This window comes from Bacillus sp. 3103sda1, assembly GCF_024159135.1.
In the GTDB taxonomy this organism is placed as follows: domain Bacteria; phylum Bacillota; class Bacilli; order Bacillales; family Bacillaceae_G; genus Bacillus_A; species Bacillus_A rhizoplanae.
This window is the reverse complement of record NZ_JAMYWS010000001.1, coordinates 2761172-2818842: the sequence shown is the minus strand read 5'-3', so window position 1 is coordinate 2818842 and position 57671 is coordinate 2761172. Positions and strand designations below refer to the sequence as shown.

Sequence of the window (57671 nt, the reverse complement as noted above, 5' to 3'; positions counted from 1 at the left end):
ATTCGCTCTCTGTTGTACCACAAACAAAAAAGGCTGCTTAAAAACAGCCTCACATATGTTGGTACCATGCTTTTTACTTTCTGTTTTCAACAAACGGCACCAAACGTATTCTCCCTAATCACTAGTTCCTAATACATCTGTGTTTGGAGGTTCATACCCCATCTGACGTATCATGGCTGAAATCTGTCCCTTGTGATGGAATTCGTGAGTGATTGCATGCGTTATCAATTTACCAGGTGTAATTGATAACGTTTCTCCTTCTTCTCTCCAAGGGATCTCCCTCTGAATCGGCTCATCCATGTGATGGGCAAGTACTTCAAATACCTCATTTACAAGAGAATCTATATGTTCAAAGCGTACTTTTATTTCGTTCAAACTGAGTTGTTGCAGGTCTTCCTTTGAAGTGAGCGGTTTCTTCGTTTTTAATAAAACAAATGAGCCAAGCCAAGCGTTATAACAGTCTGCTATGTGTACCATTGTATCTCGCACGCTTTGCCAACCGAACCCCATTTGGCGAGTAAAGTCATTTGGTTCTAGTTCTTTACAAAAGTCAAGAAGTACGGATCGAGTCTGTTTGACCCATTCATATTCGTTTTTATGCATTACATACGCTCCTTTATTTGGTGTTTAAAAAACTTATTCCATACTTAATGTCCTAATCCTTCTTCTAACTATCCTGCTTCGTTTGTTCAATAAGAAAAATCAATAATGTTCTTTAACAAAGCCAAAATTTTAATAAAGAAAATGAAAAGATGCAGTAACAGTTAATGGCGATGGATTTTCCACACTGGAAGTTATTTTGTAAAAAGGATTAGCGTTTTTGTTTAGTATCGATCGCTTTATCCCGTAAAAGCCCGATTGGTTCAACTAACCATCAGTGGGGGATGAAGAAAACCTCCACTGATGGAAGTTTCACTTTATATTAGAAGTCCGTAATTATATAGTGTAAGAAATAATAAGAGTGTTGCTATTGTTACGAAGAGTAAAAATAAAATTGTCAGACAAAACATGAGAAAGTTTTGCTGGAAATACAAGAGAATAAAATGAAAGAATCATAAAGAGGATATGTATAAGAATGCAATATATTGTAAATCATTGTTTTATATGTTTTTTTAAAAAAATAGTAATAAATAGTAATAAATAAAAGGATTTAAGCATCCATACAGTAAGGGGATGCCTTTTTTCTTGAGTTATTTTACAGAATGATTATAAATATTACTGTAATAAAATAATTTTTTTAATTTTTTTAATAATACCACTTTACAAAATCAAAAAAATTAGTAGAATATTAATTAATAGAAATTTTCTGATAACTATATAGAAACATAAAGTTATCAAAAAAGTTTCTCACAAGTAGTATCGTACATAAAATTAGGGAGGGTACAAAATGAAAAAGATTAAAAAAATCTCAGCTGTAGTAGCGCCAGTGTTAGCAATGAGCGTGGCTTTAACAGCATGTTCGGGATCAGGGGACAAAAAAGCAAGCACAGAGCCAAAAAATGAAGAGAAAAAAACAGAAGGTAAGTTAGCATCAAAACAAGTGTTAAACTTACTAGAAACGCAAGAAATTCCGTCTATGGACTCTTCTAAAGCAACAGATGCAGTGTCTTTCCTTGCTTTAAATAACGTAATGGAAGGATTATATCGTCTGGATAAAGACCAAAAACCAACTCCAGGTATGGCGGAATCGTATAAAAAGAGCGATGATGGCAAAACATATACGTTTAAGCTTCGCAAAGATGCGAAATGGTCAAATGGTGATCCTGTAACAGCGAAAGATTTCGTATTTGCATGGCAACGTTTATTAGATCCAAAAACAGCTGCTGAATACGCATTTATTATGTATGATGTGAAAAATGCACAGGCAATCAACGAAGGCAAAGCACCAGTTGATTCTTTAGGTGTAAAAGCTGTTGATGACAATACATTAGAAGTGCAATTAGACAACCCAGTGCCATATTTTCTTGAATTAACAACATTCGGTTCTTTCTATCCGTTAAATGAAAAGGTTGTAAAAGAAAAAGGCGATAAATACGGTTTAGAAGCAGAGAACTTAGTATACAACGGTCCGTTCACTATGACAGAATGGAAACATGAACAAGGTTGGAAGCTGAAGAAAAATGATCAATATTGGGACAAGAGCACAGTTAAGTTAGAAGAAATCAACTTTAACGTTGTAAAAGAATTATCTACTCGTGTTAACTTATATGAAAGCGGCGAAGCTGATCGCGTTGCTTTAAGTGCTGAATATGTTGATAAATATAAATCGAAGAAAGATGAATTTGGAAGCTATTTAGAGCCATCTACATTCTTCTTACGATTAAACGAAAAACGTCTGAAACAACAAGACACGCCGCTTAAAAATGAGAAACTTCGTCAAGCAATCGCAAAAGCATACGATAAGAAAGCGTTGGCGAACGTAATCTTAAATGATGGTTCTAAACCAGCTGATTATCTTGTACCAGCTGACTTCGTAAAAGGTCCAGATGATAAAGATTTCCGTACAATTAATGGAAATGTAAAATCTGTATCATATGATACGAAAGAAGCGAAAAAACTTTGGGATGAAGCGAAGAAAGAGTTAGGTAAAGACGAAATCACACTTGAATTATTAAACTACGATACTGATAATGCGAAGAAAATTGGTGAGTACTTAAAAGAGCAATTAGAGAAAAACTTACCAGGCTTAAAAATTAACTTGAAAAACCAACCATTTAAGCAAAAACTAAAACTAGAAACAGATCAAGACTTTGATATCTCTTACGCTGGTTGGGGTCCTGACTATGCAGATCCAATGACATACATCGATATGTTTGAAACAACAAACTCTCATAACCAAATGAGTTACTCAAATAAAGAGTATGATGACATTGTTAAAAAAGGTAAAACAGATTTATTAACACAAGAGAAAACTCGTTGGGAACAACTTGCGAAAGCTGAGAAGATGTTACTTGATGATGCTGCAATTGCACCGCTGTACCAACGTGGAACTTCTTATTTACAACGTCCAACTGTACACAACATTGTTAAGCATAATGTTGGTGGTGATTTCAGCTACAAGTGGACATATATCACTGAAAAAGAAGATAAATAATTATTTAAAAAGAGGAGGATGCGGTAACGTATCCTCTTTCTCTATGTGCACATTTTGAAGTGTAATGAATACATATGCAGTACTACAATAAATAAAAACATTCATTAATGAATGTTGTCATTTATGATAGTCAATCCGACTAATTAAGTTTTTCCGGGCAGAAATCTTCTATCTATATCCTTTGTTTTTCTGAATATGCCCGTTAAATGTGAGATAGAAGGAGATGTATATGAAACAATATTCTTATTTAGATTTCCTAGCAGCGTTTGGTATTGGCAGTGCACATCCAGGAGGTTTTACGTTAACAAAGCAATTATTAGCACAGCTTTCATTAGACCAGCATACAAAATTATTAGAGATTGGTTGTGGAACAGGCAGGACAGCTTCCTATATTGCGAAACAGTATGGCTCTGCTGTAAGTGCAGTTGAAATAAATGAAACGATGATTGAAAAAGCAAAAAAAAGATGGTATAAGGATGGAGTAAATATTGAGCTCATTGCAGGGAGTGTAGAGGCACTACCGTGTCGTGATGAAATGTTTCATATTGTATTAGGAGAATCCGTTCTTGCGTTTACAAATAAAAGGAAAGCGATAGATGAATGTTACCGTGTATTACAATGTGGCGGGACGCTGCTTGTTATTGAATTGGTAATTGAGCAACATTTACCAGTACATGAGGAAAAAAATATAGTAACTTTATATGGAATGGAACAACTGTTAACAGCACAAGAATGGGTTATACTCTTTAAACAAGCAAATTTTAAAACAGTACGTGTACTTGGAGGCGGAACCATTGCAACAACGATTTCTGCACATGTAGAAGAGCCAGAGTGGGATATATCAGATTTTATTTCACAAGATTTGTATAATGCATGGATTGCGCATGAACATATTTTACATCAATACAAGCATATATTAGGGCACCGGATTTTTATTTGTCAAAAATAAAGTGGAATTTTGATTAATGGTGAACTTCATTCTCCGTAAAAGCCCGATTGGGCGGGCTTTCCATCAGTGGTGGATGAAGAACCCTCCACTGATGGAAGTTTCACTTTATTAAAAAAGCCAACAATATGTTGGCTTTTCTTTAAATGAAAAATAAAGCAGCTAATGAAATACCAAAAATAAATCCAAGACCAAGTTCAACGGCTCCAAATCCACCAAACCCACCAAATCCACCAAACCCACATCTACATTCATCAAATCCACATCTACCACATCTACGAGATCTACCAGATCTACGAGATCTACCAGATCTACAGTCATCAAATCCAAATCCACAATGGTTACATTCACCTAAACCACCGCAGAAATCACAGCCGAAGCTACCACCAAAGCCAAACCCGTGGTCAAATCGTTTGCGATGAACGGGTTCAATCCATACTGATTCATCTGTTAGATCAACAATTCTTCCAATATGGATATTGCCTTTATAATCTTCAATACGTACGACTCGCCCATAATAACGCCGACATGTATGAAAATGTTTATGAGAACTCATATAATTTTGCCCCTTTCTCTTTCCAATATTACGATATGATAAAGGGACAAGAGCGGCTTGTACGTTTGTCTATTCCATCATAATTGTAGTGAAAAACGGGAATGATAAGGAAGGATTGTTTTCTAGTAATGAAAAATGTTACTCCCTGTTAGAGTGAGATAAAAAGGAGAGAAAAAAATGAGTCATTCAGATACATTTCAAACGTATGAAGTGTCATGGAATGCATTAACGGATGCACTTCGAAAAGAGATGACACGTCAAGTAGGAGCTGATATTATTGATACCATTGTCTGTGATTTACAAGATGGCTTTGAAGTGTATACATATATACAAGGAGATCTTGCGTTTGAATATAAGGAAGCACTTGAACGAAAATATGGCACAGATAGCAAATTTCCTAACATATTAACAGTATTACTATTGGCGGATATCTACAATGTAAAAGAAAGTAACATTCGTCTTCATGCTGATCACAAAGAAAATCCAGTTGTAGAAGTATACGTAAAACAATGAGAGTGCTTGTAGATTGCACTCTCATCTTTGTTATAATAAGAGATAGAAAATTAAGAAAAAAGGTAAAAGTATGAAGCGAGTGCGGTTACGTGAACTAGGAGTGAAAATTGGAAAATATGATGTGGGAAAATGGAATGCCATTACTGATGTTGAAGGTGTCTTAGTGGGGCATGTTACTTTGAAGGAAGAAATGCATATTCGTACTGGTGTCACGGCGATTTTACCGCATGATGGAAATATATTTCGTGAAAAAGTATTCGCTAGTTCTTATGTTATTAATGGCTTTGGAAAAACGATTGGAACGATTCAAATACAAGAACTAGGTGTACTTGAAAGTCCGATTATGCTGTCCAATACATTTGGAGTTGCTCCGGTATTAGAAGGGACATTACGATATTTGCTAGAGCGGAATGAGGAAATTGGTGATACAACTGGAACTGTAAATATTGTTGTTGGAGAGTGTAATGATGGATATTTACATGACATTCGAACGCTTTATGTAAGACCCAAGCATGCAATTGAGGCCATTACAAACGCAAAAAATGGTCCAGTGGAAGAAGGATGCGTGGGAGCTGGTACAGGGATGGCTTGTTTTGGATATAAAGGCGGAATTGGTACAAGCTCACGCATAATAACTTTTACAAAAGATACGTATACGGTGGGTGTTTTAGTTGTTACGAATTTTGGGAGAAAAGAAGATTTATATATTCAAAAAGAGAACGAAGAAACTTTGCCAGATGGCTCTATCATGATTGTTATCGCAACCGATGCGCCGTTAAGTGATAGACAATTACATCGCATAGCAAAGCGAGCAACTTTTGGACTTGCAAAGGCGGGTTCTTACGGAGCGCATGGGAGCGGGGATATTGTTATTGCCTTTTCAACAGCACATCGTATTTCTCATACGCCAACTACAGAATCATTGCAGTATCAATTTTTGCGTGAAGATGGGAAAGAAATTTCTCATTTATTTGCAATGACAATTGAAGCCGTAGAAGAGGCAATTTGGAATGCTTTATGTATGGCAGAAACGATAGAAGGTAGAGGAAAAAGAAAATTAGAGGCGATATCTTATGAAAATCTAAAAAACATACCAAGGTTAAAATAATTTAATTATGTAAACTGATATAAATTATAGAGCGGAGCTTTGGTTATTACTATTACATACAAACTCTAAAGTATAAATGTCAGTTTTTTTATTACTCTATAGAAACCGATATAATTAAAACCGGATATATATGGCATAGGAAGTTGAAATGTACTTTAATGAGAAGTGGCAAAAATATTGGGTGAGAAAGTAAATTATGATGAAAATTAGAAGAAAATAAAAAACTGAAAATGAGCAGTTTTTTATTAAATGATTGTTTACATAATAATATTATATTCTCGTTCGTTTTTCGAAATACAAGTCATATCTTGTATTTCTTCTCATAAGTTTAAACATAGGAATTTGTCTACAAAGGTGGCGAAGCTTCAACATGCATATTCGAATCATAGCCACATCTATTTTGTTTTTACTACTCATATGTATTTGTCCTTTTTCTAGTTTAGCGAAAGGAGAAGAAGCGAGGCAGCGTGTTGTTTCACTTGTGTATGATGATTCTGGTAGTATGCGTAATAATGATCGCTGGAAGTATGCAAATTATGCATTGCAAAGTTTGATTGCATTGTTAGATGAAAAAGATACGTTTTCTTATGTACCAATGAGTCATCCATCGCAAGAAATAACAGTTTCTCTAGCGAATAACAAACGGCAAGAGGAAATTGAAAAGATTCAAACATGGAATGAACATGTTAACACACCTTTTCAATCAGTGGAAACAGCTATGCAATCTATTAAGAGGCAAACTCAGGAAAATGCCAATCGTGAATTTTGGCTTATTATTCTAACAGATGGAGCGTTTAATGAGCTAGAAAAACAAGATGATAGTGGAAAAAAAAGGATTTCAGAAACGCTCAGTACTTTTAAAAAAGAAATGGAAGCAAAAAACATTTCTTTACATGCAGTATTAATTACAATGGAAGAAAATTTAGGGGCGCAAGAACAAGCACAAATGAACGTCTTTAAAGATATTTGGAAACACCAGATAAATGGAATCGTATTCCCAACAAGTGGAGAAGATGGTGTTATCCACAGCGTCAACCAAGCCGCTGCTTTAATAGCGAATCGTGATCCATTTTCATCAGTAGAAGAAGCGGTAAAAACAAATATAGTAGGAAACAAGATTGAAGTTAAAACACCATTTCCGTTAAAACGAATTACGCTTGTTGGTCAATCTTCTCAAAACATACCGTATCGTGTCCAAAATATACAAGGATCACTCAATTTACAATCAAGATTTTCGATTCAAGCACCGGCGGGAATGGGATTATATGGTGGAATTACTCATATTATGTCTAAAAACAATGCTGTAATGGAACCAGGAACATATATGGTAGAAATTGATCAAGCAGTGACAAAGGAAAATATGAAAGTACTAGTAGAACCAGCGTTAGATTATACCGTTTCCATATATGAAAAAGGAAAGGACCCGAAAAAAGAAACAGAACAAATCTATGAAAATCAAACAGCAATTATAGAAGCAAAACCAACAAATGTACCGGTAGATGCTTCATATTTTAATGCTCAAATAGAAATAAATGGTCAAATGTATTCGATGCAATGGGATGGGAAACGAAAAGTCTTCTACTATGAAACGAAGATAGGGAGAGACGCTGTGCATGGAAATGTGCACATGAATATAAAAGGGTTTTATCGCCAAACGAAAGAATTTCGCATTCAATCCGTTCCAAAACCAAAACTATCATTAAAAGTTGTTACCACGAATTATAAAGAAAAAGTAACAAATTTAGAGCATAGTGCACCATTTATTATACAACCACTATTAAATGAAGAATCAATGTCAGAAGCAGAAGTAAGGGAATTGTTGAAAACAGTAACTATTACATTTCATAAATCTATCAACTATGAGTTAAAGCAAAATAGAAATCAAATATATGTATATCCTCGTCCTTATTACTCCAACACATTTAATTTTACAGACACCGGCATCATAGAAGCTACCATCACATTACGAGATTCACAATCGCACAAAGTTAGTAAACAAATTTCGTTGTCTATTATTGACGTTCCTTTTTTAGAGCGTTATGCGACTATTTTTCAGTTCGTTTTACCATTTAGTATAATCTTATTCATTATTACAATTCTTATTGTTGGATGGATAGTTCGCCCACGTTTTCATAGGAAAGCGCTTATGTATTATGAATGGGACCAATCTATTGCGGAAGATTGGTTATATAAATCTGAACCAGAGCCACTGCGAACGAAATGGTGGAATCATTATTTTGGTATTCCATTTCGAGCGGAGCGGAAAACAGTGCAATCTGTTACGTTTATTGCAAAAAATGGCTCAAAATCTATATTTGTTACGAAAGATTCTCAAGTACCAGGCATGGTGATTGATGGTATGGTCCTAACTGATGAAGAAGCAGGACGCGAGTATAAAACGTTATATCCGAACGAAATGGTTGTTATTGATCGCGGTTATGGAAAAGAAGTATATAGATATGAATGTGAATAAATAGGAAGGTGGTTCACATGGATTTTCAAGTGCCAACAATTTTAATTGGACTCGGGGGAATTGGAAGTACAGTTACGCATGATATTTACCGAAAGCTCCCGAAAGAACGGCGTAAAAAAGTAGCGATGCACGTATTTGATACAGATATTAATACGTTAAGTCACTTTCAGCATATTCGTAAATTTGTGACACAAACGAGCTCTAGTAAAACACCGCGCGAATATATGGCGGAAGATCCAACGATTCCAGATTGGTTTCCGATTGACCCGACTGTACTAGATAAACCATTAACAGAAGGTGCTGGTCAACTTCGAGTTATTTCTCGCCTAGCACTTCGCGCAGCGATGAAGGAAGATAAATTAACAGCTTTTTGGCAAGAAATTGAGAAGATTTTTCCGGTAACAAGTGATACAACAGAATACGGTGTTCGCGTTATTATTGTTACGTCATTAGCAGGTGGCACAGGTTCCGGTATGTTTTTGCAAATCGCTCTATATTTACGAGAAATGCTTCGGAAAAAGTTGCAACATCACAACATTTTAATTCGCGGTGCTTTTTTACTTCCTGATGTTCTCGTCAAAACACGCACAATAAGCGGAAAAGAATTTGAAACGGTGCAGGCAAACGGATATGCATCATTAAAAGAATTACACGCAATTACTTTAGGATCTACAGGAGAATTATCACGCCGCGGGGGCGTTACAATTGAGTTAGAATATCGTCCGGATCAAGTAGATGAAGACGGACGCACAAATCACACCATTATGCAGCATCATTTACCATACAATTATTGCTTCTTATATGATTATGAAAATTTACATGGTCACCATTTGCATAGTTTGTCTGATTATATGGAACAAATGACAAATACAATTTATTTACAATTATTTAGTCCGATGTCAACGAGTCATTTTGCACAAGAAGATAATCAAATTCAACAACTTGCTGATTCAAATGGTAAAGCTCGTTATTGCGGAGCAGGAGCTGCAAAACTTATTTATCCATACGAAAATGTTCTTCGTTACTGCGCTTTAAAATGGGCAGTGCAAGGGCTAGATGAATCGTGGCTTCATTTAGATCGACTTTTTCAAGATAAGAAAAGCCGGTATGAGCAAGACGTTCGCCGCGGTATGCAGCGTGAAAAGCCCGAGCGAGGAAAAAGTTTCTTAGAAGATTTAGAACATTTGGCGACTCGTCCAGAACAGGCGCATGTGTTTTATAAGCAAATGTATTATGAAACGCGCGAAGGAGCAGAAGGCGGAAAAATTGGTATATCAAAATCAAAATTATTTTTAGAAGCGGTAGAAAATTATGTGCAGCGTACGGTACAAAAAGATGAAGAGTTAAATCGCTTGCAGCGAGAGTGTAAAATTTCAGCTGCAAAACTGAAAATTGCTGAACAAATGAAAGGTGAAGTGGCACGGGTGGACCATGCTGTACGCTTATATGCGTATGCGATACCAAGCCGTGTACATGAGCATGTAACAACATTGATATATGATATGGTTGAAACTGATCGATTTACACCAAGTGGTTCAGAGGGTCAGTCATATCAGTTGAATACATGGTTTTTAAAGAAAACAGATCCTGTTCATCCTGTCGCTGCACGTTACATGTTATATGAAATTCGTAAATTGTTAACCGAAAAAATGAATCGTCTGCATGAAAATAATGAACAGAAACGCAGTCTTATCCAAAATTATGATAAAAAATTTAATGTGAGCAATATTGAAGGAACGGTAACAGCTGTTAGACGTGTTGAACTGACGCAGCAACAAGGTTGGTTTGGAAAAATGTTTCATAATGAACAGCGTTTATTTCGAAAAGAATTTCAAGATATTGCGACCCAATATGTACACAAGTTAAATGAATATCGAAAAGAAATGTTATTAGAGCTTGTTTATCAATCTTTATATCAGGCTGTAGATAAAATGATTCAATATTGGGAGCGTTTCTTTGATAATTTACAAGAAACTCGTGAAAATTTATTATTAGACATTCAAAAACGTAGTAAAGAATTTGAGGGAAAAACAAATCCAACAAATGTATACGTATTAGCAGATGAGCGAATGCAGGAAGAAATGTGGAACGATATTCATCACCATGTAAACAATGGTGTGTTGCCAAAAGAGATATCTGCTGAAATTTATATGAGTTTATATCGTGAATATTGCAGGGGAGCGCAGGTAGAGGAAGGACAATCACAAAAAGTAGAAGATTTTTATCGGAAACATATTTTAACGTATTGTGAGCAGGAATTGCAAGATCGCTACCGAGATAAATTAGAATTAAATATTATTGAAGCACTGCGAAAAGAAGCGGCTATTCAAAAGCGTGATATGACAGAGTATGTAAGTGAGAAAATTGAAGATTTGCTGCATCTTGCAAGTCCATTTATACCGAAAGTTGCGCATCATCGTGAATTGCAATATTGGGGTATTCATCCGCTTATTCATCAAGAGTTAAATGAAGAGACGCTACAAGAGATGTTCCAGGAAAAAGAAACAGTTGATGAAGCTTTTTCACCGTATGAAATTGTATGTTACCGTGCGCATTACGGATTGTCGCTGCAAGATTTTCCGAAATTATCGTCTGGGCATATTGCAAACGGTTATGTGAACGAGAAGGGAGATTACTTTCAGTCTTATTATCGCCGCGTAAATAAATTAAACGTTCGTAAATCGAATTTAACACCGCATCTTGATAAGTATTGGCACTTACCTGCTTTTATGCCAGACTTAAATGTAACACAAACGAAGCTGGATTATGATAAGTGTAATCGTGCTTTATTGTATGCATATATATATCGTTGGATTAGTCTTGCTGCTGTGGATGGTCAGTTCGTTTACCAATATAACGGAGTGGGTCGAAGTTCTCTTATTCAATCGATGGGGAAAAATGTAACAAATGAAGGATATAAATTGCACCGTGCATTGCTTCATAATCCATTTATATATGAAAATATTATTTCTCGTTTTGAAGAAGAACAGGGAAAAGCATTGCAGCACGGAGGACATTTATATACACATTCATTTGTATTAGGTGCGCAAGATATAAGATGGCTTCGAAAAGAACATGTTCATAATATCTTAGATGTTATCTTGATGTACGATAAGGAAGCGAAATATGATCCGACGTTAGAAGAAACATCTGATGAACTGTTACGATTACTTGTTGATGAAATTGAACAATATTTTAAAGCTTATTACGGGACTGGAGCGGAAGTAGCAGCAAAAAAAGAAGCGACTTTATTTGTAAAGCAACTTTGGAATCGCTCATATGCAAAAGAATTTGTAGATCCAAACAGTGCACCGTATAAAAAATGGTTACATCTTCTTAACGTTCAAATAGAAGAGGAAGATACAAATGCGAATGTTTAAGAAAAGATAGGGAATCCTTAACTTTGGAATTTATTATTTGGAAAAGAGGGATTCTGATGCCGTTTCTTGGAAGTGTGTATCAAGTGTTTGGTCTATATTCAGAAATTTATCGTGCGATGATTTGTATGGAGGAGAAAGAGAGTCAATCAATTCATGAATGTATCAGTGGAGATGAGAGAGAAACTGGAGAAGAATAATAAAGAACATGCAGCAAACTGTTGCATGTTCTTTTCGTTTTCTTATAGTTTTACAACATTCTTAGGTTTTGACCTCTGTTAACTTGTTTGAATGCAATTTACTGTAACATTACTATCATTTTGTACTTCGTACATTCAAATCCTTTTTCACTATTAAACCATTTTACTGTCTTGATTGTTTTCATATAAAAAACTTTTATAATATTACTAAAGATGTGTTTCCTATTTATATGAACCGAGCAAATATAAGCATATATTTAAATCTGTTATCGTTTTTACGTTAAAATGGAAGATAAGAACAGTAAATGTTCATTATCGTTTTTGAAACCTCAAAACAACGAAAGCCCTACCTCTCTTTCGTCCTTACGGCTCCGATGACCGTGCCAGTATGAATCGGGATATCCAAAAACAATGCTTGGATAAATGAACCTCATCGTATACTTAGAAGTATGAGAATAAAAAGTGGTGAGAATAATTCATTTAGAGGAAAAAGAATTTTTTCTTAGAGGGTAATGTTCCTATAATCAAATCGTATTTGCAATTATATCATATTGAGGTACATAAAGCAAAAAAAAAACAAAATAGATGTAGGCTATTTTGTCGTTTTAGGTATCTTATATAATTTAAAATCAAGTTCAAAACGGTTTTAAAAGGATTTCTTTACCTAGCCGACTTTCGTATTTAACAAATCAATTGCCTGATTTTCAGTAATTCCTTTAATTAAACTTAATTCACTAATTAAAATTTTTTGTGCGTTGTCTAACATTTGTTTTTCACTTGTATTAAGTGCCCTTACTTTATTCCTACGTATTAAGTCGCGAACTACTTCAGCACCTTCTTGTATTTCACCCGTCTTCATTTTCTCCATGTTTTGGGTATATCTTTGCTTCCATGAGAGTGAATCATCTGATTCGCCGTACTGCAAAATAAGTAATACATTTTCTAATGTAAGCTTATCGGCAATTAATCGTATACGTAATTGTATCATTTTTTTCATCGGAATCATTACTTCCATATTACTAATTGGTATTCTTATTACATAATATTTTTGTTTTTCTCCTAGGATTTCTTTTTCTTCTAGGGCTTCAATCACACCTGCTCCGTGCATTGGATAAACAATTTTATCGCCAATTTGAAACAAATAATCCACCTCCATATGGTAACCTTTCTAAGTTTATCATATATAAGATGATAAGTAAAATTATTTATAATATCACAAAATAATTATCATAGTCAATATTTTTTGTTTGATTAGATAAAATCATTGTTACATATTTATAAAACTAAAAAATAAAATGAGTGTATAATAAATTGAACCTCCTATCAGTGGAGGCTTACTGCCCGTTAGTACGGGATAAATAATTGATTGGGAAAATGTATGAAAGAGGTTTAATAATATGCTGAAATGGGGTTATTTTGTAATTATTAATGTTCTCGCTTTTATGATGATGGGACTAGATAAAAGAAAAGCAAAGAAGAAGCAGTGGCGTACGCCGGAGAGTACGTTGTTTTTAGTCGCAGCAGCAGGGGGAGGAATTGGAGCTTGGATTGGGATGTATATGTTTCATCATAAGACACATAAAAATAAGTTTGTGTTTGGTATTCCATTCCTTGCGGCTGCGGGAGCATATATCTTTTGGATATTATAGTAAGGTGGTCCGTGTGAAAAAGTTATGTAGCGGAAAATTGTAAAAAGGTAGAAGGACACTTTATAATGAAGAAAAAAGAAAAGAGGGGAGTCAAATGGAAGCGCAAAAAAAGGGGATTATATATGCGGCAAGTGCATATATGATGTGGGGAGTTCTACCACTTTATTGGAAACTGATAGATGAAGTTCCTGCAGAAGAAATTTTAGCTCATCGTATCGTTTGGGCATTCGCTTTTATGTTACTTGTTTTATTGATTTGCAAACGTTTTGGTCAATTTGCGAGTGAGCTTGTGCAACTTTTTAAACGTCCTAAATTATTCATGTCATTAACTGTTGCTTCTATATTAATTAGCGGGAACTGGTTTGTGTACATATGGGCTGTTAATCATAATCATGTGATTGAAGCAAGTCTAGGTTATTATATTAATCCGCTTGTTAGTATTTTACTTGGCACGCTCGTTTTAAAAGAAAAACTCAATTTTTGGCAATATGTTGCCGTAGGGTTAGCGGCATTTGGGGTTGCAATTTTAACAGTTCACTATGGATCCATTCCGTGGATTGCGATTTCGTTAGCATGTACATTTGGTTTATATGGTTTATCAAAGAAATTATTAGATTATGATTCAATGATTGGGCTTACGATGGAAACGATGCTTGTAATGCCGATTGCTCTTGTATATTTAGGAATGTTAGGTGTTCAAGGAATTGGTTCATTTGGATCAGTTTCGATTACGTCGACGTTACTTTTAGCTGGTGCTGGTATTGTTACTGCATTACCGCTTTTATATTTTGCAAAAGGTACAAAGCTTATTCCGTTATCAATGGTCGGATTTTTGCAATATATTGCACCGACAATCAGTCTTGTATTAGGAATTTTTGTCTTTCATGAACATTTTACAGGGACTCATATGATAGCATTTTTCTTTATTTGGATTGCGTTATTTACATTTTCGATAGCGAAAACGAAATTTATGTTAAATAAGCAGCCGAAATTTATAAAAAATAAATCTGCAAAAGTTTCGTAAAACGGCATAGTATTATGTATGCCGTTTTCTTTATAATGTAAGTAAGGATATTCCATTATAAGCGGTGAGGTGCGAATTATGGAGACGATTTTACATAACAACCCATTAATGTCTGCAGTGATTGCTTGGTTCTTAGCACAACTTACAAAAGTTATAATCACTTTAGTAAAAAAGAGAGAATTTGATTTTGCACAGTTTTTTGCCTCTGGTGGAATGCCGAGTTCTCATTCTTCCACTGTCACAGCGTTAGCAATAGCAATTGGGATTGAAGAAGGAATTACGAGCTCTGTATTTGCAATTGCGACGATTTTTGCGATTATTGTCATGTATGACGCATCAGGAGTAAGACTTGCTGTAAGTAAACAAGCAAAAATTTTAAATGACTTTTTTCATGGAAGACAAACAGAGTATAAAAAATTGAATGAACTTGTCGGTCATACGCCATATCAAGTCATTGTCGGGGCAATTTTAGGAATTGTTGTTGCGATTTGGTATTGTTCGTAAGCAAAGTGAGGAATCAACTTCACTTTGCTTTTTTGTTTTACACATATTTACGTATGTTATTGAATATTGTATATGGATTCAATAAAGAGGGGGGACATCTATGCTGCTGTATGACAAAGTAAAGCAGGAAATGGAGAGACAAATTACAGCGTTACGTACGATGCAGCAAAGAGATGGAACATGGCGTTTTTGCTTTGAGGGATCCCCATTAACTGATTGTCATATGATTTTATTATTACGTACGTTACGAAGAGAAAAAGAAATAGAGCCATTTGTGACAAGACTAATTTCTTTACAAGCAAATGAAGGGACATGGAAATTGTATGAAGATGAGCTGAATGGAAATCTTTCAGCTACAATTCAAGTGTATACTGCATTGTTAGCTTCTAGGAAATTTAAGAAAGAAGACTATGTGCTGCGCCGTGCAGAACAATTTATTCTTGAACAAGGTGGCATTACAAACGCTCATTTTATGACGAAGTTTATGTTAGCCTTACATGGGCAATACGATTACCCTGCATTGTTTCATTTTCCCATGACTTTTTTCTTTCTACCGGATCATTCCCCGTTTAGTATGTATGAATTGAGTAATTCTGCACGTATTCATTTCGTTCCTACGCTCATTTGTATGAATAAGAAATTTGTAATAGAAGAAAATATTATTCCTAATCTTAGTTACATAGTGGGTGCGAATAAATCAGATTGGTTTCATAATAAACGCTCTTCTGTTTTGCAAACGATTTTATCAGAAGGGAAAAAACTCATTTCTTATCCATATTCTCTTCATCAAAAAGGATATAAAGCAGCGGAACGTTTTATGCTAGAACGTATAGAAGGAAATGGAACACTTTACACTTATGCGAGCGCTACTTTTTATATGATTTACGCTCTCCTTGCTCTCGGTCATTCTAGACATTCTCCTATTATTGAGAAAGGTGTATCAGGGATACAGTCGTACATATGGAATACAAAAAATGGTGCCCATTTGCAAAACTCACCTTCAACAGTGTGGGATACTGCTCTTTTGAGTTATGCTTTGCAAGAAGCAAATGTGTCAGAAGATGATGCGATGATTGAACGAGCAAATCGCTATTTATTAAAGAAACAGCATACTTCTTATGGGGATTGGCATGTTCATGCACCTTCTTTACCTCCTGGCGGATGGGGATTTACCGATTCGAATACCATTGCGCCAGATTGTGATGATACAACAGCGGCGCTACGTTCACTTACTTACATTGCGAAGAAAGATAAGAAAGTAAAACAAGCTTGGAATAAGGGGATACAGTGGATTCTTGGAATGCAGAATAAAGATGGAGGCTGGGGAGCGTTTGAGAAGGATGTTAATAAGCATATGTTTGCGCATGTTCCTCTCGATAGTGCAGAAGATATGATTCTTGATCCGTCTACAGCAGATTTAACAGGGAGGGTGCTTGAGTTTTTTGGAACTTATGCGCCAAATAAAATAAGTGCATATGATTTGCAACGGGCAATGCAATGGCTCCTCCGTAATCAAGAACAAAATGGTTCTTGGTATGGAAAATGGGGAGTTTGTTACATATATGGTACATGGGCTGCTGTAACAGGTCTGCGGGCAAACGGATTGCCAGCAAATCATCCAACGTTAGAAAAAGCGGCGCGGTGGTTAGAAACGATTCAACATCGTGATGGCGGCTGGGGAGAATCGTGTAAAAGTAGTAAAGAAAAGCGGTTTATTTCAATACCTTTTAGTACACCTTCTCAAACGGCATGGGCTTTAGATGCCCTAATCGCTGTACATGATACGGAAACAACATATATTCAAAAGGGAATCAATTATTTGCTAGAGCATTCTTTAGAACATATTGAATATCCAACTGGAGCAGGATTGCCTGGGGAATTTTATATTCGTTATCATAGTTATCATCGCTTATTTCCCTTACTTACCTTTGCGCATTATGTGAAAAAATACAAAAAATAAACCGAGAATATGTCCTCGGTTTATTTTTTGTTTGGTTGGTGTTTTTGACGTGCATCTGCAGCATCTGCACGAGCTTGAGCTTCTAAGTCATCTTGGTTAGCGAGTTCTTGAGAAAACTCAACATCAATTCCATCGGACACTTTGTTTTGCTGTAAATTCTTTTTTTTCATCTCACACAATCTCCTTGTGTTATGCTAAGTTTCAATTATAGTGTGACACAAATAGACTTTTTTATGCAAAAAAGGAGAATGAAATACATAAGACGAAATATATAGAAAATACATAGAAAAAGCGAGGGAGAAGGATGAATTTTTTAGAGGGGAAAACAGCTGTTGTTACAGGTGCAGCACAAGGGATTGGAAAAGAAATTGCACGTGTATTTGGCACTTTAGGAGCGAAAGTATTACTAAGTGATATTAATCAAGAAGCTTTAAACAGTACGACAACACAGTTATTGCAAGAAGGATATGATGTAAGGGCTTATGTTTGTGATGTAAGCAGCCATACGGATGCAAAATCGCTAATTGAGTATGCGATTCAAACATACGGTGCATTGCATATTTTAGTAAATAATGCTGGAATTACACGAGATGCAATGTTGCATAAAATGGAAAAAACAGCATGGGAGCAAGTATTGCAAGTAAATGTAACGGGTGTATTTAACTGTATGCAACCAGCACTTTTGTATATGCGTAAACAACAATATGGACGTATTATTAATATTTCTTCAATTAGCTGGCAAGGAAATATTGGTCAAGCAAACTATGCTGCTGCTAAAGCGGGTGTAATTGGGCTTACAAAAACAGCATCAAAAGAAGCAGCTGGATTTGGTGTTACATGTAATGCAATTTGTCCTGGATTTATGGACACCGATATGACGCAAGCCATACCGGATAAAGTAAAGGAAAAGATGATTGCAGCCATTCCAGCAGGGCGAATCGGAGCACCGCAAGATATTGCACATGCAGCTGCCTTTCTAGCATCAGATTTTGCTTCTTACATTACTGGGGAAGTGCTAAATGTAAGTGGGGGGTTACAAGTATAAAAAGGAGTAAGGCTGTCAGTTTGTTAGAACAAGGAAAAGGTCTTGCCAATTGGCAAGACCTTTTTTTAGTTTAAGTTAATCCAAACGCTTTTTACTTCTGTATAGTTATTTAACGCGTAAGAGCCCATTTCACGTCCAAGACCTGACTGTTTATAACCTCCAAACGGAGAGGCTGCATCAAAGACGTTATAACAGTTTACCCATACTGTTCCAGCTCGTAATTTACTTGCAACATAATGCGCATTCTTCAAGTTTTCTGTCCACAAACCGGCAGCTAATCCATATGCTGATTTGTTAGCGCGTTCAATAACCTCATCAATGTCATCAAATGGCATTGCAGCAACGACAGGACCAAAAATTTCTTCTTTCGCAATCGTCATTTCATCTTGTACAGCTGCGAAAATTGTTGGAGCAACATAATAACCGTGTTCGTAAGGTTTATTTCCGCCAACTAATATTTCTGCTCCTTCATTTTTTCCTTTTTCAATATAGCCCATCACTCGATTTTGTTGTTCTTCTGATACGAGGGGACCAATGTTTGTTTGTGGATCTAATCCAGATCCTTGCGTTAAGCTCTTTGAATATAAGGCAAGATCTGCGACAACATTATCATACATTTTCTTTGGTATGAACAAGCGAGATCCAGCACAACATACTTGTCCTTGGTTAAACATAACACCAGAAAGTGCTGCTGGAATTGCACGAGATAAATCGGCATCAGGTAGAATAATATTTGGTGATTTACCACCAAGCTCTAATGTTACGCGTTTTAATGATTGGGATGCTTCTTTCATAATATGTTTCCCAACTTCAGTTGAGCCTGTGAAAGCAATTTTATCAACGAGAGGATGACTGACAAGAGCTTGACCAGCCGTTTCACCGTATCCAGGTATAATGTTAATAACACCTTTTGGGAATCCAGCTTCTTCTATCAATTCAGCTAAATATAGTGCGGAAAGAGGAGTTTGTTCTGCTGGTTTTAGTACGACGGTACATCCAGTTGCTAGTGCTGCTCCCAGCTTCCACATCGCCATTAAAAGCGGGAAGTTCCATGGGATAATTTGACCAACAACACCAACGGGTTCATGGCGTGTATAATTAAAATAATCTCCTGAAACAGGAATTGTTTGACCGACTAATTTTGTTGCCCATCCAGCATAATAACGCATATGTTCAATTGCAAGAGGAATATCTGCAGTTGTTGTTTCTTGAATTGGTTTTCCGTTGTCTAATGTTTCAAGTTGTGCAAGCTCATCTTTATGTTTTTCCATTAAATCAGCAAGCTTGTACATGAAACGGCTACGTTCAGCACCGCTCATACGTGACCATGGTCCTTCATCAAACGCTTGACGTGCTGCTACGACAGCTTTATGAATATCTTCACGTCCGCCTTCATATACAACAGCTAACGTATCACCAGTTGCTGGATTTGGTGTTTTAAATGTTTTTCCGGAAGCGCTTTCAATAAAGGCCCCATTTACATATAGTTTCTTTGTTCCTTGTAAAAATTTCTCTACTTTTTCATGGAGATTCACAGCTAGTTGGCTCATTATATAACCCCCTTAAAAATATATAATGTAAACGCAGTAAAATACTGCATTTATTCCAAATAAAAGAGGAGTTGCCGGATAAAGCGAGGCTTCTATCAGTAGAGGTTTTTCTTTATTTCCCACTGATGGAAAGCTCTCACCAATCGGGCACATGCCAGTAGTTATCTCCCATCTATCTTTTTTGTTCTCTCAAAATCTTGAGATGGGAGTTTTACTGCCCGTTAGTGCGGGATAAACTAGGTGAAGGACATCCAATTTCAATCGTAACTTAAAAAGTCAGAAATTTCAATCTTATTTATGTTACAATTGTTAAAAATATGTAATTTTGTGATGTAAGTCTAATATTATGCACAAGAGATATTCATTTTGCTTTTTTTATAGGAAAAACGATACAAACAATGGTACAATAATACATCGTGAAAGGAGGAGGAAGAAATGAATCAACATCATGATGATCCGCGTTTTCGCATCGCACATCGTGAAGCGTGGATCGGAATTGGACTTGCTGTTATCAACTTTCTATTATGGTACGGTTTCGCATATGGATTAGGTAGTGGCAATCCAAAAGAATATACATATGTACTAGGGTTTCCAGCCTGGTTCTTTTATAGTTGTATAGTAGGATTTATTGTAATGGTTTTACTTATTGTATTTGTTGTCCGTTTCGTATTTCAAGATGTTTCGTTTGATGAGGAAGAGAAGAGTGAGGAATGAAAATGAACTGGTATGTAATTATTCCAATGATTTTATGTTTTATTGTTGTGTTTTTGATTGGTATATATGCGTCGAGACGTGTTCAAACGACCGCGCATAACAAATTTTTGCAAGAATATTTTCTGGGCGGACGCGAACTTGGTGGATTGTTATTAGCGATGACGATGATTGCGACGTATGGTAGCGCAAGTAGCTTTATCGGTGGGCCTGGAATTGCATACAACATGGGGCTTGGCTGGGTATTGTTGTCGGCTATTCAAGTTGTAACGGGTTACATTGTACTAACTGTACTTGGAAAGAAATTTGCGATTACTGCAAGAAAAATGGAAGCTATTACGTTAATTGATTACTTGAAAGGAAGATATAACAATAAAGCTGTTGTTATTTTATCAGCATTATGTATTATTATTTTCTTGTTTTCGGCAACTGTTGCGCAGTGGGTTGGCGGTGGAAGATTAATTGAATCGTTAACAGGTCTTTCTTATACAACGTCTTTATTTCTTTTTACGTTTTTTGTACTTGTTTATGTTTTGATTGGCGGATTTCGTGCTGTTGCGCTTTCAGATACAATACTGGGTCTTATTATGCTGCTCGGTACGACAATTATTTTAATTGGTACGATTATTGCAGGTGGTGGTATTTCAAATATTATACAAGAACTTGTACAGATCAATCCGAATTTAATTACGCCATTTGGAGCAGATGGGAGTTTGACAAAGGTATATGTGTCTTCATATTGGATCTTGATTGGCGTTGGAGTGGTAGGGTTACCGCAAATTAGTGTACGTGCCATGTCTTATAAAAATTCAAAAGCGATGCATCAAGCTTTAATTATCGGTACTGTTGTCGTCGGTACAATTATGATTGGTATGCATTTAACCGGTGTATTTGCCCGTGTTGTTTTACCGGGAGTGAGTGTGCCTGATAAAGTAATGCCATTGCTTGCGATGAAAGTATTGCCTCCTTGGCTTGCTGGTGTTTTCTTAGCAGCACCAATGGCAGCTATTATGTCGACAGTTAACGCATTGTTATTGCTTGTGAGTTCTTCCATCATTAAAGATATTTATGTAAATTACATAAACGAAAATGCTGCTGCTCAAACAGTAAAAAGAGGAACGCTATGGATTACAGCGATTGTTGGATTACTTGTTTATGCTGCAGCGATTAAGCCGCCTGATTTTTTAATTTGGTTAAATTTATTTTCCTTTGGTGGTTTAGAGGCAGCGTTCATTTGGCCGCTTGTGCTTGGGTTGTATTGGAGAAAGGGGAATGCTGCCGGGGCACTTGCTTCAATTGTTGTTGGAGTTGGCTCTTATATGGGATTTCATCTGTTTCTCCCTAATCCTTTTGGTGTTCATACAGTCGTATTTCCAGTATGTTTAGCACTTATTGCTTATATTATAGGAAGTATGTTATTTTCACGTAAGTTACAACAAATTTAAAATCTTTACATAAAAAGAGCAAGAGTTGTGTCTTATCAAGACCTAAATTAACAAAACGATAAATAAAGGACAATACATATTTTATATAACTAATATGTATTGTCCTTTTTATTAAATTAAAGCACCCGTTAGTTTCTGTAGTCCTTAAAGAGATGATGTCAGCAAATGGGAAACGTAAGCCTATTGTCTTTAAAGCATACCATGATCGTAAAGTAGAAGAAGGAATGATAAAGAAACAGGAAATTGGTCATCTTTGTTTTAGAATTGCAAATTTATTTTATACACTTTTTAAAAGTGGTCAGAAATACGATCCTCAATTATATGCTGCTGCTTGGACTAACTTTCCTTATTTCGGATCGCAAGGTTTAGCTGTTCTTTGATTCTATTGGATTCACTATATTTGGTGGAATAGAAAATAAAGGATGATTTTTTGGACGGTAGTTATCAAATAGACGAAGGAGGCAGAAAATAAGACGATATGGAAGAGAGAGACCTACATCATCAAGTTACTGGTGTATTTTTCACAATTAAAACTCAAAAAAAATAAAAAATTAGTGCATAGTTGTAAATCAAAGCTATCAATTGACAGCTTTTTTTTGTGCTAATGGGGCAGGTTGGAAAGTAACAAACAAGAATACTATGATTAGGTATTATCCTTTTTTCATTTGGGTACTAATGTAAGAAAGTAAGTTACTTTTACAGCTTTTATATAAAAACAAGAATGTAAATAATTGTACTTAATCAAACGGGGGCCTTTCTTGAATAAGCAACAATAGGTTATTCATTTCCCTAAATCCATTAAAATTCCAAAAAAACCTGCTTTTTGATCGGAATCAGGGATTATTGGTATTTTAATGATTATAGTTTATTTTGCAAACACTACACTACATTGAATAATAAACTCAGAAATTAACCTTTGATTTCAGTTACAGTAATTCCTTCAATATTTACATCAAAAGTTATAGTAACAGGACCTTCTGGTGGATTATGTGGACCTGTATAAGTGTCGTATTTAACTTTCACTATAAAATCAAATTGAGAAAATCCACCTTTTCTTCGTGTAACCTCTAATATTTCTGCATTCCATAATCCATAACTACGATTTGGGAATTTTTTATTAATCGCTTCTCTGGCATAAGGGTCTAACAATACTAAAAAAGCATCATAAAAATCAGTATGTTTTTCTCCGACACTGATTTTCTCGGTTTCAGTGCTTCCTTGATTCGGTAAGATTAATCTTAAAACTGACGATGTTATCATAAAGGCGATGAAACTGTATTTCATACTATTAGGCTACCTCCTTATTTCATCAGGTAGCCTTTCCACTTGATAAAATAATATGTGTTAGTTGAAGAAATAACACTAAAATAACATTTGGCACTTTATATTATATGTGCCTATAAACGTCTGCGTAACCCACCTTTAATTGTTCTCGCAACTGCTTGTTTTCGCCTTCCAACATCTTAATGCAATGATGGCAACTTTGTAGTTATCGTCCATCTCACGTTCTTTTTCATGAAATAGTTTTTGGGGAAAATAATCGTCTGGCATAATATGTCCAACGTTGTTATAACCTGCTACTAAAATAAATTTTGTTAAAAAAATCATATTTTGTTCATGCCCTTTTTCGTATGGGATAAAAAATCGTTTATATTTTACTTCTGTACACTTTTTTTCAGTCATATAGTAATAGCAATTGATAGGATGGAGTTGAATGTCTTGAAAAAAGTACTGTTTCTTGGAGATCCTGGTATTGATGATTCGTTAGCAATCATGTATGGGTTATTACATCCTGATATTGATATTGTTGGTGTTGTAACAGGATACGGAAACGTTACTCAAGAGCAGGCAACGAATAATGCTGCTTATTTATTGCAAATAGCTGGAAGGGAAGATATTCCGATTATTAATGGAGCAAAGATTCCTTTTTCAGGAGGATTTATAACATATTATCCAGAAATACATGGGCCAGAAGGCTTAGGTCCTATTCGTCCACCTGAAACGATTAAAGCAAATGTGAAACCGTTTTGTGAGATGTTTGAGATTATTAAAAGATATAAAGGAGAGCTTATTATTGTTGATGCGGGCCGTTCGACAAGCTTAGCAACGGCTTTTATTTTAGAGAAAGAATTGATGAAAAGCGTAAAAGAGTATTACATAATGGGTGGGGCATTTCTTGTTCCAGGAAATGTTACCCCTGTTGCAGAAGCAAATTTTCACGGAGATGCGATTGCTTCAAATTTAGTAATGCAATATGCTGAGAACGTTTCATTAATTCCGCTGAACGTAACAAATGGAGCAGTCATTACTCCTGATACTGTTACATATATTACAAAGAATACAAAAACAAATTTTAATAAATTAATCGAACCAATTTTTAATTATTACTATAAAGCCTATAAAAAATTAAATCCGAACATAGCTGGAAGTCCAATTCATGATGTTGTAACAATGATGGCTGTTGTTAATCCTTCCTTGATAGAATATGTATATCGTCGTGTTCAAGTTGATATTGATGGTCTTGCAAAAGGTGAAAGTATTGCCGACTTTAGACCACAGCCAAGGGCAGAAGCGATGAAAAAATGGGTGAGGATTGGCTGGAAGTTACATTATAAAAAATTTCTTGAAGATTTTATTCGGGTTATGACGTAGACAGTATGCAAGTTTACAAGTTACAATAGAGGCGATCTTTTCATAGATCGCCTCTATTGTTTTGCGAATGAATTATATATAATAGATTACAAGACAAAGTTTAGGAGAGGAATTCCATTTGAGGAAAATAGGATTATGTATAGCAATACTTTGTTTATTCGTATTTATTATCTCAGGTAATTTTTTTGTGAAAAAAGTATGGAGTTCAAACTATGATGATGCACAATATGTTGCGTCATTTGTAGAAGAAAATAAAGATCAAAAAAACAGCGCATTGCTAGTGAAACGAAATGATAAATTGGTATATTCTATAAACCCTAATGTTGTATTACCTGTAGCGAGTACGATGAAGCTCATTGTAGCGTTGGAGTTTACAAAACAAGTAGGGGAAGGGAAAATTGATCCAAATGAGCTTGTGTCGATGGACGATATTAATCGTTATTACGTTCCAAAGACGGATGGCGGTGCTCATGAGAGATGGCAAAATGTTTTAATGAAAAAAGGACTTATTGAAGAAAATGCAGTTACGTTAGAACAAGTAGCAAGGGGAATGATGAAATTTAGCTCAAATGCAAATACAGAATATTTAATGGAGCGCCTTGGTATAGAGAATATTAATGAAAATATAAATAAATTAGGATTACCATCACACCAGCCATTATTCCCAATTGTTTCATCTTTATATATTCCAGGCTATTTATACAAAGAATTACATGTTCCAAAGCAACAATTAGCGCATAGGTTAAGAACGATGCCGCAAGAAGAATATTGTCGTTATGCGATGTTAATACATGAGCGTTTAAAACAAAAAGGTCTGCAGCTGCAAAATGAAATTCCGCTTTTCTTGGGAGAAAAGTACGACAAAATTTGGTCAGATAGACTCCCGGCTGCTTCTGCAAATGACTATATGATTTTATTAGAGAAAGCAAACCATCAAAAAGGTTTCACAAAAGAGGAAGAAAAAGAATGGTCACAACTTGTGGAATCAGATATGCAAGGGAAAAGGTATCGTCAACATTTTCGACATGCAGGTCAAAAAAATGGGTATACACCATGGTCTTTGTCTAAAGCTGTATATGCAACAGACAAACATGGAAACTGCACAGAGATTGTCTTTTTGGCGAATAATGTAAATGAGGAAGACAGTGCTGAATTACGTAAACATTTACTTAATTTGCATTTTCAAATATTGCAAAGTGATAAATATAAAGCAACTGTTATTAAGTAAAACCGATGTGTATGCATCGGTTTTTTTCTTTGGATAAACACATTTTTTTAGTAGCTGGGTATGATGATTAATAATCAATAAGCGAGAGGAGCTATTTGAAATGCGGGAGGGAAGCGAGGAGTTTTTACAGCGAGAAGGTGTAGTCTTTCCAGGGAGAACATATGCTGATTATATATTACAACATATATTCTGTTTTCAGCGGAATTATTTATTGGATGACATGTTTCATATTCACCATGCACATGTCATTATGTTGCAAGAGGAAGGTTTGCTACAAAAACAAAATGCTAAGCAGATTGTAGCGGCGGTAGAAAAAGTAAAAACTGTCCCATTAGACGAGCTAGTATACAGCAAAGAGTATGAAGATCTCTTTTTTTTAGTTGAGCATCTGATTCAACAAGAAGCAGACAGTGATATTGTTAGCAATATGCACATTGGGCGAAGCCGAAATGATATGGGGGTGGCGATGTATCGTATGAGCTTACGACGTTATCTCCTACAATACATCGAGCATTTTATGCTACTGCAAGAGAGTATTCTAGAGCGAGCTGAGGAGCACATGGAAACGATTATGCCAGCATATACACATACACAACCAGCGCAGCCAACAACATTTGGTCATTATCTGCTTGCTATTTATGATGTGATGCAACGTGATACGGAGCGATTATGGAACGCTTATCATATTGTAAATCAATCTCCTTTAGGAGCAGCGGCGCTTGCTACAACTAGTTTTCCAATTAATCGAAAGCGCGTTGCGGATCTTCTTGGTTTTTCGAAGGTAATTGAAAATTCATACGACGCGATTGCAAGTACAGATTATTTATTAGAAACAAGCGGCGCGCTTATGATAATGATGACAAATATAAGTAGATGGCTTCAAGACTTTTTATTATTAGCTACGAAAGAGTACAACGGTATTACAGTTGCAAATCCCTATGTGCAAATTAGTAGTATTATGCCGCAAAAACGCAATCCAGTATCAATTGAACATGCAAGGTCTCTTGCGAGTAGCGCTTGGGGAGAAGCATTTACTGTTTTTCAAATGATTCATAATACACCGTTTGGAGATATTGTCGATACAGAAGATGATTTACAGCCCCATTTATATGAAGGATTTGAGAAAGCGCTTCGAGTTATTTGTGTAATGAATGCAGTAGTGCGTACGATGACAGTTGAAAAGGAAATATTACAAAGTCGTGCAAAAAAGCATGCAATTACGATAACTGAATTAGCTGATACATTAACTCGGCAGTATGATGTTCCATTTCGCCGTGCTCATTATACAGCAAGCTATATAGCTAAACTTTCAGAAGAACAGAAAAAAGATTTACACGAACTAAATATTGTCGACATTAATATGTATTTACAAAAGGAATTACAGGTTGTATTAACAAAAGAGGAGTGGAGTGAAATAATTTCACCGCATTCGTTTGTTGCAAAGCGAAATGTATACGGTGGACCGAGCCTGCAGCAAATGCAGCGAATGATTAAAGAGAGAAAAGAAAATGTTTCAAAGCAGGAAGAGCGGCTAGAGAATGTGAAGGAACAACTTGCTGAAGCTGAAAAACAAGTCAATAAACTTGTTGCAACTATCATTCATTCATAAAATAAAGAAGGATTTAACTTATAAATCGCTAATATATCACTATATATTTCGAAAGAAAGAAGAGATTATAGTGATACGACTAAATGTATATACGAATTTTGTACAATTTAAAAATGATATTCTACCTTTTTTAGAAACGTATGAGCAAGAGAATAATTTAATATTAGGTGTGTTACGGTCCTCGCAGCTTCCCTTATTTATGGCAACGGCTACAAAAGAGGGAGAGCTTGTATTCGTTATGCTTCAAACGCATCATCAGCAAGCCATTGTAGCAAAGTCTGCGCCTTTAGAAAAGGATGATATAAGAGAAATTGCACAACAACTAGCGATTGCATATCCTGATGTGCCCGGATTAATTGGAGAAAAACAGATGGTAGAGTGTTTAGCAGAACAACTTGCGGATTTTCAAAATAAATCGATTCAAATCAAAATGAAGCAAGGGGTATATGGGTTAAAGTATGTAAAGAAGAGAGCCGGAAATAATGGGGTTTTCCGTCGAATAGAATTAAAAGAACAAGGTTTGATTGAAGATTGGATATATTGTTTTTGTGAAGAAGTAAATTTAGCAATTACAAGGGAAGAAGCGGTGCATACTGCTGCTGAATTAATTGAAAGTCAGCGCTTGTTCGGATGGGAAATGAAAGGACAGTTAGTTTCGATGGCAGCTATTACAAGACCGACGAAACGTAATGTCACAATTAATTTTGTATATACTCCGAAGATAGAACGGAAAAAAGGATATGCTTTAAACTGTGTATCAGCACTCAGTCAATATATGTTAGACAATGGGTATGCGACGACCTCATTATATACTGATCTAGCTAATCCTACATCTAACAAAATCTATCAAGAAATTGGTTATGAACTAATTATGGAGTCAGTTCTATTATTTTTAAAATCTAAACAATAGAAAAACTCGCTACTAGCGAGTTTTTAATTTTCATCAATGCGTACAATGCCGCCTTGATGAAAGTTATCTGTTTCTAATAAATCAATAACGGCTTTTGCTACATAATTTGGTGAAAGTAAATGGTCATCTTCTTTCAAGGCTAAGAAACGGTCTACATTAATAAAGTCTTCTTTTGATGTTTGTCTAATTTCTGTTTGCATCTCTGTATCTACAACACCTGGCGCAAAAGAAATAATTTTTGCAGGATATCCTTTATCGGTTTCTTCTGCTGCAATACATTTTGTGAACATATTAATACCAGCTTTGGCGGTGCAGTATGCTCCCCAGCCAAAGTATGGTTTTTGTCCAGCACCAGAAGAGATGTTAATGATACGTTTGTCTATATTCCAGTCTTTCGTATGTTTCATAAAGGCTGAAGAAAGTAACATGGGAGCTACTAAATTTACATGGACATTTGCAATTAATTGCTCACTTTCTGAACGCTCAATTGGTTTCATTGGTGCTAACATACCGGCGTTATTAATAAGGTGAATAGAAGAAACGGTTTTTACATCAATGTTCGAAAAGATATTTGCCATCAATGATTCAATTTGATGAATCTCTTGTAGATCAAACGAATAAAAATCAAACGGAATATTAAGATGTTGTGCTTGTTCAATAAGTTGTTCGTTTTGTTTACGTGATATAGAGATGAGTTTCGTTTCTTGTTCTAATAATTGTGTAGCAATTGCTTCACCTAATCCTCGGGAAGTTCCTGTTAATATTACATAACGCATATATCTAAATCTCCTTTCATTATATATGTAATAGTATAAGATATTCTTTTTTAATACGCGAAAATAAAGTGAAACTTTCATCAGTGGAGGTCTTACTGCTCGTTAATGCGGGATAAACTAAACTGAACGGAATTAATGCGTCTACATACAATAGAGTAATAATGTATTATTTCGAGGAGGAGTAGGTATGTACTATGCAACCCCTAACTCATATAATCATTTATATCGGGTATATGAGGGAACGTATAACCAAGTATCACAAGCTATTTTAGAAGCTATTAAAGGCGAAGCTGCTGCGATTGATTTTTATAGTCGGCTTGTAAAGGAAGCGCCAAATGCAAGACATAAAAAAGATATTTTACACGCATTAGAAGACGAAAAAGTACATTTACAACAATTTATACAATTGTTTACAACACTAACTGGACAACAGCCAACGTATCAAGTGGTGCAAACTCAATATTCTTCTTATAAAGAAGGATTAGAACGTGCATATGAAGATGAACTAGAAGCGTATGAAGATTATCGAAATGCTTATTTATTAACGCAAAACTTAGCCGTTCGAGATGTTTTCTTTCGGGCGATGACAGATGAAATAGAGCATGCAATGCGCTTTGGTTTTTTATTATCTTCTTTATCATAACTTAAGGATACTAGACAATTTTGTCTAGTTTTTTTCTTGCCATCGCATTCGTAAAAATACATCTATGAAAATTCATAATTTATGTGTATCAATAAAAAGATTGACAGTACCTTCTGATTTCAGTATTGTATTCAAGTATGTGTTTAAATCAGGAGGGTTTTATGGAAAAGCAAACTACACATCATGTGAAAATGACAACAGCAGATCCGTCTGCACTTGGCTTATTTGGACTTGCAATGGTTACACTTGTTGCGTCCTCACAAAAACTTGGCTTAACAAGTGGCATCTCATTTGTAGTGCCATGGGCAATCTTTTTAGGAGGTTTTGCTCAATTATTTGCATGCATTAACGATGCAAAGCATAACAATACATTCGGTACAACTGCGTTTGGTGGATTTGCATTGTTTTGGTTTGGCGTTGGGACTTCATGGTTAATTCAACTTGGAGTATTTGGTGAAAAATTAGCAGCAACTGTGGATCCAAAGCAACTTGGAGTAGCATTTGTTGGTTACTTAATTTTCAGCTTATTTATGACAATTGGCGCAATGGAAACACATAAAGTATTATTTATGATTTTTGTACTTATTGATTTCTTATTTATTGGTCTTTCATTTAGTACTTTAGGTGTTATGCCACATGCGATGCATAAATTAGCAGCAATTTCTGAAATGCTTATTTCACTGCTTTCATTCTATGGATCAGCAGCTGCAGTATTAAATACGCACTTCGGAAAAGTTGTATTACCTGTTGGTAAGCCATTTGGTATCTTCAAAAAATAAAACATAGCAGCATGAATGAAACAGAAAAAAGCAGTTAAGTATCTGTAAGATACTTAACTGCTTTTTGTTTCGTTAGAAGCAACAGCGGATGTTCCTGTAACTTCCGCAATCTTTGAAGCTTCAGCTACGTGACCATCAATTGTTACATCCACTTTTTGATTGTTATTGGCAGTTACAACCCAGCAGTTCGGAAGATAACGAGACTTATGAGATAAAGTGGAAGGGATGTTTAATATATCTCCTAAGGCATACATAGTTGCAGAAGAACCACCATCCATAGCCAGCGCGTTTTCAGCGCCCTCGTCATATAAAAGATCCTGACAATCTTTTAAAGAAGCGCCAATGCTGTGAGGTTGTCTACCATCTACGATAAGAAACATAATTGAGCCATCTTTTTTTTGAGCCATAATGCTTCGTGGACCATATCCCCAGCCTCCATCATTTGTAAGCATTTTTTCGCCATTTACGATAAGTTGGGGCATAAAACCAGCTGCAGAAACAACATTTTTATTCAGCAATTGCTGTGCAGAGTAATCACCTGTTACCATTTGTCCATATTTTGTTAAGCCGGTAATAATAGTCGGTGAATTTATATCTTTTGGTGTATGGATGACTTGTCCGTTCTCGATAACAATGCCTAGCCCCTCTTTACCGCCCCCATGTCCCGTTTCATCTGAAAATCCACTTGCATTTACTGCAGCAATTGCGTGATTTCGCTTCGCCATCACGTAAATTTTTTCCCCAACATCTTTACCTTGTGTACCCTGCTGTGTTACAAGTTGTACATTAAGAGGATTACTAATTGTCATGAGCTTGCCTTCAAAATAATGATCCGCATATTTTTTTTGAATGGTTTCGATTTTTATATGAAGCGGCATATGTTTTTTCGCTTCTAATTGCTGTTTTGAAAGTTTCTGAAAGCCAAGAGATTGGCTATTTTTCCACTTTGGATTATTAATGGAATTTGAAATATCATCCAGTTCTTGTTGTGATAAAAAGGTGAATTTTGCTAAATTGCGGTGTTGCGAGGTTAGAATACTTTCCGCGGCAATTACACGCAATTTATGCCCATACGGAGTACCAAACAAAATACCAGCACCAATTAAAATGAAAACAAGCAATAAAATGGAAGATACTTTTATCACTTTTTTTAGATGTTTTTTCATTCTGAAAACTCCTCTTATATAATTCATTCTTTAGTTTTTTGTATGAGAAATTCGTTTTTTTAGATTTGTTTATATACAATAGAATGATATGAATAATTTGACAAGAGGTAAATATGAATGTATATCGTTAAATTACAATAAAAACAGTCAGATTAATAGCGACTGAATGAAAAAATAGTGAACGGCTGGCATATTAATAATAAGAATGAGCATTATGTGGTGGGAGGGCTGGAGCAAAGACATGTAAGATAAATCGATAGAAAAAATAAAGAAGTGAAAGGTATTAAACCAGCCAATTGATGAAATTACGAAAAAACATTAAATAAACATTTGCTTTTATTCTAATAAAGGTGTATAGTGATATTAAACCATTTTACTTTTAATACCATAGAGATTTAAATAAGCTGTAACTTAAGAGGGGATAGCAATGTTAAATCTTCTCTAGGTTGCAGTTTTTTAATGTCTAATTATTATTTGTAAAGTGGTTGAAAATGGACATGTACATGAAGGTACATACTTTAGGAGGATTTTTTCATGCAAAACGGTAAAGTAAAATGGTTTAACGCTGACAAAGGTTTCGGTTTCATCGAAGTTGAAGGTGGAGAAGACGTATTCGTTCACTTCTCAGCTATCCAAGGCGACGGCTTCAAAACTTTAGAAGAAGGTCAAGAAGTTACTTTCGAAGTTGAACAAGGTAACCGTGGACCACAAGCTACTAACGTAACTAAAAAGTAATCGAAATGAAAGAGAAGGGAACTCCCTTCTCTTTTTTTGTATCCTAAAATACTGCAACATTGTTTGTTAATACATATTAGAGATTGGGGATATAATGTTAAGAAGAGATAAGGAAGAGGTATGTAGTATGTATGAACCAAAATATTATATTGTATTTGATATTGAGCGGAATTTTAGACCTTACCAATCAGATGCTCCAACGGAAATTGTTGATATTGGAGCTATTAAGATTGAAGCAAGTACAATGAGAATTATCGAGTTTTTCTCTTCGTTAGTGAAACCATCAGCATCTATATCTCGTCATACAACAAAATTAACAGGAATTACAAAGCAAGATGTAAAAGGTGTAGAAAAATTTCCTAAGGTAATTGAGAGATTTCGTGAGTTTGTTGGAGAAGATTATATGTTTGTAACGTGGGGGAAAGAAGATTACGGATTTCTAACGGAAGATTGTGTACGATACAATGTGGAATGCCTTGATCTTGGGAAGGAAAGAAGATTTGATTTACAGAGATTTGTATTTCATGCATATAAAGAATTATTCCTAAATCCACCAAGTTTGAAACTTGCAGTGGCACAATTGGCTTTAGAATGGGAAGGAAAACAGCACCGTGCCTTCTCGGATGCCAAGAACACCGCGAATATATTTCTCACAGCGGCTAAGCAAAAGGATATTCATAAACGATACAAGAGAAATGTGGAACTCATACTCGTAAAAAATGGCTCTTTAACTGATAAGGGTAAAAAGAAAATGAAAAGATGGGTATTTAAAGAGGTAAAGAAAAACGGAAATTCTCACTTGACATGGGATACATTCATAAATAGTAAGACATGGGAGAATGTATCTGATCAATATCATTTCAATCGTACGACCTTACTACTGTTACAAAATTACTTCAATACTGCTTTGAAGAAAGCTAAACAGCAACTTCAAGTATTGGCTGCAATGAATAATAATAATCAAGGGAATAAAACATAATAGAATTTATAAGAAGAGCGGGAATTCTGGGATAGTATTCCCGTGAAGGCGACGGTAAAAGAAATGGCATTATGATTTGCTATAGAAGGAATTTTTCCCCCCGTTAATGCGAGATAAACATGCACATTAAGACCAAAGGACAAGAAAAACCTAATACATCCCCACCATACAGATTTTTCATATCGATACAAAAGGATAGAAATGTAAATTTGTGAAGATAACAACTCCTATTGTTATCTTCGATAATGAAAAGTTGCTCGTTCTTGAATCTAAGAATAACCCACAAATGATAAGCTGTAAAATACTCATCCATACTATGAACTGTAGAAAATCTCCATTCAATGAACGCAGCAATTGAATAAATAATGAAAATGGCCCAGTAAATAAATGAATGGAGTGAAAGCGAAGAAATCTTCCTATTTATTTAAAATGAATGACCTTTTTAATTTTTGCTATATTATTTTTTCATGTATTTTAAAATAATATCTACTAAAAGAATATATGAATGGAATCAATTTATAAAAATAATATATTGGTCTAGGTTACATATGTAAGTGATGAATCATAGAATGTGAGATGATATATAAATTTACGAAATCTTAATGAAGGGACGATAAAATGAAAGCATACTTTAACAAAAGAAGAGTAAGTAGACGGGATGTGGAAAAATATAAGCTCATTGGGGATGGGAAGGATGGGGAAGTATATCAATTAACCAATGATAAATGCGTGAAAATATTTTTTCTGGAAGAAACTCAAAAAAAAGAGTTGAAAGCTTTGGTAATTGGACAATCATCACCTATTATTCCACGACTTTATGAATATGGAGAAAATTATATTGTTATGGAGTATATACATGGAATTTCACTTGCACGTCACTTGAAAAAAGAAAAAAAAATCACAGAAGAATTAGCTAGAAAAATATTAATAATGTTAAATGAATTAAAAAACCTAGGATTTACTAGATGGGACACGGAAGTGAGACATGTTTTAATAAATGAAGAAGGTCAGTTAAAGGTCATTGACCATAAGAGAGCTTTTACTTCAAATAGTAAGGTTCCTACTAAGTTATTAGAGGGGTTTAAAAAAATTGGACTAGCACAGGATTTTTTAAAGCATGTGAGGAATATACGGCCATCGATTTATAATAAATTGAGGGATTATCAGTAAAACGAAGTGTCTTGGATGATATATTATTGTTTTTGAATATTAAAACCATCGCTATGTTTTTGTTTTTCAGAATTTTCAGTTGGTAAGAATGTCATTAAAGGATAGGTACGGGGAATAATTACTAATATGTGCTTGGTTGGCAAGAGTTTTCCATCAGCGAGGATTAAAGGAACCTTCAGTGATGGGAAATTTTCTTTATCATATAAGGCAGAAGCATATAAATCTCAATAGATTATAAGGCTTGAATATTGCTTGTTAGTAATAAATAAAAGCGGGTTTTCCGCTAATGACGGTTTCTTTTTGCGGTATTAATCATAAATTAAGAAGTACAAGGAGTGAGAATACTAATGAAAGAGTGTATTTTAGTCATTGGCGCACATCCTGACGATGAGTTATTAGGATCTGGCGGAACTTTAAAAAGATTAGTAGATGAAGGACATCAGGTAATTTCAATTATTACTGCTCTAGGAAGAAAAGAGGAAGCTCATCACATACAGCACCTAGGTCGGTGTGCAAATAAGACGATAGGTATTGAAGAAGTGATATTCCTCCAGAATGCTAATTTAGAATTGGAATTAATTCCACTGCATCAATTAACGAAAGAAATAGAACACTTAATACAGATTTATAAACCGAACAAAATCTTCACCCATCATTATGGAGATCTCAATATTGACCATCATATTACTTTTCAAGCGGTTTTAACTGCGACTCGACCTCTACCAAACCAACAACCGATAGAATTAATTACATTTGAAACCGTTTCCTCTAGTGAGTGGAATATCCACACGAATGATAAATCTTTCAAACCTAATTATTTTGTCAACATTACAAATCAAATGGATTCAAAGATTGCGGCACTCAAGCATTACGATGTAGAAATGAGAGATTTTCCTCATCCTCGTTCATACGAAGGAATTCAATATTTAGGAAGAGTTAGGGGAATGACGATTGGTGTACCATACGCCGAAGCGTTCGAAGTAGTAAGGAGGGTCTGGGAATGAAAATGAAACTTGAGTTTCCGTATCCCTATGTAATCAAATCATTGGATAAATATTTTGGAATTCGATCATTTTCAAAACAAAAAAAGAAGAGTACAAAGCAAGAACGTTATACAAATACAGAGTCGAAGAGGTCTAAAAAGAAAAATCTTTCTATATTAATTGCTACGTTTTGGGACTATCCTCATACTGGAGGATTATCTAATTATATTACGGCACTTAGTGAAGGTTTAAGACAACAGGGACATCACGTCGACATTATCTCTCCTAATCAATTTTCTAAAAGCCGAGTAGAAAAGATGCGTGAATCGGTTGTTCCCGAATTAAAAAATTTTTTTAACACACGTTATGAAAATTATAATAGCACAATTGTTAGAAATCAAAGAAATATGTATATCTATGAAAAAATGTTACTTGATAATATTAACTTTAAAAAATATGATATCCTCCATGCGCAAGATTTGTTTACAGCTAATATATTAGGAAGAATTAACGAGTACTATGGGAAAAAATTATTATTTACCCCCCATGGAATGTATACTTTTAACCGGCTGAGGTTTGGCATATTTCAAAAAGGTTCGCTGGAAGAAGTCTATTATACAGTATTAGAAAAAAAGGCTATTGAATTTGCCAATCACCTTATTATTCTCAGTGATTCATTTCGGCGTCCATTAATGCAGTTGGGGGCAAAGCGAGAGAACATGACAACTGTGTTGACTGGCATTGATTATCCTGATAAGTATCATACAAAAAATACATCAGCGCATAAGAAACTCGTTATTACATGTGTCGCTAGATTAGGCCCAAGAAAAGGCCATAATGTATTACTTGACGCTCTTTCACAAATGGGAAGCAAATATACTGACAACGTTAAAGTGCTCATTGTCGGAGATGGTGAGATGAGAGACAAGTTAGAAGAACAAGTCGATGATTTGAATCTTTCCATGGTGGAGTTTTTAGGGGCAAGAGATGATGTGCCAGACATTTTAAGTAAAACTGATATTTTTGTACTTCCAACTTTAAATGACAGCCTGCCTATTTCTATTATTGAGGCTATGCATAGTGGGGTTTGTGTCATTTCCACACCATTAGGAGGTATACCTGAACTGATTAACCACTCTAAGACAGGTATCCTTGTTGATGCAGGAGATACAAATAAACTGGCACGCGCATTAAAATTCGCCATTGAAAATCAAAAAGCTCGAGAGCAGTTGGGTAAAAATGCAAGAGCGTTCGCTAAGAAGCATTTAACTAGAGAGACAATGGCAGCAAATATCGAAAAAATCTACAAAAAGTATTTAGGTGAGGAAGAACTCTATGAATCATGAACATGCAGCGGTTGTACTAGATTTAAGCGCTAATGGAATTGGAATTATTAGAAGCTTAGCGAGAAAAGGAATCAAGGTTTATGCATTTGATGTAGAGAAACCTTATAAAATAGGAAAATCACGCCTCGCTTCATGTGGAGTATGCCCAAGCCCTTTATCTGAAGAAAAGGAATTACTCACTTTTCTAATCAACTTGGCTAAAGAATTTAAATTGAAACCCATTTTGTATACAGGTGCGGATGATTATGTGGTATTCATTTCAAAATATCGAATGGAACTGTCTAACTACTATTTATTTTTGTTCCCTGAACATTCGTTGATTGAAGAAACACTGAATAAACATAAAATGTATGAACTGGCAGTCAAACATAATATTCCATGTCCTAAAACGTATGTGATTAAGAAGCAAGAACAATTGGAAGAAGCAATATTGAGCCTCGACTTCCCATGTATATTAAAGCCGGTTTTGGGGCATGAGTTTCGAAAAAAGATAAATCAAAAGGCCATTCTCATACAGAATCCAGACCAACTTAGAAATGAGTATAAATTGTATCGACAGCATGGAAAACTCATCCTTCAGGAAATCATTCCTGGCGACAATCAATGTTTTTATAAAGTTGCCACATTTTATGACGACAACATGGAGTTACTAGCGTTATTTTCTTTACAAAAAAATCATCAATTTCCAGCTGAATTTGGAACAGGAGCTCACATCGTTAGTAAACAAGTTCCAGAATTGGTGGATATATGCTTACCTTTTTTTGAAAATATTAACCTTAAAGGTATTGCTATGGCAGAGTTTAAAAAGGACCCTCGCGATGGTGTTTATAAGTTTATTGAAATAAACCCTCGCTTTTGGTTAACGCATAGTCTGACAGGGCCTGCCGGTATCGATTTTGTTTACATGTATTATTTATATTTAACCAAGCAAAATCCAGCGCCGAGGCTTAAACAAATAGATGGTATCAAATGGATCTATCTTGTGCGGTATTATTTAACATTCCGCCATAAGAAAAAAAGAGCTGAAATGACGTTTAAAGATTTTTATGAAGGGTTACGAGGCAAAAAAGAGTTTGCTTTGTTTGCATGGGATGATCCAATGCCATTCATTAGAAGCACATGGTCTCATTTGATAAACGCCTGGAAACGAAAGCGAAAGGAATGAAAACATTGTACGAGGCAAAAACATTATCCTATCATTTTGAAAAGTTAAAAATTGTAGAAAAACTCTCTTATTCAATGGATAAGAGAGTTGTAATAGATTCCGATAAAATAGAGTGTTTAAAATCAACAAGAAGAAGTAGCATATACAAATTATTTATTCGAACAAAAGCTGATTACTATCCTATCATTTTAAAAATATATAATTCAGCAGATTACAAAAATGAAATAGAGATTAATATATATGATAGAGCTTATCCTATATTGAAAGAATTTCTTCCTAAAATATATCATATTGAACAAAATGGAAATGAAACTTGGATATTCATGGAATTTGTACGCCAAGTACGCGGTCAGATTACCTTCTCTCCGAAGCATTTTGACTACATTATCCCTACTGTTGCCAAACTTCACGCACACACATTTGAAGACAAGATTAAAAAGCATAAAGATGTTTGGGAATCTTGGCTCCCCATTTATGAATCGAGCCAAATGAGAAATGATCGAACAAAATACATTGGAAAGACGATTAATTTTCTTGATGATGCGATGAAAGACGACCGGTTAAGGGAGATCATTAAACCTTATTATAAATCTCTAGTAAAAATATGTAATAAGGGACCGGATTTTTTCCCGGAACTATTTAAAAATGGTTCATCGATAACGCATGGTGATCTTCATATGCAAAATATTTGCAGCAACAATGTGACACTAAATGCACCATGGAATATTCAATTTATTGATTGGGAGTCAGTTAAATATGCACCCGTCTGGTTTGATGTGGTTGTTTTAGTTGAAATATTATTAGGTTTTAGAAAAGATTGGCAGAGCAATGCAGAAGAAATTCGTACACATTGTGTGGAATTCTATGCAAAAGAAATGAAGAAGAAGGGTATTAAATTTAAAACCGCTCCAATGGACCTTTATAAAATGGCATATTTGCAGAGAACATTAGAAAAAGGACTGCATACCCAGCTACGAAGAATATTTGATAATCGCGGCGGTGAGTTATTGCCGTATCACCTTGAAAAAATTTCGGCCTGGGGAAGAGAATTAGGCTTATAACATATATAAAACTTTCATCATTAGCTGAGTTAGGGGGAGATACTTCTGAATACAACACAGGAAGAGCAAAATGAATGTATTTGTCCCTTCCATGCGAGCCTGCTAAAAGTTATGGATGAATATTATCAAATAGATAGTAAAAAAAATTATGTAATCAAACCGTTTCAGACGTTTGGAATCAAAAAAGATAGTATACCAAGTAAAACGAAAAAATTAAAAATTCTTTATGTAACATTTTTAAAATATCCCAATACAGGGGGATTATCAAACTATATTACTTCCTTAAAAACAGGTTTTGAGAAGTATGGTCATGACGTAGATGTCATCTCTCCTACTCAAATGACAGCAGTTCATCTAGAACAAGACATTCCGCAGGTTGCTAAACATGCAAGGGATTTTATGTTACAACGATATGGTACAGCTAATGAAAAAATTATAAAAAACACGAGCTTTTTGAACGTGTTTAAGTCTTTCTTAAGGGAAAAAAAGCTAGAACAATATGATGTGTTTCATGCGCAAGATTTATTTGCTGTCTTTTTATTAGGACAACTAAATCTAGAATATAAGAAACCTCTTTTTTTTACACCGCATGGGCATTTTACAGAAAGTCGATTAAAATTCGATAAAATAAAAAAAGGATCAATTGAAGAAGCGTATTTTAGTGAAATTGAAAAACAGGGAATAAGAGCATCCGATCAAATCATAACGATCAGCAATTCCTTTCATTCTCCTTTAAAAGAATACGGGGCAAAGGCAGAACAATTGATTACTGTTCATACAGGTATACCTTTTCATCAAAATTCTATATCTAAACAGAAGTGTAATGATAACCTTGTAATTTCCTGTGTTTCTCGTCTTTCTCCTAGAAAAGGCCATGACATCTTTTTGAAAGCGCTCTCGCAAATTCAAAAAGATTTGTCTAATGTAGAGGTATGGATTGTTGGTGATGGTGTTATGAGAGAAAGATTAGAAAACCAAGTGCTACAACTGGGTCTCGATAATATTAGGTTCTTTGGTAGAAGAATAGATATACCAGAAATTCTTTCCTCTTCTGTAATCTATGTGTTACCTACCATTAACGATAATTTTCCTATTTCAGTTATTGAAGCTATGTTTTCTCGTCAAGCTATTATTACAACAAATTGCGGTGGCATACCAGAAATGATTCAAAACGGAAAAACAGGGATCATTTGTGACCCAGGCAATGTGCAACAACTTTCCGATGCTCTTAAATTGCTTTTAAGCAATAAGAGTCTTCGTGAACGATTAGGAAGAGAGGCTCAGGCCTATTCACGACAACATCTAACTCAAGATGTGATGGTCTCAAAGATAGAAAAAATCTATCACTCTTTTATGAGCGATATGTAGAATCCGTATTGAATGCCTTCATAGAAAGATGATGACTCAATCTATGAAGGAGAATTATTCTGAATCAAGAATGTGAAAATATTAGTTATAAATACTTTTGCTAATGGAATAGAGAGCTTTTGCCATGAGGCATCGGGGTCAATTCGGCTAATGGTAAGTATCGGTTAAAGATATTATATGAAAAACTCCAACTTTTCTATTACAATGTAATTGAATGAGAAAGGCTGAGATTCTTAAGAACTATAAGGGCGTATTTCTAGATTGCCAAATACAAAAGACATTTTAGTATCACTAAAATGTCCTTTATTTCACGACTTCCTCGCAATCCGCTCTACAACCTTCTCCAACTCATCAGGCTTTAAAAACTCAATAGGAGAGAACCCTTTTTCAAACGTAAGCGAATCCGCCTCAATCATCAGTACATATTTATCATTAATCTTCGCAATATGAATCTGGTCTCCAAAATCCGCAAGTAAGGCTTTCACAGAAATATGGTCTGCCTTTAGCTTTAATTCAATCTCAGGGGTATGCTCCACAATTTGTGCGGTAGCTTCTATAACTTCTTCTGTTGTGAAATGTTCCATAATTTCACGCTTTGGACTCGCAGCCCATACTTCCATCGCTTGGTCGAATTGTTCCCGTTCTTCTGTACCTTCTTCAAATACATCTTCAATTTGGTCGTATACCATATCCATAACTTGTGTTTTCATAATTTCTGGCATGGAACGCTCGTATTCTACGAATTTTAAGAAGTCTTCGAAGTAGCGAGCATGTGATGCTTGGTGTATTTTTAGTTCGCCAACTTCGACAATTCCTTCTTCTGGCATGTATGGATATTGAATCGACTTCATGTTTTTCGTTGTGATTGCCATTTCGACGTTTCGGATTAGTGTTGCTTCATCAGAAATAGAAGCGACTTTTGGTTCGAAGTCACATTTCATTACAAAGACGAACGGATCGTCGAAGTATTTGCGAAGCTTTGCTTGGGCAACGAGAAATACACCGCCGCGTACAGCGCTTGTATCAATATATGTATAAACGAGCGGTTCATTTACATCCTTGAATGTTTCTTTCGTTTCTGCAAAGCGAATGCGGTTAAATAGGTTGTAGTTCGGATTCGAATCTAATTCGTGCCCAACTTCAACGATAAAGCGGCCTATTTTTGTTGGGACTTGTTCACTTTTGGGATGACGGTCTACTTTTCGTTTTGAGATTTTTAATAATTCGCCGTCTAGAAAGTCTTTTAGTGAACTGTCCTCATATTCTTGTGCATCTAACGTTTGAAAATGTTTATAACGTTTATCTGCTTGTTCACCTTGTCCGTCTACTTGTACGACGTAAAAGGAAAGAAAATTGATTTCAAAATCCATGATTATCACCTTGTTTCATTTCATTAACTCTTTTCAGTATAGAGATGGAGAAAACATTCGTCAATTTAAGAAAGGAAGGGGAAGCCCTTCCTTTCATATTTTTTTGTTTTACATATTAAAATCCATCTTCGTATGGTGTAAATGGAAGGTTTAATTTGTTTTCAACAACGCGTAGACGTTGATTTAGTCTATTTAAGCGGCGTGATTGACGTTCTACAACTTGTTGAAGTTGGTTTACTCTTTTCTCTATCTCATTTACACGACGTTCTAGCTCACGGCTGCCACTGCCTGGAAATGAGATAGGAATTGGAAATTGACGATTTGGGTCGTATGGATCATATTGCTGCATAGGTTCTATATATTGTTCATATTGTGGTTGTATATCGTATTGTTGCGGGATATAAGGATTATATGGATTGTAAGGATACATAGACAACCCCCATTCTATAAATTGATTAAATTTATCATGCTGTATGTGCGGGAGTGGATGGCTGACACGGAGGACACCTATTATGATAGGTCACCTCTTCTTTTTGTATGGCTATTAAACAGTTAACCTTAAAATGAGTCATTATTTATTATAAATATACGTATTATAAACATAGTAAAATATTGATCGATAAAAATTGTTTCTAATGAGCTCGTTGGTATATAATGGATAAAAAGGGTGAGATAAAATTTTTAACAAAGTTAAAGATTTTTTAGTAAATATATGTAGACATTTAAGAAAGAAAAGAGTAATTTAAAGTATGATGGAAATGTAACGATAATGTAATAAAAGTAATATTGTGAAATAATGTGATCATACATAGACTTGTTTGAATTAGAAATAGAAAAAGAGAGAGAATAAAAGGAGAGAGTAGATTGTTAAAAAAGGTTCGAGGTTTGATGATAGGGGCACTATGTATAGGCGTAGTTAGCGGATGTAGTCCGAAGGCTAGTGAGGTTACATTAGTGAGTGGTGCAGGTGAGAATGTTGCACAAGCGAAGGAAGAAGTAAATAAAAGTATAAGTTTAGTAGATGGAAGAAGTGGAAAAGAAGTAAAAAAACTAGATTTAGCAAGTTTAGGTTATTTTGAAGATGAGCAGAAATTTAAAAAGGAAGTTACTAAGGTTGTTAGCGAACTTGGAAAGAGTATCGATACAAAGATGGTTCCTTCTCGTATGACAAGTGATGGTAAATGGATAGAAGGGAAACCCTCTTATGAATTGATGGAAAAAGAGTTAATAGATCAATTGATGAATGTAGGATTGTGGGATTCTTCTTATCAGCTGCCGATTGTAGAGAAAAAGCCTGTAGCAAAACCAGAAGATGCAACTGGCAATGGAGCAGTTTTAGGAAGATATGAAACGAATTTAGGAGGTTCTACTGGTGGTAGAATAGAAAATATTCGTTTGTCTGCAAGCACTGTCAATGGAGTTGTATTAGGAAAGGGAGATAGATTTTCCTTCAATGCTTTAATAGGTGATACAACACCTGATAAAGGGTACCAATTAGGAAAAGAGATTATAGATGGTAAATTAGTAGATGGATATGGCGGTGGTGTATGTCAAACTTCTTCTACACTGTTTAATGCTGCAGATCAAGCAGGGTTAACAATGGTAGAGAGATCAACACATTCCAAACAAGTAGGTTATGTACCTAAAGGTAGAGATGCAACGATTGCGTATCCTTATTTAGATTTAGTATTTGAAAATCCAAATGATACTCCAGTTAAGCTTGTGATGTACATAGAAGGTCAGAAATTAATCGCAGAGGTACGTGCTGTAAGATAAAGTGAAACTTCCATCAGTGGGGGGGCTTACTGTCCGTTAATGCGGGATAAATGTAGTACTTCATTCCTTTAAGAAATGTAAGTCGAAGGAATGTGAATAGAGAAAAATAGCGGATTGTAATGAATAACAAAAAAGGTGCTTCTTATGCAAGCACCTTTTTATTATGAAATTTATTGAGGTTTTGTGTAGTTCAGATCCCAAATTACACCGAAGCAATCTTTTACTTTTGCGAATTTTGCTCCCCAGAATGTATCTTGTAGTTCCATAAGTACAGTCCCTTTTCCGATTAGCGCATTGTAAACCTTTTGAATTTCTTCTTCGTTATCTAATTCAAGAGCAAGTGAAATATGATTTCCTGCTTCAATAGTTTGACCTAAAAATGCATCTGAAACCATGAAGAATAAACCGTCTTTTCTAAAGCGAGCGTGCATAATTCTGTTATCAACTTCTGGTGGAGTCGGAAAATCAGCATCGCCAAACGTTTGGATTCCTTCGATTTCTCCCTCAAAAACTTCTTTATAGTATTCTAATGCTTCTCTTGCATTACCGTTGAATGTAAGGTATGGAGTGGCTTGTTGTTTCATTTGTAACGCCCCTTTAATTTTTTTATTAATTATTTTTACTTGTTGTATTCAGACTCAGCAATCTTTTTTACACGGTTGACAAAGTCAGTAGCAACTTGATTTGTTGCTGTTTGCATAAATAATTCAGCTTGTTCAGTTAATGCTTGATTTGTTGCGGTATATTTAAATACTGTTTGATCTTCTTCTGTTTTTTCTAATTCATATGTAGCGGTAATATCAAACATATTAGCAAGAACGAAACCAATTTTCAATTTTTTACGTTCAGGTGTATTCACATAGTCAAGTGTCTCGACATCATATTCTTGAATTTCTTCGCCTTCTTTATATTTTTGGCGATAAATACTTCCGACAATTGCCTTTGTTTCTTTTACAGGTGTATTTTCTATGACATGGGGCATTAATTTTTGCATTTGAGTTAATGAACCATTTAAATACGAAAATACATGGTCAATAGGTGTGTGAATTATAATTTGTTCTGTCCAACTTTTCATATCATCCCTCCTTTATCAAGTGAATTAATTTAATCATATAATCGAACATAAGTTCTGGTCAAGGCGATTTAATTTGAGTTATGTTGTGCTATGTGATGTAGTGAAAAATTATAAATTAACAGCAGTAGATGGTGGGTTTATAGTCATTGATTCGAGTAGGATTTCTGTACAGTTTGAAGTAGAAAATGAGTTGTACACATTTTATAAAGCAAGAAAAAAAGACTTCAGTGCTAAGCTGAAATCTTTTTCTGTTCGTACTCATCTTTTTATTCGGGTTATTCATCAAATATTTGTTTGAAATGATGGTTCATATGATCAATATAATCAGTAACTAGCCACTCCAATGTTACTATGTTTTGATCTTCTGTTTTACATGGGAGCTTCCATTGTTTTTCTGTAACATTGGTGAGAAGATTGACTATGCGTTTGTTTAAAGAAGTCCATATATTTAGTATTTCTTCGGCTGAAAATGTATGCTGATAATTATGTATTTTCATCCATAAATCTTGATTATAGCCATGGATTGTTATAGGTTCTTTAGAAATGAGAATATCAACAAAACGTTTATGGTTCACACTTGCAGAATCACACAGATGACCTAATATTTCTTTTTTAGACCATTTTGATGGATTAGGTTTATGTTCTATATTTACAAGAGAGAGCACTTTTTCTGATGTAGCGTAAATCATACTTTCTAATTGAGATACTAATTTAGACAAGTTAGTTCCTCCGTTTTTCAAGTTAGTAAGACAAGGAATGTATTATTACTTTGCGTGTTATAGTTCAATCCAAAATCTTTTTACAACATTGCCATCTTCCTCAATATAGTTTGAATCAGGTATGCCGCCATTTTTGATAATGGTTTTTTCAGAACCGACATTACTTTCGTCACAGACAACAAGAGCTTTTCGAACGCCTAATTCTTTCGTTTTTTCTAATGCTAAAGCTAACAGAGTAGTAGCGTATCCTTTTTGTCTTTCGGAAGGGCGAATACCATAACCAATATGTCCACCACAATTCAATAATTTCTCTGTTAATTGGTGGCGTATATTTACAGCGCCAACGACTTTTTTATTTTCTGCAACCAACCAATAAGTAGAATCCGGTACCCAACCTTCAGGGAGATTTTCACCTTTCTCTGAATTTATTAGAAACTGAATCATTCCGTGAAAGTCTGATGGGTCTTTACAAATTACCCATGGCACCATATCTTCACCGCTATCTTTCCATTCTTGATAGAAATCTAAGTATTCGTTTTGTAATGTAAGTGTAGGTTTTACTAATGAAACATTCATTTTCATACCCCTTTTTATAAAGAATATTTATAATATTAACATAAATGTATTGTTATTTATATTATGAAGTTCTAAGGATGCTATTTTCCTTATTTTGGGATTAAGAGCATGGAGGATTTTTCTTTGCAGGAAGCGATGCGGAAAAGTTACTTGTTCGTGACAAAGAAGTGTATGATGGGGAGATACCATCGGGAAATAGCGTAGCAGTCGTTGACAGATATGAATGAAGTAGTAAGGACAATATAATGCAATATGAAAGAAATTCACTAAGACGCGAATTCTTATAGAAGTAGCGTTTTTTATTGACTTAAAGAGCAGGCTGGTTATAAAAAGAGGAATAATAAGGTATTTTGCCGAATGAGTTTTCGTAAAATAATGAATTGAAAAAAAATAATGCGTATTACAGTAGACGTTGTAGCTAAAAAAGGAGTATTTACATTGGACAAAATAAAAAAATTATCAATTCCAAATAACGTAAGAGTCATTGTTATTTCAGATATTCATGGAGAATTAGAACTTTTCAAAGCGTTATTAGAAAAAGTTAAATTTAGCACAGAGGATTACTTGATCATAAATGGTGATCTTTGTGAGAAAGGCAGTAACAGTAAAGGTGTTGTAAGCTATGTAATGGAACTTTCAGCTAATAATCCAAAGGTTCATGTTATAGAAGGAAATTGTGATACTTTAGTTGAGGAGCTTTTAAATGAAAATCCCCAGTTAATAAACTATTTATGTACGAAGCGACATTCTATATTGAATGAATAGTTTGAGTACTTAGGATATTCTGTGAGCGAAGATACAAACATCCGAGAGGTAAAAGAAATATTAACAAGTCATTTTTCAAAAGAAATGAAGTGGCTTACAGAATTACCAACTGCTATTGAAATAGAAAACTATATTTTTGTTCACGCAGGACTAGAGGACATAGAGAATTGGAAAGATACAGATCGAGATGTTGCTATTACACTGCCAGCATTTTTACATAAGTCACATCGTGCGAACAAATATGTAATAGTGGGACATTGGCCAGTAGTTAATTATTCTTCAGATGTGCCAGTTGATAATCCGATTATAGATCAAACCAAAAAAATAATTGCAATCGACGGTGGAAATGCCATCAAAGAAACTGGTCAATTAAATGCATTTATTATTCACAAATCATCTAGTAAAGATATATTTTCGTATACATATATAGATCATTTTCCAAAATGCAAAGTGTTAGAAGACTTTCGTGCGGAGCCTATGATGGTTGGTTCTATCACTTATCCACGATATGATGTTGTTCCAGTTGAAAAAGGTGAACACTTCACTTTGTGTAAACAACTAGAAACAAAGCAGCTGCTTTACGTTAAAAATGAATATCTTCATCAAAATGAAACGGGGCATTTTACTGCAAAAACAGATGTGTCTTGCGCGCAAATAAGCGTAAGTAAAGGGGATATTGTGTCTGTAGTCGATGATAGCTGTACAGGATATAACTTGATAAAAAAAGATGGTGTAGTCGGCTGGGTGGCTAAAGATATTCTTGGTTGAAACAAATAAGTTACTTTAAATATGAAAAGGGGAATTGTGAATTGGTTCATCAACTGGAAATAGAAGATGTGAAAATAATTGATGAAGATATTGAAGAGCTTTCAGAACTTTTGAGAGTAGTAGTAGATGACGGGGCATCAATAGGTTTTTTACCGCCAATGAAACAAGAAGAGGCGATAAAGTACTGGGAAACCGTGTTAAGCCCTGAAGCTATACTATTTGTTGCAAGGATAAACAAGGAGGTAGCAGGCAGCGTACAATTGCATTTAAGTACGAAGCAAAACGGAAGTCATCGGGCTGAAATTGGAAAATTAATGACTCATCCTAAGTTTAGGCGTAATGGAATTGGACGTGCACTGATGCAAAAAGCAGAAGAAAGAGCGAATCAAGAAAATAGATCTTTGTTAGTATTAGATACAAGAGAAGGAGACCCTTCTAATAAACTATATACATCATTAGGCTTTGTTGAAGCGGGGAAGATTCCTCGCTATGCTGAATCGGCAAACGGAGAATTACATACAACGGTTTTTTATTATAAATGTATTTAGTACCTTTTTATATTTCCGTAGTCTTTTCAGAATAAATTAGTTAAAAAGAAAAGACTACATACTATACGCGAAAGGGTATAAAACCGAGGAATTATATAAGGGGTTAATTGGTTTTGGAGGAGGACATAGCCCATAGCGGGAGGCGTATCCGCAGATGTGAAGCATCGAGGTGTAGCCTTGGAATAAAGTTTGATCAAATTGAAATTAATAGCCTTGATAAACGAACAAAAAGAAAGAGCGTGTTTTTGAAAAAAGATTGATTAAAGCACGCTCTTTATATTTTCAATTAAATGATTCTTTTATAAAAAAGTTTGATCATTTCTATGATCTTTCCTCCATTAAATCGCCCTTTAATTAAATAACGACTTGTTTCTATTAGCTGGTTTAGTTAAAGAAGGCCTCAAATGGGTATGTAGTCAACATAAGCGATGTTATTAGCAATGAAAAAGGATCTTCATTTGAAGATCCTTTTATAATATCTATAAATCATTATTTAAAATTTCCCACATTTTACACATTTACCTCTGGTTTGCTTCTGATAATTCCAGGTAGCTCCAGTGATCGCGATACCCAGCAACAACCATCCTCCATATACTATAGATACCAACAAACCTTCGTCATCGAAAGACATTGGTCCATTCGAAAGACCTAATACCTCCAAAAGAGATCCCAATATTGCCAAAAATCCCATTGAAACTGTCATAGATGCAGCAACCCAACCTCCGGTGATTAGAATGAATCGAGGAACTTTTTTCCCAGCAACAAACGGTACCCACTTAGGAAAAATACGCCCCCATTTTTGTACAAGAGCAAGACAAAGCAATGCACAAGCGCCAAATACTAGCATTTCTCCATAAGCAGAATGTTGACTGAAATTTTGGCCACCTCCTAGGGTGCCACCGAAGGACCAATAAAGTTTCAATAATGGATATGGAAAAGATAGTACAAACGCAGCATAGCCGAACCAAATACGGTCAGGTTGGGTTTTCACTGAAGGCCCTTGACCACATACAATGCATGCCCCTCGGGATATACGTTGAAAAGAGAGAGTTGCTGCAGCAAGCAGTATGGCAGCTATGAGGCTAATGGTTCTGGTTGCAAATCCTGGCCAATCCACAACAGGGGGCAAACCGGGGATTCCAAGTACAGCAGCTGTTCGTAATATGTCAAACACAATACCGCCTGATGACCAGACTAACATAAAACAAGCTCCCCATGTGCTAATTAGCAAAAGAAAACGTGGCGTTAAACTTTCACGCTGCCAGTTAATAGATAGTGCTAGTGCAATCATTCCTAAGATTGAAGCAAATACCGTAATTCCTACTGGAGCAAATCCCATTGTGTAATCCGGTGCTTCAGGTAAAAAAGATTTCAATATAATTGCGAATAGTGTGATAGAACTTGCTCCAATTGCAAACCACGCTTTAATATTCGATTGAACAACCTTGGTTTTACTGTCCACCTTGGTAACTTCTTCTCCATTGAAATTAATCATTAATGAATCACCTCATTTTATTTTTCAAGATTGTTACCAACCTTTTTGCTTTTACTATAATTCCTTTACGATAATCAACAATGAAGGCAGATCACTAAGGACATTTTCAATCCCTTACTTCTCGGTTATTAATTTAAGTTTATATAAAAACTTCAGTTGCTAACATAGCGTCAGGGGGTATTTTCCAATACAGCTATGGTCTTAATTAAATTTTAAGTATTAAGACTTCAATTTTTTCAAAACGGTTTAACTTTGTTATAAACGGTTCAACTTTATTTCAATGCTGCATTAAGACTTAAAAAACTAATTTTCTGTAAGTGTTTTAAGAGATAAAAAACAACTGTTTACGGTATAAAAATAGTGCTATTATCAAGAGGGTTTTTTACTTCCGCCTTAGGATAACACTACACTACATTCGTTAAGTTTTTAGTGCAATTTTTGATAAAAAATTCAAAAAATAGTGTATTGCCTTGAGAAAAAAGAAAAGTCTTTAAACAAAAGAAATCCCTACTTTCGAAACAAACAGTGGGGATTTTTGGCATTCTAATGGACTTAGGAAAATAAATTAAAACGCGTTGTTTATTCAAGAAAAGTTAGTTCAAGTAAGATTAGTCACCATGTTGACATGATTTCGCAGGATATGGTATTTTATATTTGTCAACATGGTGACTAATATAGGGAGGAGCTAAATATGGATATCAACTTTTTAATGAAAGAACTACATTTTATGCAGCAAAGTTACGCAACTTTGTTTTCGGTTGTCAACAAGGTTCAAACTCGAGGGGACGAATACATGGAGATATTAACTGCCCGACAACACATGGCTCTGATTGCTATTGCACATTTACCAAGTGAAAGCACTACACTTATTAATATCGCTAAAAAGCTAGGTACAACAAAGCAAACCGCTAACAAGTTGACTACAAGCCTTGCGAAAAAAGGTTATGTTAAAACTATGCCGAGTAAAATGGATAAACGTTCTATCAATATCGAGATTACCCCTGAAGGAAAAAAAGCGTTAATTGCTTGTTCGGAAAAGTCTACCTATTTTTTAGCGGATATGTTTCACGATTTCACAACTGACGAAATTAAAACGCTTTGGAGATTATTACAAAAGCTCTATCGCTTCGACGGCGAAGAACAAGACGGTTTTGAAGAAAATGCAAATCTTGAAGTTGAAGAGCAGGCACAGTTAAACTCAGATAGTTATCAGGAAAAAGTTTTGGCGGAGTTTTCAAAACGTCGATATGGGGGTGCGAATTGTGAGTGAATCCTATATTAGTAATATTCTTCATCAGAAAGCAAAAGATACTGAGAATAAGATTAAAGAAAAAACCTATTATGTTAAGAATACAGTCCGGCAATCTATTTCTCAGGCCAAGCATAAATTTCACCGCAATAAGAAACTAAACTGGGTTGGCAATTGTGTATCAATTGCTATTGCGCTACTCATCATCGCCGCTTCTTGGCAAACCGCAACAAATTGGCTATTTTGGATAGGTGTAGCAAGCATTGTAAGTAATGCCTTATTGCTCATTATTAACGTTATCAAAAAATGATCTAAGAAAGGAATACATACTATAGGTACTATTGTTTCAATTTATTATTATGAATAGCAGATTTTAAAATATTCCCTGTTTTATATAAAATTATTGAGAAAATCTTACTTTCATTATGTTTATAGAAATTAGAAAGGTAAAATATTATCTCTTCTAGAATTATTCGTACATTCGAAATAACTCAAGAAGAGGAGAGTGATCGTTTTGTTGAAAAAAGTTGTCGCGGTTGCAACGGCAATTCCGTTGGTTTTTGGTATTATGTCCACTGCTTCTGCAATAGAGGAAACACAAGTAAAGGTACAGGCAGTTTCGCCTCAAGTACAGGCAACCGAATATTTAAAAGCGAACGCTGCTCAGTATTCTTTAAAGGCGGATTTATCAGATTTGCAATATGTTTCTACGACAGATACACAGGTGGCATCTTATGTTAGATTTCAACAAACAGTAAATGAATCTCCTGTGTTTTCTAGGCAAGTAACCGTTACGCTCAATAAAGGAGGACAAGGTATACTAGCAGTTTCAGATTATCTTCCTGTACAGAGCGTCAAGAAAATTAAGCAGAAATTGAGTGAAAAGGAAGCAGAAGGCAAATCTAGTCAGTATATTGAAGCTGATGATACAAATGTATGGGCTCCGACTACACGTGAGTTTGGGTATGTAATCGAAGAAGGTGTAGCAATTCCAGTGTATCGGGTTGTCATTCACTCCCAAAAGCCGTTCGGTGCATGGGAAACATTTATTGATGCGGAAAACGGAAAGCTGCTTAAGAAAAAAGACTTAAACCGAAAAGCAGAAGGGCAAGGAAAAGTGTTCCTGCCAAATCCTGTAGCAACGAGTGGAAGTTTGGTTGGGCTGACTGACAATAATGATGCAGACTCTACTGCATTGAATAATCAACTAAAAACGGTCACTTTAAAAGGACTTAATGGATCAGGATATTTGATTGGAGACTATGTGACGATTACGTCGAAAGTAAAAACGTATTCTGCCTCTCTTCAATATAATTACACACGTTCAAATGATAGATTTGAAGATGTTATGGCATATTATCACATTGATACTTTGCAACGGTATATACAACAGCTAGGCTTTAATAATATTAACAATCGTTCTATTAAAGCGAATGTGAATACATATAAAGCCGATAATTCTTTTTATTCCCCTTCGACTAAGGCGCTGACATTCGGTTCCGGCGGAGTTGATGATGCGGAAGATGCAGGGGTTATTGCTCATGAATATGGTCATTCCATTCAAGATAATCAAGTTCCTGGGTTTGGGAATTCTTCAGAAGGCGGAGCCATGGGAGAAGGCTTTGGGGATTTCTTGGGAGCTACTTATGAAGATGCTGTATCAAGTACAAATTATGGAAAAGCGTGTATCGGAGAATGGGATTCGACTTCTTATTCAAATACGAACCCAACTTGTCTTCGCAGATTGGACGATAATAAAGTGTATCCAAAAGACATTGTAAATGAAGTTCATGCGGACGGCGAAATTTGGTCGCAAGGTGAGTATGATATGGCGCAAGCTTTTGGCCGCGATATTGCGACAAAAATCATTTTGCAATCGCATTGGTCCCTTACTCCTAACGCTACGTTCCGTGACGGTGCGAGAGCGATTAAACAAGCGGATGCTCTTCTTTACGGAGGACAGCACGGCGCAGAAATTGATCGTATTTGGACGGCGCGGGGCATCAGTACGAATTAGGAATTGTCAGAAGTGTTTTGTTTAAGTAGGTCATGTTGTTTTCAGTAAAGCAGAATTTTATAGTTAACAAAGAGCGCATTGTAATAGAAGATAAGACAACAATGTATACTTGTCATAGTGATACGTATGAGAAGCCGCTGACAAATGTAGAGGGAAATTGAATGGAATTCTAGAAGATAAAAGGATATCGACATTTGTTGATATCCTTTTTGATATTGTTGAATTGGAAAAATATCGGATAAATGTGTTGACAAAAACCAATTGTGTAACTAATATAGTTACATCTTGGCTGTTATTCTATACTCTTATTTATTGAAGTAATTGAACAAGGTATAAGGAATTTGAAACATAAAGTGAAACTTCTATATAATAGGGTTTTTTCTTTATCCTGCATTAACGGGCAGTAAGACCCCACCTCAAGGTTGAGAGAGAAGCGAGGAAGATAAGTGGGGGATCACTACTGCCCGTAAAAGCCCGATTGGTTCAACTAACTATCAGTGGGGGATGAAAAAACCTCCACTGATGGAAGTTTCACTTTATGCCGCGTGTTAGTGGGAAGATAAAAAAGGGGGTTATATGATTGCAAACAGAATTACAAATGAAAGTACAAGTCGCAAAAGATAAGCGAATCATCCTAGCGATTATTCTTGGAAGCTTATCTGCGATTGGTCCGCTTTCTATTGATATGTACCTTCCGGCTTTTCCAGCCTTAACAAACGATTTGCATGCGACAAGCGCACTTACGCAGTTAAGTTTAACTGCATGTTTGTTGGGAATTGCGTTAGGTCAATTGTGGGTTGGTGCATGGAGTGACCGTCAAGGGAGGAAAAAACCGATTGTAATTGGTCTTGTTATGTATGCAGCTGCTTCCTTCTTATGTGCGTTGACACCGTCTGTATGGTTGCTCATTGTATTACGCTTTATTCAAGGTGCAGCCGGTTCAGCAGGAATTGTACTTTCTCGTGCTATTGTAAGGGATTTGTACACGGGATCTGAGCTTACAAAATTCTTTTCTGCTTTAATGCTAGTAAATGGAGCAGCTCCGATTTTTGCGCCTATTATGGGAGGACAAATTTTAAACTTTGCTTCTTGGCACGGGGTGTTTATTGTGTTAGGTGTATTAAGTGGACTTATGTTATTAAGTGTTATTTTTATTTTGCCAGAAACGTTACATGAAGAGAAAAGAACAGCAGGCGGATGGGGAGAGAGTTTATCTCATTATAAACGTTTATTACAAGATCGCGTATTTATGGGATATGCACTTTCTCAAGGGTTTATCACAGCAGCCATGTTTGCTTATATTTCAGGATCACCATTTGTTATTCAGAATATTTTTGGTGCTTCGCCGCAATTATATAGCTTATTTTTTGCGATTAATGGTTTTGGTATTATTATTGCATCTCAAGTTACAGGGCGCTTGGCAGGGCGGATTAAAGAACGTACTTTATTAGTAGCTGGACTTCTCTTTGCATTGCTAGGAGGCATCACCCTTCTTCTTATTATTTTGCTGGCACCTTCTTTAATAGGAGTGTTAATCTGCTTCTTTATTATTGTTTCTAGCGTAGGGATTGTTGGGACGACTGGATTTACGTTAGCGATGCAGAATCAGCAGAAAGCAGCAGGAAGCGCCGCAGCTTTATTAGGACTTTTACCTTTTATATCTGGCGCTGTAGTAGCACCTTTAGTTGGTATTCAAGGAGAACAGACAGCTGTACCGATGGGAATTACAATTGTTTGTTGTCATATCGGTGCAATGCTTAGCTTTATCATTTTAACAAGGCGAAAAAATAATTGAAAATTTTATATACAATATTGGGAACTTTTTAGTTTGATTGTACGTGTAAGGTTAAATGTGCAGGAAACTTATAGAAGTAGCTAGTTTTATGAAATTTATTTTAATGAGAATTAAGGTAAAATATAAGAAGGAGAAGGATTTTATCGTTTTAGCTAATTCATCTCCCACCTCAAGGAACGTGAAGCATAGTAGGTGGGAGGTGAATTGGCTTCAGGTAGGGCGTGGCATAAGCCTCGTTAACTATCTGACTTTTCGGGTGCTACTTGTAATAAATGAAAAATAGTTTGGGTACGAGTACCCAAACCCTTTTCTTCTTTGCATTTGTCTACTCGTTCCAATAATCCTTTTGGAACGAGTAGCACAACAGATACCTTTTCCATTGAAATTTCCTCTCCCAGAATAATATACTTGGTATATCAAAAAAAGGGGGGTGAAATCACATGCCCATCAACTTAAGAACAGAAACAAAATGAACTTTCGTTCATCAGGACTAAAATATCCTTAAAGTAGAGGTACACTCTTAAAAATGTACATGCCAAATAAACCTAGATAGGCATCATTTTAAAAAATTATGCAGCTTTCTTTTGCCTTCTCAAACCACTATACTCATATACAATGCCCAGAATATCAAAGACTGTCTTCTTCTCATACCGGTGAGATTTCCGGCCGTTTTTTTGTAAGAGATTAAAAAGTTTGAGAAAAACCTTTGTTATTTCTTGAGTACTTTTTTGTAGGGCTTCATACACTAAATACAGATGATCTTGAATCATGTAAATAGCTTTATATTCACTTAATTCTTTTTGCTTTTTCTGTAGTAACAGTTGTCTCATTTTGAACATAGTTGAAGAACAAAGAAAAATAGCGATTAATTGGCCGTAAAGATGACATTCTAGACGTTCCCGCTTAACATTGTGACAACGATTGATACCAAAAAGAGATTTCCATGTTTTAAATACGATCTCTATTTGCCAACGTAGAGAGTAGATATAATGAATATGTTCCATCGGAACAACTTCCCATGGAATGTTGGTAATATAAACATTGATTTCTGTTAGACGTTTACTTTTTTCAGAGTATGTAACTCCTTTTTTCTTTTCAACATAAGTTTGTTGTTTCCTACGTTTATGAATTTGAGTTGATGTGAGTCTATATATTACAACTCGTGAGGGTAATTTTTGTTGTCCAATATAGGCATTCTGAATTTCATAAGTATCTCCTGGTTTTATCTGATGCATAATATCTTCAAGGTTAAGCAAAACATATAAAGATTGCTTTTTTACTGCCCCATTCCGAAAAAATTCTGGTGATTCATTTTTTACATATACTCTATTATTTAATTTCAACCGTGAAACATAGAATACTCCCCGTTGATCCATCTGATCTAAATCTTTTAGAGAAAAGTATCCTAAATCTCGTATACATAAATCTCCTGGGCGTAAGGTATCCAAACATTCTGTACCAAAGGTTTTATCATTGTTTTTACCTGGTTCCATTTGAAAATTGAGGAATTTTCCACTATGTAAATCATACTCTAGCTGAATCTTAATACCAGCTGTTTGTGCACATCCTCCTGAACCAGGGTAAATAGGGGCCAAATGATTGGGTACTTGAAAAATAGTAGCATCTAAAATGCGTATACGTTGAAAATAAGAGGTGTATTGGTTTGAGATTTGAGACGAATCGTTTAATTTGCTTTTGATTAAAAGGGAAAATACACGTTGTAGAAATAAAACAGCGCATCGGTTAAAACGTTGATTAAGTCCTTCTGGACTTATAAGTGTAGCTGTATTTGCATAAAGCTGACTACACAATCGAGTAAGAGAATCGCTTGCTACCTGTTGACTAATCCAGATACATAAAGCAGCCAAATCTCGTGCGCCATACTTACTTTTACGTTTTACAAAACCTGTCTCTTGTGCGAGTTGTTGAAGAATATGTGGAGATAGATATCGCTACAGTTCTTCAGCGAACAAATGAAACTCATCCTGAATCGATAGATTCATACAAAAACGCCATCCTTTCTGTATATTTCTACAAAAAGAATAACGTCTTTTTTACTTAATGGATAGTGTAAAACTTTAGCTTTATGGCGATGTGACGTTACCTCATAAAGTCGTTTGATAACTTTATATATTTACATGATTTTCGTTAGCGGAAGTTAATTTCATTTTTAGCTTTCTGAATAATATCTGTTATAAATGACGCTTTTTCATTTGTGTATGCGACTCTATCATGATGATGTTTTTCAGCTAATTTTTGTTTTAATTGATAATACTGTTGGAGTGTATCAGGATGGTTTTTTAGATAATCTCTAAATAAGATATTACTGTTCCATTCTTCACTCCCTAGTTCATAAACGTGCAAATGATGTGTTCCGGCTCTCCATAATCCCTTTCTAAAAAATCTTCTGTTTGGAAACTCTTTATGAAATACATATTCATATGCAATCTTTTTTAAACGTTCAATAAACACATCTACTTCTTTTAAATTATGAACTCCAATCATAATATCTAATATTGGTTTAGCTCCTAATCCTTCAACAGATGTACTTCCAATATGTTCAATTGTAATAGCCGTATCTCCCATTATACCTTTTAGAAGCTTTTGTTCTTCTTTAAATTGTAGTGCCCAATCCGGTGTATACTCCTCAATAACAACGGGTCTTTCCATATTTCTAATCCCCCTTATGTATTTTGCGCTTGAACATAATATCAAATTTAGATGAGCAAAGCTACTTCAAATGAATAGAATCCACTCTTTAGGAATACATAAATATATACGTACAAGCTTAGT

The 57671-nt window shown here is 35.2% G+C and carries 54 protein-coding genes and 3 pseudogenes; 37 read left to right on the top strand and 20 right to left on the bottom strand.

Annotated elements, in window-relative coordinates; translation table 11 throughout:
• Positions 1–114: 114 nt before the first annotated feature.
• Positions 115–603 carry a DinB family protein gene (locus NKR74_RS13950; RefSeq protein ID WP_253629950.1) on the bottom strand — a complete coding sequence of 163 codons (489 nt, stop codon included), beginning with the start codon at positions 601–603 and terminating at the stop codon, positions 115–117.
• 784 nt (positions 604–1387) lie between these two features.
• Here NKR74_RS13950 and NKR74_RS13945 point away from each other — a divergent pair.
• Together NKR74_RS13945 and NKR74_RS13940 are read left to right on the top strand one after the other, a co-directional pair.
• Entirely contained in the window at positions 1388–3094 is a 1707-nt protein-coding gene (locus tag NKR74_RS13945) for a peptide ABC transporter substrate-binding protein (protein ID WP_253629949.1), read from the top strand.
• A gap of 229 nt (positions 3095–3323) precedes the next feature.
• On the top strand, positions 3324–4043 hold the full coding sequence (locus NKR74_RS13940; RefSeq protein ID WP_098309897.1) for a class I SAM-dependent methyltransferase: 720 nt from the start codon (positions 3324–3326) through the stop codon (positions 4041–4043).
• Positions 4044–4182: 139 nt separating this feature from the next.
• Here the strand turns inward: NKR74_RS13940 and NKR74_RS13935 are convergent, their stop codons facing one another.
• Entirely contained in the window at positions 4183–4596 is a 414-nt protein-coding gene (locus tag NKR74_RS13935) for a hypothetical protein (protein ID WP_098309896.1), read from the bottom strand.
• Positions 4597–4773: 177 nt separating this feature from the next.
• Between NKR74_RS13935 and NKR74_RS13930 the strand changes: the two genes are divergently transcribed.
• From NKR74_RS13930 to NKR74_RS13910, 5 genes are all read left to right on the top strand, one after another.
• On the top strand, positions 4774–5109 hold the full coding sequence (locus NKR74_RS13930; protein WP_253629948.1) for a hypothetical protein: 336 nt from the start codon (positions 4774–4776) through the stop codon (positions 5107–5109).
• 70 nt (positions 5110–5179) lie between these two features.
• Entirely contained in the window at positions 5180–6217 is a 1038-nt protein-coding gene (locus NKR74_RS13925; RefSeq protein WP_098309894.1) for a DmpA family aminopeptidase, read from the top strand.
• A gap of 370 nt (positions 6218–6587) precedes the next feature.
• Complete coding sequence (locus NKR74_RS13920) at positions 6588–8690, top strand: vWA domain-containing protein (protein WP_253629947.1); 2103 nt, start codon at positions 6588–6590, stop codon at positions 8688–8690.
• Between the two features lie 17 nt (positions 8691–8707).
• Positions 8708–12070 carry a tubulin-like doman-containing protein gene (locus NKR74_RS13915; protein ID WP_253629946.1) on the top strand — a complete coding sequence of 1121 codons (3363 nt, stop codon included), beginning with the start codon at positions 8708–8710 and terminating at the stop codon, positions 12068–12070.
• Positions 12071–12126: 56 nt separating this feature from the next.
• Positions 12127–12267 carry a phosphonate ABC transporter permease gene (locus NKR74_RS13910; protein ID WP_098309891.1) on the top strand — a complete coding sequence of 47 codons (141 nt, stop codon included), beginning with the start codon at positions 12127–12129 and terminating at the stop codon, positions 12265–12267.
• Positions 12268–12931: 664 nt separating this feature from the next.
• Here NKR74_RS13910 and NKR74_RS13905 read toward each other — a convergent pair.
• Complete coding sequence (locus NKR74_RS13905) at positions 12932–13408, bottom strand: CarD family transcriptional regulator (protein WP_375337670.1); 477 nt, start codon at positions 13406–13408, stop codon at positions 12932–12934.
• A 259-nt stretch (positions 13409–13667) separates the two neighbouring features.
• Between NKR74_RS13905 and NKR74_RS13900 the strand changes: the two genes are divergently transcribed.
• The 4 genes from NKR74_RS13900 (at position 13668) to shc (ending at position 17404) form a co-directional block, all read left to right on the top strand.
• Positions 13668–13916 (top strand): DUF1294 domain-containing protein, encoded by a 249-nt coding sequence (locus NKR74_RS13900; RefSeq protein ID WP_098309931.1) that lies wholly within the window; start codon positions 13668–13670, stop codon positions 13914–13916.
• Positions 13917–14010: 94 nt separating this feature from the next.
• Positions 14011–14940 carry an EamA family transporter RarD gene (gene rarD / locus NKR74_RS13895; protein ID WP_253629945.1) on the top strand — a complete coding sequence of 310 codons (930 nt, stop codon included), beginning with the start codon at positions 14011–14013 and terminating at the stop codon, positions 14938–14940.
• Positions 14941–15018: 78 nt separating this feature from the next.
• Positions 15019–15444, top strand: a complete 426-nt coding sequence (locus NKR74_RS13890; RefSeq protein WP_098309888.1) for a divergent PAP2 family protein — start codon at positions 15019–15021, stop codon at positions 15442–15444.
• Positions 15445–15544: 100 nt separating this feature from the next.
• Entirely contained in the window at positions 15545–17404 is a 1860-nt protein-coding gene (gene shc, locus NKR74_RS13885; RefSeq protein ID WP_253629944.1) for a squalene--hopene cyclase, read from the top strand.
• Positions 17405–17424: 20 nt separating this feature from the next.
• Here shc and NKR74_RS13880 read toward each other — a convergent pair whose 3' ends face one another.
• The gene (locus NKR74_RS13880; RefSeq protein ID WP_253629943.1) at positions 17425–17574 is read right to left on the bottom strand and encodes a YfhD family protein; all 150 of its coding nucleotides are present in this window, start codon (positions 17572–17574) and stop codon (positions 17425–17427) included.
• A 134-nt stretch (positions 17575–17708) separates the two neighbouring features.
• Between NKR74_RS13880 and fabG the strand changes: the two genes are divergently transcribed.
• Positions 17709–18449, top strand: a complete 741-nt coding sequence (gene fabG, locus NKR74_RS13875) for a 3-oxoacyl-ACP reductase FabG (RefSeq protein ID WP_098309885.1) — start codon at positions 17709–17711, stop codon at positions 18447–18449.
• A gap of 65 nt (positions 18450–18514) precedes the next feature.
• On the opposite strand, the gene NKR74_RS13870 is transcribed toward fabG, so the two are convergent.
• Complete coding sequence (locus tag NKR74_RS13870; RefSeq protein WP_098309884.1) at positions 18515–19999, bottom strand: aldehyde dehydrogenase family protein; 1485 nt, start codon at positions 19997–19999, stop codon at positions 18515–18517.
• Positions 20000–20434: 435 nt separating this feature from the next.
• On the opposite strand from NKR74_RS13870, the gene NKR74_RS13865 reads away from it, so the two are divergent.
• From NKR74_RS13865 to NKR74_RS13855, 3 genes are all read left to right on the top strand, one after another.
• Positions 20435–20713 carry a YhdT family protein gene (locus NKR74_RS13865; protein WP_098309883.1) on the top strand — a complete coding sequence of 93 codons (279 nt, stop codon included), beginning with the start codon at positions 20435–20437 and terminating at the stop codon, positions 20711–20713.
• 2 nt (positions 20714–20715) lie between these two features.
• Positions 20716–22155 carry a sodium/pantothenate symporter gene (panF, locus tag NKR74_RS13860; protein WP_098309930.1) on the top strand — a complete coding sequence of 480 codons (1440 nt, stop codon included), beginning with the start codon at positions 20716–20718 and terminating at the stop codon, positions 22153–22155.
• Positions 22156–22310: 155 nt separating this feature from the next.
• Positions 22311–22535, top strand: coding sequence for a hypothetical protein (locus NKR74_RS13855; RefSeq protein WP_253629942.1), 225 nt, complete (start codon positions 22311–22313; stop codon positions 22533–22535).
• A 529-nt stretch (positions 22536–23064) separates the two neighbouring features.
• Here NKR74_RS13855 and NKR74_RS13850 read toward each other — a convergent pair.
• Together NKR74_RS13850 and NKR74_RS13845 are read right to left on the bottom strand one after the other, a co-directional pair.
• Entirely contained in the window at positions 23065–23439 is a 375-nt protein-coding gene (locus tag NKR74_RS13850) for a DUF3888 domain-containing protein (protein WP_253629941.1), read from the bottom strand.
• Between the two features lie 138 nt (positions 23440–23577).
• Positions 23578–23763: a hypothetical protein gene (locus NKR74_RS13845; protein ID WP_253629940.1), complete on the bottom strand. Its 186-nt coding sequence runs from the start codon at positions 23761–23763 to the stop codon at positions 23578–23580.
• A 96-nt stretch (positions 23764–23859) separates the two neighbouring features.
• On the opposite strand from NKR74_RS13845, the gene NKR74_RS13840 reads away from it, so the two are divergent.
• The 4 genes from NKR74_RS13840 to NKR74_RS13825 all read left to right on the top strand — a co-directional run bounded on the left by NKR74_RS13840 (position 23860) and on the right by NKR74_RS13825 (position 28554).
• Positions 23860–24807, top strand: a complete 948-nt coding sequence (locus NKR74_RS13840; RefSeq protein ID WP_253629939.1) for a nucleoside hydrolase — start codon at positions 23860–23862, stop codon at positions 24805–24807.
• Between the two features lie 127 nt (positions 24808–24934).
• Positions 24935–26035 carry a serine hydrolase gene (locus tag NKR74_RS13835; RefSeq protein ID WP_375337702.1) on the top strand — a complete coding sequence of 367 codons (1101 nt, stop codon included), beginning with the start codon at positions 24935–24937 and terminating at the stop codon, positions 26033–26035.
• Between the two features lie 100 nt (positions 26036–26135).
• Complete coding sequence (gene argH / locus NKR74_RS13830) at positions 26136–27644, top strand: argininosuccinate lyase (RefSeq protein WP_253629937.1); 1509 nt, start codon at positions 26136–26138, stop codon at positions 27642–27644.
• A 70-nt stretch (positions 27645–27714) separates the two neighbouring features.
• Positions 27715–28554, top strand: a complete 840-nt coding sequence (locus NKR74_RS13825; RefSeq protein WP_098309877.1) for a GNAT family N-acetyltransferase — start codon at positions 27715–27717, stop codon at positions 28552–28554.
• A 23-nt stretch (positions 28555–28577) separates the two neighbouring features.
• On the opposite strand, the gene NKR74_RS13820 is transcribed toward NKR74_RS13825, so the two are convergent.
• Positions 28578–29330 (bottom strand): (S)-benzoin forming benzil reductase, encoded by a 753-nt coding sequence (locus NKR74_RS13820; RefSeq protein WP_253629936.1) that lies wholly within the window; start codon positions 29328–29330, stop codon positions 28578–28580.
• A 187-nt stretch (positions 29331–29517) separates the two neighbouring features.
• Here NKR74_RS13820 and NKR74_RS13815 point away from each other — a divergent pair, with 187 nt between their 5' ends.
• Together NKR74_RS13815 and NKR74_RS13810 are read left to right on the top strand one after the other, a co-directional pair.
• Complete coding sequence (locus NKR74_RS13815; protein WP_098309875.1) at positions 29518–29973, top strand: ferritin family protein; 456 nt, start codon at positions 29518–29520, stop codon at positions 29971–29973.
• A 161-nt stretch (positions 29974–30134) separates the two neighbouring features.
• Positions 30135–30752 carry an acetate uptake transporter gene (locus NKR74_RS13810; RefSeq protein ID WP_098309874.1) on the top strand — a complete coding sequence of 206 codons (618 nt, stop codon included), beginning with the start codon at positions 30135–30137 and terminating at the stop codon, positions 30750–30752.
• A 53-nt stretch (positions 30753–30805) separates the two neighbouring features.
• Here NKR74_RS13810 and NKR74_RS13805 read toward each other — a convergent pair whose 3' ends face one another.
• Positions 30806–31918, bottom strand: a complete 1113-nt coding sequence (locus NKR74_RS13805) for a phosphodiester glycosidase family protein (RefSeq protein ID WP_253629935.1) — start codon at positions 31916–31918, stop codon at positions 30806–30808.
• Between the two features lie 534 nt (positions 31919–32452).
• On the opposite strand from NKR74_RS13805, the gene cspD reads away from it, so the two are divergent.
• Together cspD and NKR74_RS13795 are read left to right on the top strand one after the other, a co-directional pair.
• Positions 32453–32653: a cold-shock protein CspD gene (gene cspD / locus NKR74_RS13800; protein ID WP_035430809.1), complete on the top strand. Its 201-nt coding sequence runs from the start codon at positions 32453–32455 to the stop codon at positions 32651–32653.
• Positions 32654–32780: 127 nt separating this feature from the next.
• A complete protein-coding gene (locus NKR74_RS13795) occupies positions 32781–33632 on the top strand; it encodes an exonuclease (protein WP_253629934.1) in 852 nt (283 codons plus the stop codon).
• 177 nt (positions 33633–33809) lie between these two features.
• On the opposite strand, the gene NKR74_RS13790 is transcribed toward NKR74_RS13795, so the two are convergent.
• Positions 33810–34052, bottom strand: coding sequence for a DUF1361 domain-containing protein (locus tag NKR74_RS13790; RefSeq protein ID WP_141525060.1), 243 nt, complete (start codon positions 34050–34052; stop codon positions 33810–33812).
• 198 nt (positions 34053–34250) lie between these two features.
• Between NKR74_RS13790 and NKR74_RS13785 the strand changes: the two genes are divergently transcribed.
• From NKR74_RS13785 to NKR74_RS13760, 6 genes are all read left to right on the top strand, one after another.
• Positions 34251–34802 carry an AarF/UbiB family protein gene (locus NKR74_RS13785; protein ID WP_098309871.1) on the top strand — a complete coding sequence of 184 codons (552 nt, stop codon included), beginning with the start codon at positions 34251–34253 and terminating at the stop codon, positions 34800–34802.
• 347 nt (positions 34803–35149) lie between these two features.
• Entirely contained in the window at positions 35150–35806 is a 657-nt protein-coding gene (locus NKR74_RS13780) for a PIG-L deacetylase family protein (protein WP_098309870.1), read from the top strand.
• Positions 35803–37131 (top strand): glycosyltransferase family 4 protein, encoded by a 1329-nt coding sequence (locus NKR74_RS13775; RefSeq protein WP_253629933.1) that lies wholly within the window; start codon positions 35803–35805, stop codon positions 37129–37131. Before NKR74_RS13780 ends, NKR74_RS13775 begins: the two co-directional genes overlap by 4 nt.
• On the top strand, positions 37121–38296 hold the full coding sequence (locus NKR74_RS13770) for a carboxylate--amine ligase (protein WP_253629932.1): 1176 nt from the start codon (positions 37121–37123) through the stop codon (positions 38294–38296). Before NKR74_RS13775 ends, NKR74_RS13770 begins: the two co-directional genes overlap by 11 nt.
• A 5-nt stretch (positions 38297–38301) precedes the next feature.
• Positions 38302–39357, top strand: coding sequence for an aminoglycoside phosphotransferase family protein (locus NKR74_RS13765; protein ID WP_375337669.1), 1056 nt, complete (start codon positions 38302–38304; stop codon positions 39355–39357).
• Between the two features lie 39 nt (positions 39358–39396).
• On the top strand, positions 39397–40725 hold the full coding sequence (locus NKR74_RS13760; protein ID WP_253631158.1) for a glycosyltransferase family 4 protein: 1329 nt from the start codon (positions 39397–39399) through the stop codon (positions 40723–40725).
• Between the two features lie 308 nt (positions 40726–41033).
• Here NKR74_RS13760 and NKR74_RS13755 read toward each other — a convergent pair whose 3' ends face one another.
• Positions 41034–42095 carry a DUF3900 domain-containing protein gene (locus NKR74_RS13755; protein ID WP_253629930.1) on the bottom strand — a complete coding sequence of 354 codons (1062 nt, stop codon included), beginning with the start codon at positions 42093–42095 and terminating at the stop codon, positions 41034–41036.
• 115 nt (positions 42096–42210) lie between these two features.
• Entirely contained in the window at positions 42211–42525 is a 315-nt protein-coding gene (locus NKR74_RS13750) for a coiled-coil domain-containing protein (RefSeq protein WP_098310171.1), read from the bottom strand.
• Positions 42526–42959: 434 nt separating this feature from the next.
• Between NKR74_RS13750 and NKR74_RS13745 the strand changes: the two genes are divergently transcribed.
• On the top strand, positions 42960–43871 hold the full coding sequence (locus NKR74_RS13745) for a VanW family protein (protein ID WP_253629929.1): 912 nt from the start codon (positions 42960–42962) through the stop codon (positions 43869–43871).
• A 170-nt stretch (positions 43872–44041) separates the two neighbouring features.
• Here NKR74_RS13745 and NKR74_RS13740 read toward each other — a convergent pair whose 3' ends face one another.
• From NKR74_RS13740 to NKR74_RS13725, 4 genes are all read right to left on the bottom strand, one after another.
• The gene (locus NKR74_RS13740; protein ID WP_253629928.1) at positions 44042–44455 is read right to left on the bottom strand and encodes a VOC family protein; all 414 of its coding nucleotides are present in this window, start codon (positions 44453–44455) and stop codon (positions 44042–44044) included.
• A 35-nt stretch (positions 44456–44490) separates the two neighbouring features.
• Entirely contained in the window at positions 44491–44946 is a 456-nt protein-coding gene (locus tag NKR74_RS13735) for an SRPBCC family protein (RefSeq protein WP_253629927.1), read from the bottom strand.
• Between the two features lie 275 nt (positions 44947–45221).
• Positions 45222–45665, bottom strand: coding sequence for a DinB family protein (locus NKR74_RS13730; RefSeq protein WP_098310176.1), 444 nt, complete (start codon positions 45663–45665; stop codon positions 45222–45224).
• Between the two features lie 57 nt (positions 45666–45722).
• Complete coding sequence (locus tag NKR74_RS13725; RefSeq protein WP_253629926.1) at positions 45723–46241, bottom strand: GNAT family N-acetyltransferase; 519 nt, start codon at positions 46239–46241, stop codon at positions 45723–45725.
• An 80-nt stretch (positions 46242–46321) separates the two neighbouring features.
• On the opposite strand from NKR74_RS13725, the pseudogene NKR74_RS13720 reads away from it, so the two are divergent.
• The 3 genes and pseudogenes from NKR74_RS13720 to NKR74_RS13710 all read left to right on the top strand — a co-directional run.
• Positions 46322–46453 (top strand): annotated as a pseudogene (locus NKR74_RS13720) (hypothetical protein); the annotation flags it as partial.
• A 226-nt stretch (positions 46454–46679) separates the two neighbouring features.
• Positions 46680–47774, top strand: a pseudogene (locus NKR74_RS13715) (metallophosphoesterase).
• Between the two features lie 41 nt (positions 47775–47815).
• Positions 47816–48322, top strand: a complete 507-nt coding sequence (locus tag NKR74_RS13710) for a GNAT family N-acetyltransferase (RefSeq protein ID WP_253629925.1) — start codon at positions 47816–47818, stop codon at positions 48320–48322.
• A gap of 493 nt (positions 48323–48815) precedes the next feature.
• Here the strand turns inward: NKR74_RS13710 and NKR74_RS13705 are convergent, their stop codons facing one another.
• On the bottom strand, positions 48816–49784 hold the full coding sequence (locus NKR74_RS13705; protein WP_253629924.1) for a hypothetical protein: 969 nt from the start codon (positions 49782–49784) through the stop codon (positions 48816–48818).
• 724 nt (positions 49785–50508) lie between these two features.
• Here NKR74_RS13705 and NKR74_RS13700 point away from each other — a divergent pair.
• The 4 genes from NKR74_RS13700 to NKR74_RS13685 all read left to right on the top strand — a co-directional run bounded on the left by NKR74_RS13700 (position 50509) and on the right by NKR74_RS13685 (position 54878).
• Positions 50509–51087 (top strand): MarR family winged helix-turn-helix transcriptional regulator, encoded by a 579-nt coding sequence (locus NKR74_RS13700; protein WP_253629923.1) that lies wholly within the window; start codon positions 50509–50511, stop codon positions 51085–51087.
• Complete coding sequence (locus tag NKR74_RS13695) at positions 51080–51376, top strand: hypothetical protein (protein WP_375337668.1); 297 nt, start codon at positions 51080–51082, stop codon at positions 51374–51376. Before NKR74_RS13700 ends, NKR74_RS13695 begins: the two co-directional genes overlap by 8 nt.
• A 258-nt stretch (positions 51377–51634) precedes the next feature.
• Positions 51635–53083, top strand: a complete 1449-nt coding sequence (locus tag NKR74_RS13690; protein WP_253631156.1) for a M36 family metallopeptidase — start codon at positions 51635–51637, stop codon at positions 53081–53083.
• Positions 53084–53681: 598 nt separating this feature from the next.
• Complete coding sequence (locus tag NKR74_RS13685; protein WP_253631155.1) at positions 53682–54878, top strand: multidrug effflux MFS transporter; 1197 nt, start codon at positions 53682–53684, stop codon at positions 54876–54878.
• 236 nt (positions 54879–55114) lie between these two features.
• Here the strand turns inward: NKR74_RS13685 and NKR74_RS13680 are convergent, their stop codons facing one another.
• The 3 genes and pseudogenes from NKR74_RS13680 to NKR74_RS13670 all read right to left on the bottom strand — a co-directional run bounded on the left by NKR74_RS13680 (position 55115) and on the right by NKR74_RS13670 (position 57548).
• Positions 55115–55258 (bottom strand): hypothetical protein, encoded by a 144-nt coding sequence (locus NKR74_RS13680; protein ID WP_176524666.1) that lies wholly within the window; start codon positions 55256–55258, stop codon positions 55115–55117.
• A 189-nt stretch (positions 55259–55447) separates the two neighbouring features.
• Positions 55448–56881, bottom strand: a pseudogene (locus tag NKR74_RS13675) (IS4 family transposase).
• A 145-nt stretch (positions 56882–57026) separates the two neighbouring features.
• Entirely contained in the window at positions 57027–57548 is a 522-nt protein-coding gene (locus NKR74_RS13670) for a GrpB family protein (RefSeq protein ID WP_253629922.1), read from the bottom strand.
• Positions 57549–57671 lie beyond the last annotated feature (123 nt).

What these genes read in the sequence shown, in the direction of transcription:
- NKR74_RS13950 (WP_253629950.1), bottom strand. Translation starts at nt 603, where the DNA reads ATGCATAAAAACGAATATGAATGGGTCAAACAGACTCGATCCGTACTT.
- NKR74_RS13775 (WP_253629933.1), top strand. Translation starts at nt 35,803, where the DNA reads ATGAAAATGAAACTTGAGTTTCCGTATCCCTATGTAATCAAATCATTG.
- NKR74_RS13815 (WP_098309875.1), top strand. Translation starts at nt 29,518, where the DNA reads ATGTACTATGCAACCCCTAACTCATATAATCATTTATATCGGGTATAT.
- NKR74_RS13935 (WP_098309896.1), bottom strand. Translation starts at nt 4,596, where the DNA reads ATGAGTTCTCATAAACATTTTCATACATGTCGGCGTTATTATGGGCGA.
- NKR74_RS13925 (WP_098309894.1), top strand. Translation starts at nt 5,180, where the DNA reads ATGAAGCGAGTGCGGTTACGTGAACTAGGAGTGAAAATTGGAAAATAT.
- NKR74_RS13850 (WP_253629941.1), bottom strand. Translation starts at nt 23,439, where the DNA reads ATGAAATACAGTTTCATCGCCTTTATGATAACATCGTCAGTTTTAAGA.
- NKR74_RS13725 (WP_253629926.1), bottom strand. Translation starts at nt 46,241, where the DNA reads ATGAATGTTTCATTAGTAAAACCTACACTTACATTACAAAACGAATAC.
- NKR74_RS13810 (WP_098309874.1), top strand. Translation starts at nt 30,135, where the DNA reads ATGGAAAAGCAAACTACACATCATGTGAAAATGACAACAGCAGATCCG.
- NKR74_RS13910 (WP_098309891.1), top strand. Translation starts at nt 12,127, where the DNA reads ATGCCGTTTCTTGGAAGTGTGTATCAAGTGTTTGGTCTATATTCAGAA.
- NKR74_RS13855 (WP_253629942.1), top strand. Translation starts at nt 22,311, where the DNA reads ATGTCAGCAAATGGGAAACGTAAGCCTATTGTCTTTAAAGCATACCAT.
- NKR74_RS13770 (WP_253629932.1), top strand. Translation starts at nt 37,121, where the DNA reads ATGAATCATGAACATGCAGCGGTTGTACTAGATTTAAGCGCTAATGGA.
- NKR74_RS13920 (WP_253629947.1), top strand. Translation starts at nt 6,588, where the DNA reads ATGCATATTCGAATCATAGCCACATCTATTTTGTTTTTACTACTCATA.
- NKR74_RS13785 (WP_098309871.1), top strand. Translation starts at nt 34,251, where the DNA reads ATGAAAGCATACTTTAACAAAAGAAGAGTAAGTAGACGGGATGTGGAA.
- rarD (WP_253629945.1), top strand. Translation starts at nt 14,011, where the DNA reads ATGGAAGCGCAAAAAAAGGGGATTATATATGCGGCAAGTGCATATATG.
- argH (WP_253629937.1), top strand. Translation starts at nt 26,136, where the DNA reads ATGCGGGAGGGAAGCGAGGAGTTTTTACAGCGAGAAGGTGTAGTCTTT.
- NKR74_RS13690 (WP_253631156.1), top strand. Translation starts at nt 51,635, where the DNA reads ATGTCCACTGCTTCTGCAATAGAGGAAACACAAGTAAAGGTACAGGCA.
- NKR74_RS13820 (WP_253629936.1), bottom strand. Translation starts at nt 29,330, where the DNA reads ATGCGTTATGTAATATTAACAGGAACTTCCCGAGGATTAGGTGAAGCA.
- NKR74_RS13670 (WP_253629922.1), bottom strand. Translation starts at nt 57,548, where the DNA reads ATGGAAAGACCCGTTGTTATTGAGGAGTATACACCGGATTGGGCACTA.
- NKR74_RS13880 (WP_253629943.1), bottom strand. Translation starts at nt 17,574, where the DNA reads ATGAAAAAAAAGAATTTACAGCAAAACAAAGTGTCCGATGGAATTGAT.
- NKR74_RS13890 (WP_098309888.1), top strand. Translation starts at nt 15,019, where the DNA reads ATGGAGACGATTTTACATAACAACCCATTAATGTCTGCAGTGATTGCT.
- shc (WP_253629944.1), top strand. Translation starts at nt 15,545, where the DNA reads ATGCTGCTGTATGACAAAGTAAAGCAGGAAATGGAGAGACAAATTACA.
- NKR74_RS13805 (WP_253629935.1), bottom strand. Translation starts at nt 31,918, where the DNA reads ATGAAAAAACATCTAAAAAAAGTGATAAAAGTATCTTCCATTTTATTG.
- NKR74_RS13945 (WP_253629949.1), top strand. Translation starts at nt 1,388, where the DNA reads ATGAAAAAGATTAAAAAAATCTCAGCTGTAGTAGCGCCAGTGTTAGCA.
- NKR74_RS13735 (WP_253629927.1), bottom strand. Translation starts at nt 44,946, where the DNA reads ATGAAAAGTTGGACAGAACAAATTATAATTCACACACCTATTGACCAT.
- fabG (WP_098309885.1), top strand. Translation starts at nt 17,709, where the DNA reads ATGAATTTTTTAGAGGGGAAAACAGCTGTTGTTACAGGTGCAGCACAA.
- NKR74_RS13845 (WP_253629940.1), bottom strand. Translation starts at nt 23,763, where the DNA reads ATGATTTTTTTAACAAAATTTATTTTAGTAGCAGGTTATAACAACGTT.
- NKR74_RS13685 (WP_253631155.1), top strand. Translation starts at nt 53,682, where the DNA reads ATGAAAGTACAAGTCGCAAAAGATAAGCGAATCATCCTAGCGATTATT.
- NKR74_RS13870 (WP_098309884.1), bottom strand. Translation starts at nt 19,999, where the DNA reads ATGAGCCAACTAGCTGTGAATCTCCATGAAAAAGTAGAGAAATTTTTA.
- NKR74_RS13865 (WP_098309883.1), top strand. Translation starts at nt 20,435, where the DNA reads ATGAATCAACATCATGATGATCCGCGTTTTCGCATCGCACATCGTGAA.
- NKR74_RS13930 (WP_253629948.1), top strand. Translation starts at nt 4,774, where the DNA reads ATGAGTCATTCAGATACATTTCAAACGTATGAAGTGTCATGGAATGCA.
- NKR74_RS13750 (WP_098310171.1), bottom strand. Translation starts at nt 42,525, where the DNA reads ATGTATCCTTACAATCCATATAATCCTTATATCCCGCAACAATACGAT.
- NKR74_RS13780 (WP_098309870.1), top strand. Translation starts at nt 35,150, where the DNA reads ATGAAAGAGTGTATTTTAGTCATTGGCGCACATCCTGACGATGAGTTA.
- NKR74_RS13755 (WP_253629930.1), bottom strand. Translation starts at nt 42,095, where the DNA reads ATGGATTTTGAAATCAATTTTCTTTCCTTTTACGTCGTACAAGTAGAC.
- NKR74_RS13680 (WP_176524666.1), bottom strand. Translation starts at nt 55,258, where the DNA reads ATGGAAAAGGTATCTGTTGTGCTACTCGTTCCAAAAGGATTATTGGAA.
- NKR74_RS13915 (WP_253629946.1), top strand. Translation starts at nt 8,708, where the DNA reads ATGGATTTTCAAGTGCCAACAATTTTAATTGGACTCGGGGGAATTGGA.
- NKR74_RS13940 (WP_098309897.1), top strand. Translation starts at nt 3,324, where the DNA reads ATGAAACAATATTCTTATTTAGATTTCCTAGCAGCGTTTGGTATTGGC.
- panF (WP_098309930.1), top strand. Translation starts at nt 20,716, where the DNA reads ATGAACTGGTATGTAATTATTCCAATGATTTTATGTTTTATTGTTGTG.
- NKR74_RS13795 (WP_253629934.1), top strand. Translation starts at nt 32,781, where the DNA reads ATGTATGAACCAAAATATTATATTGTATTTGATATTGAGCGGAATTTT.
- NKR74_RS13700 (WP_253629923.1), top strand. Translation starts at nt 50,509, where the DNA reads ATGGATATCAACTTTTTAATGAAAGAACTACATTTTATGCAGCAAAGT.
- NKR74_RS13840 (WP_253629939.1), top strand. Translation starts at nt 23,860, where the DNA reads ATGGAGTTGAATGTCTTGAAAAAAGTACTGTTTCTTGGAGATCCTGGT.
- NKR74_RS13740 (WP_253629928.1), bottom strand. Translation starts at nt 44,455, where the DNA reads ATGAAACAACAAGCCACTCCATACCTTACATTCAACGGTAATGCAAGA.
- cspD (WP_035430809.1), top strand. Translation starts at nt 32,453, where the DNA reads ATGCAAAACGGTAAAGTAAAATGGTTTAACGCTGACAAAGGTTTCGGT.